Here is a 57,671-nt window from a genome sequence, read left to right as displayed (position 1 = left end):
TTTTTGGGGATTGCCATCTCGCATTTTCTATGTATTTGTCGGACTTACACCGCTCATTCTATTCATCACTGGCTTTGTAATGTGGTGGTATCGCTACCGAGGTAAATCTGTCCAACGCAAACCTGCAATAGAACTTTCCGCCCAGCGTCGAGAGCAAACATGAATTCTTGACAATTATTTGCATGAATTTGCTTTTAACTGTAAACTACTCTCAAGTAAATAAATTAGTGATACTCACTAAATAATTGCAACAATTCCGGCGGAGCGATCGCATGGGGGAATGAGTGATTCCGATTAACTCATTCCTCCATCTTGGCGACTCCAGCGGCGGTAATGTGGTGTGGAGGAAACAAATGAAAGGGCAACTACAAAAAGTTCTGTTACTAGTCGGATCGGTTTGGGTATTGAGTCCAAATCCTGTTTTTGGGCAAGAAGTACGTTCTCTCGCACCAAATAAACACATTCGCCGATTGAGTGAAATACAACGTCCAATTGCCAGCGCTAGATTGTTAGTGCAGTCGCCCACACCTGAAATCGTGTCAGTTACAGGCGTCAAAGCAAATCCCACTAACAAAGGTGTGGAGATAATTTTACAGACAGCCAAAGGCTCACAATTACAAATTGCAAATCGCAGTACAGGTAATAGCTTTATCGCTGACATCACCAACGCGCAACTACGTTTACCTTCAGGCAATACATTCATATTCCGCTCCGAACAACCTATCGCGGGAATTACTGAGATAACTGTAATCAATTCTAACGCCAATACTATCCAAGTGAGGGTGACAGGTGAAGCTACTATACCAGTGGTAGAGCTGTTTGACAGTCCAGATGAAGGTTTAATTTTTAGCGTTGCAAGTACTGCACCCGCAAAGCCGCAACCGCAACCTCAAACACAACCACAGCCTGAACAAGATCAACCAGAGAGTCAAACCCAGCCAAAACCATCAGCTTCTGGTGATGAACCGATTGAGTTGGTAGTGACGGGAGAGCTTGACGCTTACCGTGTAACGAACGCGACAACTGCGACTAAAACCGATACCCCCATCCGCGATATTCCCGCTTCAATTCAAGTGATTCCCCGACAAGTACTAGAGGATCAAAAAGCTGTCAATTTGATTGATGCGATCCGTAATGTGAGTGGTGTTTCGTTAGGAGCTACTGGTGGTTTAACTTCGTTTCCCAACCAATTTACAATTCGAGGCTTTACAACTGGTAGCTTAAACGGTAGTAATTATGTTAATGGTCTGAGGCTAAGGGGTCGTTTATTTTCGGAAACTGCTAACATTGAACAAGTAGAAGTTCTTAAAGGTCCAGCTTCAGTGCTTTACGGACAAGCTGAACCCGGTGGAATTATTAATACTACAACTAAGCAACCGCTAGCAGCTCCCTACTATGCTGCTGAATTGACAGTTGGTAGCTATGATTTTTATCGCCCTGCAATTGATATTTCTGGTCCTTTAAATACAGATAAAACTGCACGATACCGATTGAATGCAGCTTATCGCACATCTGGTAGTTTTGTTGATTTCGTTGATGCTGAACGGATTGCGATCGCGCCTGTATTCAGTTTTGACTTAGGCAAAAATACAACTCTAACACTTGAAGCTGATTATCAGCGCAGTTCCATACCAGACTATGATGGCTTACCTGCGGTAGGCACTGTATTACCAAATCCCTTTGGGCGTGTGCCAAAATCTAGATTTATAGACGACCCAAAGTTAGAGAACCAGAGATACAACGATACCCTTGTTGGTTATCGTTTACAACACAAGTTTAGTGACAATTGGTCAGTGCGTAATGCATTCAATGCAGAAATCTTTGATGTTGATGAAGATATTATTTCTCCTGCTCTTGCAGCTGATAACAGAACTGTAACACGCACGGCATTTCGGGGAACAACAGATGCACAATACTACACTTTACAAACCGATTTAATCGGCAAGGTCACAACTGGTAGTATCAAGCATGATCTCCTATTTGGTTTTGACTTGTTTTGGGCATCCTCTGAGACTATAAGACGCACTACCACCTTACCATCGCTCAACTTATTCAATCCAATTTATGAAAGATCCCCAGTCCAGTTTATTACCAAGAGTACTGACATTTTTGATCGACAAAATATCATTGGCGTTTATGCCCAAAACTTAATCTCATTAACAGATAACCTAAAAATTCTCTTAGGCGGACGCTTTGATTGGGTAGATCAATCGCAGGATAACAGGCTAAGGCTAACCAACACAACAGTCAAGCAAAACGACTCAGCTTTCAGTCCTCGTGTTGGAATTATCTATCAACCAATTAAGCCTGTTTCCTTGTATGCTAGTTACAGTCGCTCATTTTTGCCAGCAGGTTTATTTACTATCAATGCCGACAATACACCGTTTAAGCCAACCAAGGGTGAACAATATGAAGTGGGTGTCAAAACAGAGTTTCTGGATGGCAGACTTTCAGCGACAATAGCTGCTTACCAAATCACTAAGCAAAACATTGTTGTACCCGATCCTACTCCTGGTAGATCCAACTTGAGCATCCAAATAGGCGAACAGCAAAGTAAAGGGATTGAATTAGATATAGTCGGTCAACCAATACCAGGGTTAAATTTGATTGCCACCTATAGCTACACTGATGCAGAATTCACTCAAGATACTAGACCCAATTTCCAGGGAAATCAACCGAACAACGTGCCAAGACATAGTGCAAGTTTATGGGCTACATATGAAATTCAAAGTGGAGGTTTGAAGGGTTTGGGTTTTGGTGGAGGGTTATTTTTTGTTGGTGACAGAAAGGGAGATTTGGCAAATACATTCACATTACCTAGTTATGTGCGAACCGATACGACGATTTTTTACCGTCGTAACAATTGGCGAGTGGGGCTGAATTTTAAGAACCTTTTTGATTTGGACTATTTTGAGAGCGCTCGCGATCGAAATGCAGTGTTTTATGGTGAACCGTTTACAGTTCTAGGGACTTTTTCGGTGAGTTTTTGATTTTGCTGCTTTTTGTATATCAAGAAGCGATCGCACAATTGAAGAGAAACTAATATTTACCGAGCCGAATCAAAAACCTGCTGTGCAGTCAGTTTGAGGTTAGGGAAGGTGGGAGAAATGATTGAGTCATTACCTGTAAATTTGGTCACTTGGTACTCATTTCCCATCAGCAATGGGCAGTGAGCGATCGCTCTATTGACATTGTAGTTTAAATTTTTTATTTCTTGAACCACCTCAGCAATTTTACTGAAATATTATTCATATAAATTTATATTTACACGCTTTTTACTTGGTTAGCTAAGCTGTGAGCTACTTAGAGCAAATGTTATGTAAAATTTTTTCAAAAAAAGCTGATCTTTGTTGTTAACTCATGAAAATTACATGCGATTTTTGGGAACGATGTAAATGTAAGACTTTAGTACTGGTAAGTAACCAGATATGAAAAATACAAGCATTCTTTTTGTTGATTCTTCTGTAAGTTTCTACGAAATTTTACTGAAATTTGTTGTAACAGGTATTGAGGCTATTGTTCTTGAACCTGAAAAAAATGGAGTAGCACAAATTACTCAGATACTATCAGAGCGCAGTGGAGTAGAAAGTATCCATATTGTCTCTCACGGCTCTCCAGGAACCCTCTATCTGGGCAACAGCGAACTCAGCCTCAGTACTCTAGAAGGCTATGCAGAACAACTACAAACCTGGTTCCCCCCCACTCCCTCTCTCCCCCACTCCCCCTCCCTCCTCCTCTACGGTTGTAACGTCGCTGCAGGTGACGCTGGGGCAGAATTTATCGCTAAGTTACACCAACTGACTGGAGCAAATATTGCCGCCTCTACCACCAAAACGGGTAACGCTGCATTAGGTGGTAACTGGGACTTAGAAGTCACAGTTGGATCGGCAGTTGGAGGAGTTCAAACCCTGGCATTCCAGCAAGAAGCCCTTGCTGCATATCCTGGAGTACTTGCTGCACCCATCCTCGATAGTACTAAGGAAATTAAGCTTGGAGATATAAGCAAAAATACTGGCGCACCAGCAGGGGCGGTTGGAACTCTAGTTTCTTCTCTAGTCAGCCTAAGTACTAACGTCACTGACTCAGATAGTACAGACACGGGAATTGCAATTACTAGTGTAGACATCTCCAACGGCACTTTGTACTACAGTGTTGATGATGGCAGCAATTGGCTCGATATATCAGAAGTGGGGGTAAGCGACGCTCAAGCCTTGCAGCTGGCGGCTGATGCTTTAACCCGCGTGTACTTCCAGCCGAATACCGACTACACGGGCACTGTCAGCAACCTCATTACCTTCCGTGCTTGGGACCAAAGTACTGGCTTTAATGGTCTATTAGCCGATACCACTACTAACGGGGACTCTACTGCTTTTAGTAGTATGACTGATACTGTGGCAATTAGCGTCAACACTTCTCCCGTCCTCGATAACAGCGTTGATGTCAAACTTGGAGATGTGAGCAAAAATGCTCTTGCACCTGTTGATGGTCAAGTAGTTGGTACTTTAGTTTCGCAACTAGTCAAGCTTACGGATGGTGCTAACGTCATAGATCCAGACACTGGCGCAATGACTGGTATTGCCATCACTGGCATCAGCAGTAGTGGTAGTTTATTCTACAGCATCAACGATGGTGCTAACTGGACAAAACTAATCAATGTTTCTCAAACCAGCGCTTTAGTGCTAGCGGCTGACAGCATGACCCGCTTGTACTTCCAGCCCACAGCCGATTACACGGGCATTGTCAGTGATGTCATTACCTTCCATGCTTGGGATCAAACTACTGGCACTAACGGTCAGATGACGGACACTACCGTAGCTGGCGTTACTGCTTTTAGTAGTGCGACTGATACTGCGGCAATTATCGTCAACACTGCACCCGTCCTCGACAGCAGCATTGAAGTCAAGCTAGGGGATGTGAGCAAAAATACTCTTGCACCTACTGATGGTCAGCCAGCTGGTACTCTCGTGTCAGAACTAGTCAAGCTCATGGTTACAGGTGCTAACGTCACCGACCCTGACATGGGAGCAATGACCGGAATTGCCATTACTAGTATCAACATCACCGACGGTAGTTTGTTCTACAGCATCAACGATGGCGCCAACTGGACACCACTGACCAATGTTTCTCAAACCAGCGCTCTACTGCTAGCGGCTGATGGCATGACTCGCTTGTACTTCCAGCCGAATACCGACTACACAGGCACTATCAGCGACCTGATCACTTTCCATGCTTGGGATCAAACTACTGGCACTAACGGAAAAATGCTCGACACCACCGTAGCTGGTGTTACAGCTTTTAGTAGTACGACTGATACTGCGGCAATTAGCGTCAACACTGCTCCAGTTCTCGACAACACAATAGATGTCAAGCTTGGAGAAGTGAACAAAAATGCTACTGCACCTGTTGATGGTCAGCAAGTTGGCATTCTGATTTCAGAACTAGTCAAGCTTACAGGAACAGGTACAGATGCCAACGTCACTGACCCTGACACTGGAGCAATGACCGGGATTGCCATCACAACTTTTGATAGCAACAACGGTAGTTTATTCTACAGCATTAACGATGGTGCTAACTGGACAAAACTCACCAGCGTTTCTCAAACCAGCGCTCTACTGCTAGCAGCTGATGGCATAACTCGCTTGTACTTCCAGCCCACAGCTAACTACACAGGCACTATCAGCGACCTGATCACTTTCCATGCTTGGGATCAAACTACTGGCATGAACGGTAAAATGACGGACACTACCGTAGCTAGTGTTACTGCTTTTAGTAGTGCGACTGATACTGCGGCAATTACTGTTAAGGACGTTACCACCCCCAACACTGCACCCACTCTCAACAGCAGCGTTGATGTCAAGCTTAAGGAAGTAAATAAAAATGCCACTGCACCTGTTGATGGTCAGCAAGTTGGTACTCTAGTTTCGGAACTAGTCAAGCTTACAGGTACAGGTGCTAACGTCACAGATCCAGACACTGGAGCAATGACTGGGATTGCGATCACTGGCATTAGTACCAACGGTGATTTGTTCTATAGCATCAACGATGGTGCTAACTGGACAAAACTGACCAGTGTTTCTCAAACCAGTGCCCTGCTGCTAGCGGCTAATACTAGTACACGTTTATACTTCCAACCCACAGCTAATTATACAGGTACTGTCAGCGATGTCATTACCTTTAGTGCTTGGGATCAAACTACTGGCACTAACGGTCAGACTGGAGTGGACACCACAGTAAGTGGCATGACAACTTTTAGTACTGCTACTGACGTTGCGGCAATTACTGTCAAAGAAGCTACTACCAATACTGCTCCCACTTTCAAAGACACCGAAGTTAAATTCAAAGCGATTAGCAAAAATGCAGGGGAAGCGAAGGGGACTGTTGGTACTCTAGTTTCAGACTTAGTTAAGTTAGGTGTTCACATTACCGATTCTGACCCTAACTCACTCACTGGTATTGCTATCACTAATACCAATACCACCAACGGTAGTTTGTTCTATAGCCTCGACGATGGTAAAGAGTGGAAAACATTATCTGTATCTCAAAATAGTGCCTTTTTATTAGCTGCCAATCTCTCTACCCGCATTTACTTCCAGCCCAAAGCAAGCTTCAACGGCAAGATTAGTGACGCGATCACTTTCCGTGCTTGGGATCAAACCGTTGGCAACAACGGCTCAACTTTTGATGCCACTAACGGTTTCACTGATGCATTCAGTAACGTTACTAAAACTGCTTTCATTAGTGTTAACACCACTCCAACGCTCAGCAACATCACAGTTAACCTCAACGCTATTGACAAAGGCGCAGGCGTACCTAAAGGACAAGTTGGTACTTTAATTTCCTCCATCGTTAGTAAAGGTGGTAACGTCACTGACGACGACACTGACGCACTGACTGGTATCGCCATCACTAGTCTTGATACCACTAAAGGTAGTTGGTTCTACAGCATCAACAACGGCACGGAGTGGAAGGCACTAACTTCTGTATCCATAACTAACGCCCTCTTACTCGCATCTGATACCTCTACCCGTATCTACTTCCAGCCTAACGCTAACTTCAGCGGAGATCTTGGTAGTGCTATTTCCTTCCGTGCTTGGGATCAAACCATTGGTAGCAATGGCTTGACTTTCGACACCACCGACAGTTTCACCAATGCCTTTAGTAGTGTGACTGGCAGTGCTGCACTTACCGTCAAAAATATCATTAATGACGATGATGACGATGACGATGACGATGACGATGATGATGATGATGACGATAATGACGACAAAGGCAATACTAACAACACTGGCAAAACTGGTTTCTCCCTCAAAGTGAAATCTAAAAATATTTTCCAATTTGAAGGGGACTCAAATAGCAGTAGCAGTGACAAAGTAAAAATCAAAATCTCCTTGTCTCAAACCAGTTCTAATTTTGTGAATGAACTGGGTGTGTGTGTCGTTGACGACGATGAAGGCAAAATTAACGGTATTGCCCCTGGTGCACAAGGTTACGTCCAAGCAGCAATGGCAAGAGCCAAGGTAATTTTCTCATCAATTGCTAACCTTCCCAGTGGGTTTGATACTGACTTGTCAAGTGTACTTGAGTTTAGCTCACAAACACGCTTGCGATTCTTCTTGGTGAAGAATAGTACAGTTGATGCAGTTGTAGGTGGTTCAAACGCAGAAGTACTCTTTGCTGACGCCTCGCAAGATGTGATCGATAAGGGTAACGGAGAGTTCTCTTTAGCTTGGAAAACTAGTAGTAACATTTCTGTTTCTCAAGATTTTACTGTCAGCCTAAAAACAACAAATGAAGCTGCACCTCTAGGTACAGCTCTTCAAGGAACTTCTCAAGGAGAATTACTTGATTTCCGCACGGTGACAAGTCAGGTAAAAGCTGAATTTACCGTTAACAGAGAAGCCGCATACAACAATTGCATTGGTTTCTATAAGATTGCTGATATCAATGGTGGTATCGATATCGATGGTGATGGTAAAGCTGACTTGCGTCCAGGGGAAGCTGGCTATGCTCAAGCTGCAGTACGCGATCGCCTGACGGGAATGGAGTTGAAAGTGGGCAACCAAACTACGGCTACTTTCAGTGGAACTTTCGCTGCTGGTTCACTTTTTGCCCCATTTTTGATTGCTAACGGCAGTGCAGAAGATTTTCTTTCTGGGAAAGGGAATAAAGATCTTGATGTGAAGTTCACATTTTTAGGTGCAAACTCAGGTAACGTTGACCATGTTCGTCTTCTGGGCAATAACTGCTTTGGCTTTGAAGACATGCCTAACGGTGGTGATATGGACTACAACGATATCACTGTCAAAATGAAGTTTAGTGTTGGATAGGTTGTAGTTCGGGCATATACCCTATCTACAGCTACCAAAAATCACATTGATCGCCGTCTGCCATCGCTTCTAAGGAGGTGCTATCCTCCTTAGACTCTTTTGATTTAACTTCTCTAATTTGCAATTGAGTACCCTGCCATTGACTACCATTTAAATCAGATATGGCTAACTTTTCATAAGCCTTGACAGACATTTCGACAAAAGCAAATCTAAGTCCTGTGTCTGTCTGCCAGTCTTTGGCAAGAAATATATGTTTAACAGTGCCATACTCTTCTAGCAATTCCACAACGTTTGCTGGAGTAGCTTCTTGGGGCAAGTTCTGAATTAAAAGTGTCATATAATATTGTTCCTTTTAACTTATTACTTAGAAGGAGGTAGGTGTGGGGCGTTGTTGGTAGCAAGACGTGATAACAAATCGTGAAGAGTTTGCTGTTCGGTAGGAGTCAGTGCGCCGAAGAAGTGTTTTGTCGCCGCGATTGATACTTTCTCTGCTTCTTGAAGACGTTGCAAACCAGCTTCTAAAATATGTACCTCAAAAGCGCGGCGATCGCATCGATGAGGTTGTCTTTCTATCAAACCCTGGCTTTCCAGTTCATTTAAAAGAGTAACCATTGTGGCTTTATCCACACGGAGTTTATCACTCAATCTTGCTTGTACGATTGGACCTTCTGACGCTAGTAACTGTAGAATCACAACTTGATTTGGGCGCAATCCCAGCGGTGCTACGGTGTTGGTAAAAAACTGTTCACCCAAGTCTGCCACCCAGTGCAGTACGAAACCCGTCCAACAGCTCAGACATGAAGGCAGGGGTTCCCAATCCACAGAGGCACTTTGATTACTTGCCGTACTCGACGATGCACTTGAACTAGTGGGACGATGAGAAATTTTTCTTTTCATATCTTCGCCAAACGTTTGTTACACTAATGTTATCACAATAAACGTTTTTTCAGCAAATGATTTCCTCAAAATCTCAACTTTATACGGGAAAACAGCCTCCAGAGGCGTTGGTGATAGGAGAGAATTATTAAAACAGTAAAAAACTATAATAAAATCTAAAAAAAAATCAATTACACAATCTTAACTAACTCGTAATAAGTCTCTACTTTTTCTTACCATATTGTTTGAGACAATTTATTCCAGTGGGCAATGTAGATTTTTTCTGCATTGCCCACTTTTACAGAAGTAGAGGGCAAAATCCATGTATAATAATTCACATAATTAAATAATATAGTGGAGAAACCCAGTTTCCCCATATTGACAAAACGAATTTTTTACAAAAATAAACATTATTAGTTTAGGTTGGTCTACCAAGTTCAAGAACCAAAAACCAAAATCGTTATGACTTATCTCCAGAGTACTGTCCCAGAATTCATAGCCAACCTGGAAGGATTTGACAAATTACCAACATCGGTAATTACTAATCTATCAGAAAAAGTGCAAGCGTGGCGCTACCGCATCGGTCAGAAGATCCTTGGCAAAGAAAGAATGTCTGATCAAGTGGTAATTATCTATGAAGGGAAGGCTCGCTTATTAGGATACGATCCCCGCACAAAAATGCCAATTACCCTACAATTGCTAGAACCAGGAGCAATTATCGGCGAAATTAGCTTGTTAAGGGAGGTAGCTTGCGAGACAGTAATAGCATCCACAGAAATGACATGTTTAACGATCAGTGCGGCAGAGTATTTACGCTTATTAGACTATCCTGAGTTTGCGGCGGTGCGGAAAAACTGTACTCATATAGTAGAGGTATTTGATATACTCAGTGTACAGGTAGAACAGCAAGCAAAAGCAGGGATAGAACTTAAAGAATTCACTCAACACGCCTTAACAGAAGCGAAGGTACATTACATACCACCAGGAAGAACCAAGTTCAACAAACTTGATAGTGAAAGTATATGGTTTGTCAGTGGTGGGAAAAATCTCACCAACTTCTCGGTGGGAGAGCGATTGCAATCAATAGATGGAGAAGGAGCGATCGAAGCAAAGGGAACTTTGCGGCTAGTAGGATTACGTCCGTGGGATTTATCACTACTAGATCAAACACAACCGCAAGTACAAGATAGCATCCCCAGGGGAGTTGAAGATGAAATTCCCTACGCACCAGAACTACCACCAGAATCAACAACACCCAAGAGTAGAAAGTCAAAAACATATCCATTCTATGGCGGGAAGGGACAATTAAATGAAGCGATCGCCTGTTTCCAAATGCTATCAAAGCACTTGTCCATGCCCTTTCGCAAAGATGTAATTCGTCGCATTTTAACCGATCAATTTAAACGCCAAGGAAGCATATCATTTCAACTTTGTGCCTACCTAACAGAGTTAATCGGACTAAGAGCGCAATTAGTAGATATACCCGCCTCAGCAGTAACCCGCATTCCTACACCAGCACTAATTCGTTACGCAGGTAGCTATGCAGTTTTATACGAAGCGCAAGCAAACTCTGTAGTAGTGGGTGTACCAACAAAAGGAATAGTACGTTGTAAACCTGCTGAATTAAGCGGCAAACTAGAGGTAGAGGAAAGCAGCTATCCGCCTCAAGTCAGAGTCTTACTAATTTCTATTACTAGCGCAACACCTCAGCGCCGCTTTGGAGTTCAATGGTTTACTCCCTATTTGTCCCGCTACCGCCGAGTACTCATAGAAGTATTTATCGCTTCCTTTTTCGTACAGTTAGCAGCCCTAGCAAATCCACTAGTAATCCAGTTAATTATCGACAAAGTAATTGCTCAAAATAGTATCAGTACACTGCATGTGTTGGGAGCTTTACTATTAGTAGTAGGGCTATTTGAAGCAGTATTAAGTACACTACGGACTTACCTATTTGTCGATACCACCAACCGCATTGACATGGGGTTAGGTTCAGAAATCATCGATCACTTGCTGCGGTTACCACTACGCTATTTTGAACGCCGCCCTGTAGGGGAACTATCCACACGGATTAACGAATTAGAAAACATCCGCCAATTCCTCACAGGCACAGCATTAACAGTGGGGTTAGATGCATTATTCTCGGTAGTTTATATCGTCGTAATGCTATTTTACAGTTGGCAACTTACCCTAGTTGGTTTAGGCACAATCCCCATCTTTGTCCTCCTCACCTTAATAGCATCTCCTACAGTTAGTAAACAGTTACGCAACAAAGCAGAACGTAACTCCGACACTCAATCTTATTTAGTTGAAGTAATGTCGGGGATTCAAACAGTAAAAGCGCAAAATATTGAATTACGCGCTCGTTTTTCCTGGCAAGAGCGTTATGCTCGTTATGTAGCGGCTGGTTTTAAAACAGTCATAACCTCCACCCTGGCTAGTTCGACTAGTAGCTTTCTCAATAAACTCAGTAGTTTGCTAGTTTTATGGGTAGGAGCATATTTAGTACTCCAAGGAGAATTAACATTAGGGGAATTAATCGCCTTTAGAATTATCTCAGGTTACGTTACTAGCCCCATATTACGCCTAGCACAAATTTGGCAAAGCTTCCAAGAAACAGCTTTGTCTTTGGAACGTTTAAGTGATATTGTTGACACACCGCAAGAAGCCGAGAAAGATCGCCAAAATATTCCCTTACCCCCAATTGAGGGAACAGTGAAATATGAAAATATTTCCTTCCGATTTGCGACAAATGGTCCCTTGCAACTGTGTAATATCAATCTCGAATTTTCCGCCGGGACATTTGTCGCCGTAGTCGGACAAAGTGGTTCAGGAAAAAGTACGTTGGTGAAGTTGCTACTCAGACTTTATGAACCAGAGGCAGGCAGAATCTTCGTAGATGGTTATGATATTACCAAAATAGAACTTTATTCCCTACGCAGACAGGTTGGTGTAGTTCCGCAAGATACACTGTTATTTGATGGCACAGTTCAAGAAAACATTGCACTTACCAATCCCGATGCCAGCACAGAGGAAATTATTGAAGCGGCAAAAATTGGAGCGGCTCATGAATTTATTATGAATTTACCCAACGGATATAATACGCGAGTGGGTGAAAGAGGTGCTGGACTTTCCGGGGGACAAAAACAAAGAATTGCCATAGCTCGTTCGGTTTTACAAAAACCAAAATTGTTAGTTTTAGATGAAGCAACTAGCGCTCTAGATTACCCTACAGAAAGACAAGTTTGTTTGAATTTAGCCAAGGCATTCAAGGGTAGCACAGTATTTTTTATTACCCACCGTCTGAACACGATCAAAAATGCAGATGTTATCGTTGTTATGGAAGCAGGTAAGGTGATCGAACAAGGAAGCCATGACGATTTAATGGCTCTTAAAGGTCACTATTACTACCTATACAATCAACAAGAAGCGAAGCTGTAAAGGAATGGCTAATAGCTAATAGCTAATCGTTACAATTAGCTATTAGCAATTCTCAATCTAAAATCAATCTAAAATCCAAAATTCTTATGACTCTACTAAATGGACATCTTAACGGCAATAATAGCAATGGTAAGCATCAAGCCAGTAAACAAGACTCGCAGGTACTAACTGCTGAATCTAAAGCTCCTAAAAAATCATCATTTAACGAGTTCAATCACTCATTGGAGCAGTCTGTTGTACTGCGTCAATCTCCAGTTTGGTCACGGGCAATTCTAGTAACATTGATGATGTTAGCTTGTTTTGGCATTGCTTGGGCATGTGTAGCTAAAATTGAGCAAGTTATTCCCGCACAAGGTCAATTAAAGCCAGAAGGAACAGTCAAAGAAATTCAGGCTCCTGTAAATGGAGTAGTGAAAGCAGTTTATGTTAAAGATGGACAACAGGTCAAACCAGGAGATTTACTGATACTTTTTGATTCTACGGCTACCACAGCTGAACTAGATTCTTTAAAGAAAATTCGTGCAGCAGTAATTCAAGAAAACCAAATTTACCGTCGTTTAATGGAAGCGGGATCTGGGTTAGCAGCTGAAGTGGAGTTTTTGCGCGGTAACTTATCAAAAGAAGCAGCTTTTCTCTTAAAAAGTCGGGCGGCGGTAATTGCCGACAACAGTTTGTTACGGACTCAATTAAAAAACTCTGCTCCGGGGGCTGATTTAGGATCTGATGAAAGAGATCGTTTACAAGCAGCAAAGAAAGAGTCAGATTCACGCTCGGCAGCAGCTCGGTTACAAGTTGAACAATCGCGGAAAAAACTGACACAAAATCAAGTTCAAATCGGCGCAAGCAAAGCTAGTTTGGCGATTGAACAGCAGATTATGAATAAGATGAAAATATTAGCAGAAGAAGGTGCGATCGCACAACTTCAGTATCTTCAACAAAAACAAAAAGTTCAAGAAATCGCCGCGCAAATTGCCTCATTAACTGAAGAAGGACAACGGATACAATATGAAATTCAGCAAGGACAACAACAGGCAAACAACACTGTAGCTGTTTCTGATAAAACTGTACTAGATAAAATAGCTGATAACAAACAGCGTATAGCTGAAATCGACAGTCAATTAAGTAGAATTTTGATAGATAACGAAAAGCAACTGACGGAAATTAACAGTAAAATTGCGCAAAGCCAGATGAATGTCAAATATCAGGCACTTCGCGCTCCTGTCGCTGGAACAATTTTCGATTTACAAGCAAAAAATCCTGGTTTTGTAGCTAATACCACTCAAAAACTACTCCAAATAGTACCAACAGATAGCTACATTGCTGAGACTTTTGTTACCAACAAAGACATTGGTTTTGTGAGGGAAGGAATGAAAGTTGATGTGAGAGTTGACTCCTTTCCTTATAGCGAATTTGGAGATATTAAAGGAGAAGTAGTTTCGGTAGCTTCAGATGCTTTACCTCCAGATCAAACACATCAGTATTATCGTTTCCCAGTCAGAGTCCGTTTGGATAAACAACAATTAAATATTAAGGGTAGAGATATTTCCTTACAATCGGGTATGTCGATTACCGCCAACATTAAAGTCCGCGAGGAACGAACTGTGATGAGCCTATTTACTGATATGTTCACTCAGCAAGTTGATAGTCTCAAACAAGTACGCTAGGATTTAATATTTTGTGGGGTGCGTTAAATGAGATCTTGCACCTCACCGTGAGTAAGCCTTGAACTCAAGTTCAAGGCTGAAAGCTAAAGTCCGTTAAAACGGACTGAAAGATTTATTTAGTCAGATCTTCTGACTTGAGCTTTAAGCCAAGAAATAAATTTCTTGGGCATCATATCATCATCATAAAGTATTCTCAATTCAAAATGTTTAGACCCCAACCCATTGAACCTCAACCCGGACAAGAATCAGTCTGGGACTATCCTCGTCCACCCAGACTTGAAGACACGAACAAACATATTCAAATCATCTTTAACGGTGTCACTATTGCTGATACCAAAGCTGCAAAACGTGTTTTAGAAACCAGTCATCCACCTGGTTATTACATCCCACCAGCAGATATCAAGATAGAATACTTAATTCAAGTACCGCAATCAAGTTTTTGCGAGTGGAAAGGACGTGCTGGTTATTACACAATCCGCGTTGGTGACAAAGAAGCTCAAAATGCTGCATGGTACTATCCTGTGCCTACACCAGCCTTTGCATCTCTTAAAGACTATGTAGCTTTTTATGCTCATATGATGGATGCTTGCTACGTGGATGGCGAAAAAGTCCAACCTCAACCAGGAAACTTCTACGGTGGTTGGATTACCAGTGATGTCGTTGGTCCGTTTAAAGGTATTCCAGGTAGTTGGGGCTGGTAGAAGCCCGACTTCGCATTCATTTGTCGGGCTTCTTTGGTGTGTGATTTTTGTGGATAAAGTACTTGCTTTGCACTTCAAGATATGCAATTATGTCTTCATTTACCAATTTAATACTTTAACACTACCGAGTAACCGTATTTTATGATTGGTAGGGGTACAACACCTGTTATGCCTCTAAGAGCAACCTATGCACACTTAACCAGGAGTCAGACAAATGAATCAACGCAAGCTAAGAAGAATTGGTCGGCGCGAATTTGTAGGAACTGCAGTTGCAACTACACTATTGAGTGCAGCAAGTTCTCAGCTTCCCGCTTTTTCTGCGAGACAAAAGCGTCCGAATGTACTGTTCATTTTGACAGATGATTTAGGCTGGGGCGATATCGGTATTTATGGACAGGAATATCAAACGCCAAATTTAGACCAGTTGGCAAGGGAGGGAACGCGATTCACCAACGCCTACTCAGCGCAAACCGTTTGCACGCCAACACGAATCGGCTTCTTCACTGGTCGGTATCCAGCACGACTGCCAGTTGGTCTTCAAGAACCTTTAGCTAATTCACGACAAATTGGTGATAGTGTGGGGCTGCCACCGGAGGTGCCAACAATTGCTTCCTTATTAAAAGCTAATGGTTATGAAACAGCATTAGTTGGTAAGTGGCATAGCGGCTATCTGCCTACATACGGTCCCCTCAAGAGTGGGTATGATGAATTCTTTGGCAACTACAGTGGCGCAATTGATTACTTTACTCATAAGGATGGAAGTGGAACTCCTGATTTTTATGAAGGTGAGGAGCCTGTAGAAATTTCTGGCTATGCGACAGACTTATATACTGAGCGTGCCATTGAGTTCATTACAAGAGAGCGCGATCGCCCATTTTACTTAAGCCTTCACTACAATGCACCTCATTGGCCTTGGGAAGGACCAGAAGATGAGGAATTAAGTAGAACTTTTTACAACGTGAATAATTTCACTGCAGGAGGCTCAAGGCAAACCTATGCAGCTATATTGAAGAGTTTAGATGACGGAGTTGGTAGAGTATTGCAAGCGCTGAAAGAGTCTGGACAGGCTGATAACACCATCGTCATTTTTACTAGCGATAACGGGGGAGAGAGATATTCTGATCTTGGACCATTTCAAGGGAGAAAGGGCATTTTATACGAAGGGGGTTTGCGAGTCCCCGCATTTATCCGGTGGCCTAGAGTAATTCAACCTAACCAAGTGAGTAACCAACCCATCATCACTTTTGACTGGACAGCAACACTTCTGGCAGCAACAGGCACTTCAAGCGATCCAAACTATCCTCTTGATGGTCAAAATTTGCTTCCTCTGCTTCAACGTAGAAAACCTGTTAACAAAAGAACGCTATTCTGGCGCTACAAATCTAATCTGGCGGGCAGTTCTCCAGGACAACTTCAAGCAGCAGTGAGAAGCGGGGATTGGAAGTACTTGCGGTTGGGGGAAAATGAATATCTGTTCAATCTTGCTAACGACGAAGGCGAACAAACCGATCTCAAAAACGACTATCCCAAAGTGTTGCGGCAGCTAAGGGAGCGATTTGGGCAATGGGATGCCCAAGTGCTGCCTTACCCAGGATAAAAATTTTGGATGGAAAAATCTTTAATTTCTTCGAGTTTGCAAGGACAAGCGATTCATGCAGGAACCTATATCACGCCAAGAGGCTCTAGAACAGGGAGTTTCGGTTAGTAGCTCCAAGCATCTTGCTGTCAAAAGTCCTGGGAAACCGCCAGATCGAGATATGGTTTGGATCAAGAGTGGCACTTTTATGATGGGGAGCGATCGCCACTACCCTGAAGAAAGCCCAGCTCATCAAGTTAGTGTAGATGGTTTTTGGATGGATCGCTACACAGTCACTAACAAACAGTTCCAACGTTTTGTGAAAGCAACTGGTTACGTGACTGTAGCGGAACGTCAACCCAAGCTGGAAGATTACCCAGGCGCAATACCGGAGTTATTAGTACCAGGCTCGGCAGTATTTGAGCAACCGAAATATCCAGTAACTTTGAAAACTTTAAGCTGGTGGGTTTACGTACCAGGTGCTAACTGGCGACATCCAACTGGTCCTAAAAGTTCTATCAAGGGATGCGAAAATTATCCAGTGGTACAAATTGCTTATGAAGATGCGCTTGCTTATGCCACTTGGGCTGGCAAATCTTTACCAACAGAAGCACAGTGGGAGTTTGCTGCACGCGGTGGGTTAGATGGTGCTGTTTATGCTTGGGGCAATGAATTTATGCCCAAGGGTAAGCGAATGGCAAACACATGGGAAGGTAAGTTTCCCACAACATACCGAAAACCACACCCCCCAGGAGCAGAGCCTGTCGGTTCATACCCTGCCAATGGTTATGGTCTTTTTGATATGATCGGTAACGTCTGGGAGTGGACAACAGACTGGTATCGACAACATCATCCAGAAAATAAAACTAAATCTTGCTGTATACCAGTTAACCCCAGAGGTGGAACCCAACAAGAGAGTATTGATCTAACTACACCATCACAAATACCCAGGAAAGTAGTTAAAGGTGGTTCCTTTCTCTGTGCGCCTAACTACTGTCAGCGATATCGTCCAGCGGCGCGTCATCCAGAAACGGTAGATACATCAACTTGCCACATTGGCTTTCGTTGTGTAATCAATATCTAGCTAGCTGTTTTAAATTGCTTTAAGTTATCTAAATAACATTTAATCTGAGAAAGTTAGCTAAGCTAATTACAGACACGACATAGTTACATCTGTTTAAATATCACTATATTTGCTTCTGGGTCGGGATCAAATACTTTGTGCGTTTACCATTGCTAATGACATTTGGCAACATAGCAAATCTTTTATTACTCTCTTGTGATATTACAAATATTCATAATAGAGATAAAACTTAACAATTTCTCAGAAAATGAATTGATCGCCTCATGGTGGTTCGTGATATGTTAAGTTGTGATTTTGCACACCATACTTCACCAGCAATTACACTGTCCTCCCAAACTAGGATAATCTCTTAAATTAAAGGTTGCTGCATCAAAGTCATTAGTACTGGCGATCGCCAACCATTCAACTTTACTACAGACCTTTATCCTTGCCCATCTTGTTTGCACTCAGACTAAATTGACCAAAGGAGATGAGAAATTGTTTAAGAAATAGTTAAAAAATCATGAGAGACAATTTTTAGTAATGTACGTTAGCCTTTGTATTGTGCCGCAGTTTATACTCTTGCGTCTCGTCGATATTCGTTGTATTTTCTCCTCTGAACAGATGTCAGTAGCTTTAGACATTCGCTATTCGGACGTTGTTGGCTATGTAAATAACATTGCGCAAAACCTGACCAAATGTATATTTCCACAGTATTCTCCCTAACAAGGAAGTACAACTTAAGCGATACCTCAAGTTAGTGAAATCAACCACATCTTTTTTCATTTAGGATAGAGTAGAAACAAATGTCAGAAATTGTTGACTTTTGTAATATATCTTCATATAATTTGAGGATATGTAGCGTCAAAATGAAAATAGTTCCGTATACGAAAATACAAAACCTTAGTGACAAGTTTATTCCAGTGGATGTTTGTTCCTAAGAAATTTAGGGAACCCTACTTACGTGTTAATTTGTGAGTAAAAACAATGAGTGTTAATACGGTGCCTTCTATTAGCTACTATTCTCTAGACGTGATTCAAGAAGAAGCACGCCGACTGGTGCAAAGAGGTTTAGTTAGTCGCCAGCAGCCAATTTATACCTTGTGCCAGTACATTCCAGCAAGAGAATGGGTGTGCATTGAGTGTGAGTTAGAAAAGTGCGACTTCTTGTTACGCGATCGCATTGCCGATCTGATTGGTCGAGAAGAATGGGAAAATGATTAATCAATTTTTTATTTCAGATTCAACCAGATAAAGAATAGGCAGCTAATGTTGCCTCTACCAATAAAAGTAAATTTTTTACCGGAGCAGTTTCAGGTGTGTGGCTGCTCCGGAATTTTTTTGTGATTTACGCGAATTGCTCCAAATACTGATTCAAATCTTCTAGAATGCGAGTGAGTTCAGCGGATGTAGTCAAGCGGATGTTGGGATCGCGTACAGTGAGTAGAACTTTAGCGGCGAAAGGAGAGGGCCAAATATTGGGATTACAAAAAATTTCGAGAAACACTTCCCCCGTGTAACGGTATTCCATTGGGCGTTGAGGACTAATACCGCCTTTGGAGGTGGTTTTCGCCGCAACAGCTTTTAAGCTTTGCATTAACTCATCCATAGCCGCCTTTAATTCCCGTGCTGCTTGAGGTGAAAAACTAAAACAGACAGAACCTTCCACTAGGTTCAATGTCAGATTACTTGGAGACATGAGCTATCTGTCAAAACTGTACATCAAAGATTAAGATACCCGACTTCTCAAAAAAGTCAGGTATCTTTTTGTTTTACAAAGATACTTGACTTATTCACGAAGTCGGGTATCTTTTTGTTTTACAGTCAGAGAACATGATATAAAAATCACTTTATGACTGTAGATCGTCGTGCCATAGTTCAAAGGGTTTTAATTATCACCCTCATACTTAACTTATTTGTGATGGGATTGAAAGCTTTTGTGGGGACAATAACAGGTTCTCTCAGTTTACTAGCTGATGCTTTGCATAGTGTAACAGATAGTGCTAACAATATTTTAGGATTGGTTGCCAGTAAATTTTCTTCTCCACTTCCTGACCGAGAGCATCCCTATGGACACCAAAAATTTGAAGCAGTGGGTGCATTGGGAATTTCTGCCTTCTTAGGCATAGCTTGTTTTGAAATTCTCCAAGGGGCAATGGAACGAATTATTAAAGGTGGGCAACCTGTGAAAATATCACCACCAGAGTTATGGTTATTACTGGTTGTGCTGGGGATTAATATTTTCGTAGCATATTACGAACGTGCTCAAGGTCATCGGGTCGGTAGCGCAATTTTAATTGCTGATGCAAAACATACCATGAGCGATGTTTGGGTAACTATTTCGGTAATTGGTGGTTTGATTGGTGTGTGGTTGGGCTATCAGTGGTTAGATGTAGTGTTAGCTTTTCCGGTAGCTTTGTTAGTATTTTGGAGTGGCTGGTCTGTTTTAAAAGAAAATTTACCAACACTAGTAGATCGAATGGCGATTGCACCAGAGGTAATTCATGCGATCGCCATGAGCGTTCCTGGTGTGATTAACTGTCATGACATCGCTTCTCGCGGTGTTGTTGGACACCAAGTCTTCATCGAAATGCATCTAATTGTGGATGAAAAGGAAGTAGAAACTGCACATAGAATTACAGAGGAAGTAGAAAAGCGGCTTGAGCAACGCTTCAGTCCTGTGCGGATTTTAATTCATGTAGAACCGCCAACTTACCAATCCAGCCACATCACCTTTTAGCATTCAATCTTGAGGAACTAAATTTACGATCACAGCGACTAAAGCTTCTGGATCGACTGGTTTAGCTACATGGGTTTGAAAACCAGCTTCAAGGGCGCGGACACGATCTTCGCTGTCAGCATAGGCGGTTAATGCTACTGCGGGTATACACCCACCTTTGTCAGCATTGAGAGCACGTATCTTGCGGATTAAAGAGTAACCATCTTCTCCCGGCATCCCAATATCACAAACTAAAACATTAGGTTGTATCTTTGGTAACACTTCCATCGCCTCTGCTGCTGATTTTACTGTGGTGACATTTGCTCCATCTTCTTCCAATACTGTAGAAATGTAGAAGCGGCTATCTTCGTCATCATCAACAACAAGAACTTTTAAATCAGCCAAAGGCAGGGAAGAAAGGCTGGCATCGGTATTAGCATTATTGCAAAGAGAATTTTCTCCCATCATTATTGTTCCCAATCTTCCCCCTGCTACTAATGTCCATTTTAATCAAATCAGCTATTCATAAAAATTATGTAGTCACACTGAAACCAATTAATTTTAATTGTGGTTAGAGTGAACATTATTCAACTTCTTGAATGCTTGATTAGCATGATAACATAAACTCATCATAATCAATGAGTTGACATGGACTTGGCAGCTATCACAAGAAGACGAAATTAATTGTTACTTTGTAGGTTGGGCAATGCCCAACCTACGTGTATTGCCATCAAATAGCCTTCGTTCAATTACTCCCACTCAATAGTCCCAGGTGGTTTAGATGTGATGTCATAAACCACACGGTTCACACCTTTTACCTCATTAACAATTCGGTTAGAAATAACTTCTAGCACATCGTAAGGTACACGCGCCCAATCAGCGGTCATTCCATCTTCACTTTGTACAATCCGCAAGACGATGGGGTAAGCATAGGTACGTTGGTCACCCATTACGCCTACACTGCGAATAGGTAGCAATACAGCAAAAGATTGCCAATATTCGTGGTATAGTCCGCGCTGGTTGATTTCTTGCCGAACAATCAAGTCAGCATCACGTAGAATATTTAACCGTTCAGCCGTAACTTCGCCTAAAATGCGAATTGCTAAACCAGGACCTGGAAAAGGATGACGTCTGACAATTTCTTCTGGTAAACCAATAGAACGCCCTACTTTGCGAACTTCATCCTTAAACAGTTTACGCAGTGGTTCCACTAATTTGAATCTTAGATCTTTAGGTAAACCGCCAACGTTGTGATGGCTCTTAATTTTTACTGCTACTCGTTCTCCAGTTTGTGGGTCAACATTGGTATTAGCAGATTCAATCACGTCTGGATATAAAGTGCCTTGTGCTAGATAATCGAAGGGCCCCAGGCGTTTGGATGCTTCCTCAAAAGTACTGATAAATTCGTGTCCAATTATACGACGCTTTTCTTCGGGATCGGTGACACCAGCGAGCGCGTTGAGGAAGCGTTCGCGAGCTTTGACATACTCTACAGGAATATGAAACTGCTCAGAGAACAACTTAATCAAGCGTTCTGGCTCGTACTTCCGCATAAAGCCTTGATCGATAAACACGCAAGTAAGTTGATCGCCAATTGCTTTGTGGAGCAAAAATGCGAGAGTAGAAGAATCTACTCCACCAGAAAGAGCTAAAAGTACCCTTTTATCGCCAACTTTAGCACGAATTTCGCGAATTGCTTCTTCAACAAAAGCAGCAGTTGTCCAAGTTGGTTCGCATTCACAGATGTGGTAAACAAAATTGCGGATCAGCGCAATACCACCTATAGAATGCACTACTTCGGGATGAAACTGAACACCGTATAATTTCTTTTCATGATCGGCGATCGCTGCACAAGGTGTATTCTCTGTATGTGCCAGTAATTCAAATCCTGGGGGCATTTGAGTTACAGAGTCTCCATGACTCATCCACATAGTTGTGCCATCTTCAACATTGGTGAGCAAATCTGTGGGATCGTCTATATACAACGACGCTTTGCCATACTCACCTCTGTCTGCCTTTGCCACTTCTCCACCCAGAAGTTGCACCATTAACTGCATCCCGTAGCACACACCCAAAATTGGAATGCCCAAATTCCAAATTTCTGGGTCGCAATGGGGAGCGCCATCATCATAAACTGAAGACGGACCACCAGATAAAATAATTCCCTTGGGATTGAGCTTACGTAATTGTTCCGCTGTGGTGCGATAAGAAAGAACTTCAGAGTATACTTGAGTTTCTCGAATCCGGCGGGCAATTAGTTCAGAATACTGAGAGCCAAAGTCGAGAATGACAATGATTTGGCGATTAATCTCCCCCAAATATTCCACTGTTTGGGGCGTTTGTTCGATTGGTAGAGTCACCGCTGTATTCATAATGGCATGTGAGGTAGGGATAATTTGAGGCAACGACAGTACTATGTCTTGCTTGTAACTTTCAGTTAATCTTGGACAAACTCACAGATTAAGTGCGTCTGTCTAGCTGATGAATTCGCGTGGGTATTAAGAAGAAAAAATTACCCTAGAGTGGTTACTTAAAAAGATGTTTATTTCAATTTTTGATAATTTTTATAGTAAATTAACATAATCTTGCATTTAAGTACAAGCAATTCCGTAGAGACGTTCCAGCGGAACGTCTCTAATTCTTTCTTATTCAGCACTTCAGTCCTGAAGCCCTGACTACAACCTTTATACTCCGACTTCCGACAATAGGGTTAGCATAGATTCCCAAGTCAATCCTTGTTGGATATACCTTGGGGATTCAGGATGATAAGGACTTGCTACTCGGTCTATTTTCACAATTTTCGCTTCATCCGGTAGCACAGGCACGTCAGGATCAAATGCAGTTGAACGCATTAAAGAACTAGAAAAACCTCGAAAAATGGCAATCTGATCTTCTTCACCTGCAATTTCCACGGATACAAGTAAAACTTCTTGGGGACGTTTAGTGGTGTATTGTTCGAGTCGCTTACCTATGGATTGCATTTGTCTTTTGACTCCTATACAGACGCTCCGGCGGAGCGTCTCTACAACTGACTCCTCTTTACTGTGTCGCTGATCGCCCTTGCTTGCCTAGCTTAATTATGACAAAGTAGCTTAAGTAAAGCACATAAGCTATTAAAGCAATAATACCGATAAAGCCGAGGAAACCTGGTTTGGTATTATGATGGAAATAATCTTTATAAAGTAACGGTGGCTCAAACCAGACACGGCAGAAGTCTGTTTTGATTGCTGTTTCCGAAAAAGCGCAAACCAAAAAAGGTATTGAGGCTAATGCACTTAAGCCGCAGTACACAGATACAGCCCAACGCCAAGAGGTAAAAATCAGCTTTAAAGGGGACATGGGCTGATCTTCTATTTCATCATTAAGATCCACCCAGAACCAGAGTGAAATGGGGATCAAAATCCTTGCCATCAATCCAGAAATAAAGCTAACTCCAAATTCCCCTATACCTAAGTATACCGTAATTGCTAGCAAACTTGACACCCGCCAGTAAATTATCAATAAGCGTTGTATCACTTCTGCTTTTTGTACCAACACCCAAATTAGTAAAATTACAGGGATAATTACCAGGAATAACAATGCTAAGCGGTAATCTAACCAGACTAACGGGCGAAACCAAACTTTGTCCATAATTTTTTCATACAAGGTTAATCATAAATATTACTTGCTTATAAGCTAACAGTCCCCCGATTTTTGATCGAGGGACTGTCAGAAAGAACAGAACTTAGCACTCAGCACTCAGCTTGGTAGAGTATTTTTCGGGACTGAGACTAAATTTTCTGCTGACAACTGAGTTCTGTTTTTCGGGCAAAAAATTAATCTTCGTAAACTCTACACTCATCTGCCTCTGGGTTGGCATCACAATACTTCTCAAGAGAGTTTTTGGGCTTAGCTTGGCGTCGGTGAGAAGCTTCTGCTTGCAGTTCTTCCACTGCATCCCAAGCCGCTGCACATTCTGCTGAGTTGCTACCTGATGTGTCACAGGTGGCACGGGCTTGCTCAACTTCTTGTTCAATTTGGTCTTGGATGTTGATGTTGTTCATTGTTTTAGTTTTCTGCTGTGTTGTTAATACTAGTATAGAAAAAGTTCAGTTTGGGATAGTTTTTGACACCATCTCTCTACTATTCTAGCTACTAAGTCACACTTGTTAGTGTTGGTCTTTTTGCAACCTTATTAATACAATAGTCTTTAATATCCGTATTTTAATTATTTTCATCTTTTAAGATTTTGCAGGTTATACTGTAAAGCATAAATTATACAATATATTAAAATTACATATAATAGGCGATCGCCACTTTATCTTATAAAATAGACAAGTTATGAATCAAGGATACAAAGAAGTAGCATCAACTGTGCGGATGAAATTTTGACTTACCCCAGAACATGAAAAATCACTCCCTCACTAGCCTAACAAAAAAAAGAGACCCAAACTCATGGCAGACACAATGCAGTGGGCAAACGCCCTATCAACCCGTCCTTCTTTAGAAGCAGCAGTAACAGAGGTAGTAGAGCGCTCCCAATCTTTATTAACTGCAAAAGCAGATCTTGGGCTGGTATTTATTTCGTCGGCTTTTACAAGTGAGTATTCCAGAGTGATGCCGTTGCTGTGTGAGCAACTTTCAGTACCCGTACTAATAGGTTGTAGTGGTGGCGGTGTAATTGGTACAACCAACAGGGGACAAACCCAAGAATTAGAAGCAGAACCAGCCTTAAGTTTAACTTTAGCGCATCTTCCGGGTGTAAATGTTCAAGGTTTTCATGTGATCTCTGAAGAATTACCTGATTTGGACGGACCACCAGATAGCTGGATTGATTTAATTGGTGTACCACCATCACCTACACCCCAGTTTATCTTACTCCCAGGCTCCTTCTCTTCGGGCATCAACGATTTATTACAGGGATTAGATTTTGCCTATCCTGGTTCTGTCAAAGTGGGCGGACAAGCAATTGGTGGCGGAATGGGTAGTCGCATTGCTTTATTTTATAATGGTAATCTCTACCGTGAGGGAATGGTAGGGGTAGCTTTGTCAGGAAACATTGTCTTAGAAACCATTGTCGCACAAGGATGCCGACCGATTGGTAAACCATACCAAGTTACTTCATGCGATCGCAACATCATTTTGGAGCTAGACGAGCAAATACCTTTAATCGTGTTGCGAGATTTGATTGCCAGTCTTTCCCCCGAAGATCGAGCTTTGGCACAGCACTCCTTGTTTGTGGGTTTAGCAATGGATGAATTTAAGCAAGATTTGCAACCAGGAGATTTTTTAATTCGTAGTATACTAGGAGTAGACCCAAATGCCGGGGCGATCGCCATTGCCGATTATATCCGCTCTGGACAGCGGTTACAATTTCACCTCCGTGATGCCCGTGCCTCTGCTGACGATTTAGAATTCCTGCTCATGCAATATTTAGATCAACGCACCGAAGATGAACCTTCCGCATTTGGTGCATTAATGTTCGCCTGTGTTGGGCGTGGTGAAGGACTTTACGGCAAACCCAATTTTGATTCAGAGCTATTTAGCCGTTACCTCAATGATACCCCATTGGGCGGATTTTTCTGTGGGGGCGAAATTGGACCTGTAGGTGGCAGTACTTTTTTACATAACTACACTTCCGTGTTTGGCATATGTAGGGCAATGGCTAATGGTTAATTGTTAATGGTTGATGGAAGACTGGTGACAATCAACAATCAACCACCAACAATTCCTACAGCAGCAGCGTCGTATTATTATCAATCAGTGCCGGAGTCCCTTCGGCAGTCACAGCACCATATTGCTCAAAATATCGTCCCACCTCTTGGGGAAAGTGGGTACAGTTAAATAAAGCATCCCCAGCGGCAATATTTGCCCAAAACTCTCTGAGGCTAGGAGCTAACTCTTGTGCTTGTACTAAAGGTAGGTTGAGAGGAGGGAGAGTGAGCAGTTTAATTAAGAAGGGGAAACTGCGATCGCCCATCCACTTTCGAGAAGTTTGTTGCAAATCAGGGAAATCTGGTACTGATTCTACACGATAAGAGGAAATTTGCAAACAGTCTCTACCGTGTTGATCTCGATTAAATTCTAACACTCGGTAGGGGTGAGGATAACTAACTAAAGAACCAGTTGTAATATCGTATACTCCTTGTGAGTAAGCCACATCTTGGACGTGCAAATGTCCAGTAAAAACTAATTTAACATTGTATCGCTGTAGCACCTCTAATAATTGGGGTGCATTTTCTAACATGTAACGATGTGCCATTGGATGGCTGGATTGATTAGGCAAGTGCTCAACTACATTGTGATGCACCATTACTAAGACTAATTCATCACTGTGTTGTGCTAGTACTTCCTCTAACCACTGTAGTTGTTTTTCATCCAAATGCCCGACTTGGTTTCCTTGGGCATTAAAAGAGTTGGAATTTAAACCAATCAACCTTACAGACGGCAATATCTGACAAGTGTAATAAAGTTCATCAGTATTGCTGTAGCCAAATTTATGGTAATAGTGAGGAAAATCAGCGCAGGCGATCGATTGAGCAGAAGCGACTACCACAGGAACGTCATGATTACCTGGAATAACGTAGACTGGAAACGGTAGTCTTGATAAACGTTCTTGCACCCAAGCATGATTTTCCGGTTCACCATGTTGGGTTAAATCTCCTGGCAGTAAAAGAAAATCTAAATTAAGTTGTGTTAAATGTTCTAATACACTTTCAAACGCTGGTATACTAACTTCCACCTGATGAAATCTGTCAGGGTGATTCCAGATGGTTTCGGGAAGTGCAATGTGCAAGTCGCTAACTATAGCAAAGCGAAAATTGAGAGTCATTGAAGTAATAACAATTTTAAAAGCCGGGTTCTAAAAACTCTTTTTCCTGAGTATAACCGTTGTTTAGCCAAGCTTTGCAGTCGGTGCATTACACTTTGTTAACGCACTACCCTATGAACAAAATTATTGGTTTAACACAAAATTCCGTAGAGACGCCCCGGCGGGGCGTCTCTACATAATTGTTAATTTATGATGAAATCATCTAACATATTTAAAATTTCCACATCTGCCTTCGGGTCGAATTTTCTCGCAAAGTGATAACTGCTATTTGTTAAAGTGGCATAATCTTGCTTTGTGAGAATACGAGGATGTCCTCCCCAAGTTTTGGCAATTTCAATAAAACGTTTATCATCATTACATAAGTTGAACTTTTTACTATTTACGAGAACAGTTTGAATAAAAGACTCATCAGAACAAACTGTTTTTTGATAATAACTAACTATGTGAGGATTTGTTTGGATAAACTGCCTGATATAGTCAGTACATTTTCGAGAAAGAGTATGCCACTGTCGCCCACCATAGCAAATAAATTGCTCCTTAAATGGGGTTGATTTACTGGGTAGACCAACCAAAGGACCGTAGGTAAGATAAAATTTTAAGGGTGTAAGTTTAATCAACCAAAGTTTCTGAATTTTGAGCAACAAGTTGTAGGTATAACGCCCAGGGATGCGCCAATACTTATAAAAATATCGCTCTAATACTTTCTCTTTGTCCCAAGGACATTCTTCTGAAAAAACATCCCAGTAACGGATAAAACCATCGTATTCTGTTTGCGCGAGAAAAGCTTCACTTTCGGCAAGTGATTGAGTCGGGTAATCTTGTCCAGATAAATAAACTAGCCAATCAAAATCTGAATTATGCTCCAACAACCAGTTGATAGCATTCAGGTATGGCTGTATTAAGGAAAAGTCACCGCGCAAGGGACGAAATTGAATTTTAAGCAGATGAACATCAGACAAATCTTGCAGCGGAGTTATATCTAAACTACTGCTTGTAAAGTCATGTCCAATGAGAATTTGTGCTGTAGGACTTGAATTTTTAATAGTCCGAACTAGCCGATAAATTTGTTGTGGATTTTTGTGGGTTTGAATGAAATAGCAAACTTTCATAATGTTTTGGGTAATAGTTTTTTGAGGTATAAATACTGAAAAAACAGCACCTGACGCAGAGAACGCAGAGGAAGAGAAGATTAAGAATGTTGATGAGTTGTTTGAGATTATTATGGTGAACTACGGAATTTTTTCAGAAGTCGAGTGTTTACTTTGAAAATAAAGTAGCGAGTCATTAAAAATATGTTTTGTTGCCAACTAGACGCTTTACACCAGTGATAGTATGCGGGAGTGGCAATATCTGTGAGAAAAGTGCGCCATTGGGCTGTGATATTTGTTGTTCCTCTTTCTTGTGCGCGGATGTATCCATTTTCAATCATTGCCTGACGTAAGTTATAATCGTCGCGTAGGCGTTTTAGTGTGGCGATCGCACTGTCAAGTGTTGCTACTTCTAGATAATCTAGTTCACTTTTACGTTCGTTGCGATAAGCTGATTCACAACCGAGTATGGCGGGAATACCAGCGTGCCAAGCGTTGTAAAGTTTGGACGGCGGTTTTGAAGCGTAAATTTCTCCGTTAAAGCTACGTACAGCAATTATTACATCAGTTTCACTGTAATCATGCCAATGCTGCGAGTCTACGATTTCCCACCGTAAACCTAAAGCGGCAAGTTCTTTTTCCCAGGTTGGTTGTTGTAATTCAGGTGCTAAAGTTCCTGTGACACCGTAGAAGGCAACTTTTTCAAAACGCTCACCACGAGATGAATCTCTTGGAATTAATCCAGGTTGAGGCCAATGGGGTAGGTAATGGCTTTTCCAAATCGGTAAAATTCTATGTAGAATTTCATCTTCAGGATTTTGGGCAATGTGTAACTGGGCGTAAGGGTGTGCGTCTTTATCTGCTTTGATACAAACAAGTAATAAGTTTGGGGATGGTTGGAAGTCGTCTGGTAAAAACTCGCGATGCGCTACGACTATACCAGAGTTGGGAATTGTCCCAATCAAATCACATTTTAAATCATCCGCTTTAAGATATAAATAGGTTTGTAGCGTCCAGTCATACCTACCCCTGCCGTATCGACTACCCCAAGCACTCATCCATTGCCAATATTCTTCTGGTTTTTGGGGCAAATTACCCGCAGGCCATTGTCGTTGAGGGATGTAAAAATAAATAGGTGGTAATTGATCGACCATAGTAGCTTAGAAAACCTGTTATGTACGCGAGTATAACCTCGGTTTTGTGAAAAAAGGAGAATTCTTTGGTTCGCGTCAGAGTTCGTCAACACGTAAATCCATTAGCACATAAGTACTTAACTCCCATCAATGCTCTAGATTGGGATAAAGTTTATGCACAGCCAACTCAACCACTGCACTTAGATATTGGCTGTGCTTGGGGAAGGTTTGTTTTGAATATGGCGCAGAAAGAAACTAATTGGAATTTTCTGGGCTTGGAAATTCGTGAACCTTTGGTACATGAGGCGATGAAGTGTAAGGATGAATTGGGCTTAACAAACCTTCACTATTTATTTTGTAATGTTAATAATTCTTTACGTCCATTGTTGTCTTCTCTACCTACAGGTAGTTTACAACGTGTGACAATTCAATTTCCCGATCCGTGGTTTAAACACCGTCATGCTAAACGTCGAATTGTACAACCACAGTTAGTAGAAGAATTGGCAGATTATCTTGTCCCTGGGGGTGTAGTATTTTTACAGTCGGATATTGAGTTTGTCGCGGTGGAAATGTGCGATCGCTTTGCCTCATGTGCTGCTTTTCACCGAGTTGATACAGGAGAATGGTTGCCAGAAAACCCGCTTGGAGTTTCTACTGAACGGGAATTAGGCACAATTAGCAAGGGTGAACCTGTTTATCGTGCTTTGTTTGCCAGAGGAGCACAATTGTAGGGGGCGAACAGTCGGTTGTTCCTACTTACCCATAATTTGTAATAGAGTATACAATTAAAGTCTACCTGCTAATTTCTTTTTCTTCTTGGTACATTATGGCTACACAATCTGATCGTCAAAAACGAATTATGGAGCATCTAGCTCGAAGCACAAACAACTTTAATAACTCATCAGTTAATTCCTCTGAACGTCAGCAGCGGATTTTAGAACATGTCCGTTTAACCAAAGGTTAAAAGAAGAACTTAGTTGTCCGAACGATAGCTACAGCTTAATGGCGTACACCCCGAATGAACCCTCCCCGATCCTCGGGGAGGGCTGGGTGGGGTAGTGTACCTCACTAAATTGATATCTAACCGAACTCAAAAGACTGGATTAGCAAATCAAAACGATGTTGTTGGTATATTTTTTATAGATCATCCTCTGATCCGATGTGGGATGTTTATTCCTCATAACCAAAAAATCTTCAATTCAACAGCTTTATACGACTTACGCCAAGTGAACAATGTACCAGTCATGGGAAAACTTAGCCTGAGCAAACAATTGATCCGGCGTGAGCAGTTGCTAAATCTGAGTTTTTTGCTGTTTCCCAGAGATTATAAATATAGATCGATGGCGAAAGCTTCTGCGAAAACTTTACTCTGTGATCTTCGCCGCGCACAGCTGTTACAATTTTGTTACCTACAAAAAATAGGCAGGAATTAGCAGTATTTGCCACTATTGGATTAGAGGAGGAAATTGCCAAAGGGATCAGAATTCCGCTTGGTAGTGGTTTCGCAGGTAAAATTGCTGCTAGTGGTGAGCAAATGATTGTCGAAGATTTGTCAAAGATAGAAGTAGTAAGTCCAATTCTGTGTAATAGTGGCATCCACTCAATGCTTGGTGTTCCTATCTTGCTTAAAGAGCAAGTGAACGGTGTTTTACATGTTGGTACGTTTCGTTTTCGTCAATTCACCCATGAAGATTTGCAGCAAATACAATTTGTTGCGGCTCAAATTAGTTTGGTAATGCAAATTATATTAAAATATCCAAAAGTTACTAGCCCAAACAAAGCTCATTTCGGCTTAAACGCTATTCTGAATGGGAGCTTTGTTTCCGCATTGATGTACTAGTGAAAGACAAAATTTAATTAAAAAGTTGCAAAGAATACGATCGCGCTTTACAATAGGAACGCGATCGCCTCACCCCACCCTGTTGGTGTTACCGGATGGGGAGTAAAAGTGGGAATTGATTACACAACAGCAGTCTTCTTAGTTACAGCGTTGAGTTCACCTTTAGCATATCTAGCAGCAAAATCATCCAAGCTCACTTGCTTGATTTTGCTAGCATTACCTGCAGTGCTAAATTGCTGATAGCGATCGCCACAAACCTTCTGCATATACTTAATAGAAGGCTTGAGGAAGTGACGAGGATCGAATTCTTTAGTATCTTTTGCTAAAGCTTCACGCACAGCAGCGGTAATTGCTAGACGGTTGTCGGTATCAATATTGATCTTACGTACACCGCTCTTGATACCTTTTTGAATTTCTTCCACAGGTACACCGTATGTTTCGGGGATTGTACCACCATATTGGTTAATGATGGCAAGCAAATCTTCGGGTACTGAAGAGGAGCCGTGCATTACCAAGTGGGTGTTAGGCAAACGACGGTGAATTTCTTCAATTCTGCTGATTGCCAAAATTTCCCCAGTAGGCTTACGAGTAAACTTGTAAGCACCGTGGCTAGTACCAATTGCTACTGCCAAAGCATCTACTTGCGTTTGCTCTACAAAGTCAACTGCTTGATCTGGATCTGTTAGTAGTTGATCGTGGGAAAGAGTTCCTTCAAATCCGTGTCCATCTTCAGCTTCACCAGCACCTGTTTCTAGAGAACCCAAACAGCCGAGTTCACCTTCCACGCTAGCGCCTACTGAGTGAGCTACTTTTACTACTTCGTGGGTAACGTTAACGTTGTATTCGTAGCTTGCTGGAGTTTTTGCATCTGCTTCCAGTGAACCATCCATCATCACACTGGTAAAGCCGTTTCTAATCGCTGAGTAGCAGGTAGCAGGAGCATTACCATGATCCTGGTGCATTGCGATGGGAAGATGAGGATAGGTTTCTACTGCTGCCAGAATCAAGTGGCGCAGGAAGTTTTCTCCAGCATACTTACGAGCACCGCGAGAAGCTTGCAAAATCACCGGGCTATCTGTTTCATGGGCAGCCTGCATGATTGCTTGGATCTGCTCCATGTTGTTCACGTTATAAGCTGGAATACCGTAACCGTTTTCAGCCGCATGATCCAACAGCAGCCGCATTGGTACGAGCGCCATAGATAGTCCTCCTAATATGGTTGTCAGCTAATCGATTTAAGTGAGAGCGTATTTAATACGCCAATCTTAAGACTTTTTTCAACATCCTATAGGAAATTATAACTATATGATGTACACGAATGGTGAAAAAGTTTAGGAATGGCGCATAGGACGTGGAGGATTGAAGCTCTGTTGAGAAGCTCTATATGCCATCCATAATTATATATTATAGTTCTATGCTTTATGCTTTATCTTTTTAATTTATGGGTCGCCCGGGATTCGAACCCGGAACTAATCGGTTAAAAGCCGAGTACTCTACCGTTGAGTTAGCGACCCTTTTGCTGCAAACTGCAACTCATCTACTATAGCATAAAACTTCCCAGTTTTGTAAAGGGGTTTTAGAAAAAATTTGCGCTTAGACGAACATTTGCCTTCAAATCCTCTCCTGGTTGCACCACAGATAAATTTTCTTTGGTATTCATAGCGTTACGAGGAGCGCTCCAAGGTTCCAGACAGTAGAAATCTTTGCCTTTGACTGTCCAAAAGACGAGGGTAGAGAAGAGGCGATCATAATCAATGGTCAACTTTAACTTTCTGTGATTATCCACCACACTAGTAGATGTACCGCTTAGTTGGTTAAAGGCTACGTCAATTTCATCAACACTAAAATCGAAATTGCCATCAAAGGATTCAACTGTCTGTGAGTTCTTGGCTTGATACTGCCCAGAAGGAATTTGAAACTCCAGCTTACTTTTATCCTGCGCTGCAAAGTAAGGATGGAACCCAAAAGAACAAGGCATCGGGGCAGAAGAGTTATTTGTATACTGCTGCTGAATTTCTAAAGAATTACCTTGGATGAGGTAAGTATAAGTTACTGTAAAGTCAAAAGGATAAACAGCCCTTGTTTGCTCGTTACTATTCAGGACAAGAGTTACACTTGCTTTTTCTGGTGTAACGTTATCTTCTTTCACGAACCAAGGTAAGTCTCTGGCAAAGCCATGTTGTTTAAGCTTATACTCTTGACCATTGAGAGTGTAAGTGTCATTGGGTAAGTTGCCACAGATGGGAAACAAAATTGGCACTCCTCCTCTAACACTTAACTGAGGATCTTTAAGGCGTTCTTTGTCTAAATAAAAAATTTCTTGTCCTTTTACAAGCCAGCTAACGATAATACCACCTCTTTCTGGTAAAATCTCTAGCTGCGACTGATTGGTTTGGATGTGTTTACTCATGGTTTTGATCGGATATGGGATTTGTAGAGACGTTCCGCTAGAACATATGTATTCGTAGAGACGTTCCGGCGGAACGTCTCTACCAGAACGTCTGTCACACGAATACGCGGCAGCAGTCCACCCACATCATATTCCCATGAGTCGGAAACAAAAAGTGTGCAAATTCCTATTGATCTTCAGCAAATACAAAACGATATAACTCGCTTGGATCTGGTTCTGGGCTACTTTCGGCAAATTTCACTGCTTCTTCAAGCATTTGCTGGATCTCACGATCAATAGCTTTGAGTTCTTCCGGCTCTGCCAGATTTTGCTCAACTAAATAATTTGCTAACTTCTTAATTGGATCGCGAGCAAACCAAAATTCTTTCTCACTTTTAGTTCTTAGTTCATCTGGGTCTGCTAAGGAATGACCCCGGAAACGGTAGGTAAGTGCTTCAATTAATGTTGGTCCAACACCAGCACGAGCGCGGGCTACTGCTTCTTGTGCTACTTGGTGTACTGCTAGTACATCCATACCATCTACTTCCACACCCACCATGTTGAATACACTGGCTTTTTTGTAAATTTCTGGTTGGGAAGTCGCCCTGTCATGAGCCATACCAATTGCCCATTTATTATTTTCTACGACAAAAATAATCGGTAATTTCCACAGAGCCGCCATATTCAACGTCTCAAAAAATTGCCCGTTGTTGCAGGCTCCATCACCAAAAAAGCAAGCTGTTACTTGATCTGCTGTTTCATCTTTTAATACTTCGCGACGGTATTTAGTTTGAAAAGCTGCTCCAGCCGCTACAGGTATACCTTCTGCCACAAAAGCGTATCCACCTAACAAACGATGTTCGGCAGAGAACAAATGCATTGAACCACCACGTCCTTTACTGCAGCCTGTGGCTTTACCATACAGTTCTGCGATCACTTCTTGCGCTGGTACTCCTGCACTCAAAGCATGAACGTGATCTCGGTAAGTACTACAAACGTAATCTTCACCTGGTCGCATCGCTTTGATTACACCAGTAGATACAGCTTCTTGACCATTATATAAATGGACAAAACCAAACATCTTGCCTCTGTAATACATTTCGGCACACTTATCTTCAAACAAGCGTCCCAGCGTCATGTCTTTGTATAAGATTAAGCCTTTTTCTTTAGTAATTTGCGTGCTAGCTGCATCAAATACTGGTAAAGTACGTTCTTGAACCATTATTTTTTCTGTACGGGGTAGTAAAATTTAAATTTACTCTTCCATTCCTTAGACTACTAATCACGATAGCAAGATTCTGCATATTGATTAACAATTACAAAAAATGGAGATCCAAATCTATATCCCTCTTTAGGGTATTGTAATGAACTAATTATTGTGATATCATCCGTGTCGCTATAAAATAGTAATATCCAACTTGTATCTCTCTGAAAAGATACAAATAAAGTTGTTGCATTACATACATGTAGTGCGAAGTCAATAGGGTATTATAATGGCACGGTTTTACAAACCTAAAACACATTATTAGAAGAATAATATATGTTGATCGCGCTGCAGGGGAAGTGAGCCGTGCGAATTCCGCTAGATTACTACAGAATTTTAGGACTACCGTTAGCAGCAAGTGATGAGCAGTTGCAGCAGGCGTACAGCGATCGCGTCGTCCAACTACCGCGACGCGAGTACTCAGAAGCAGCAATTACATCCCGAAAAAAACTTATAGAAGAGGCTTACGTGGTTTTATCAAATCCAAAAGAACGCAAAGCCTACGATCAACTTTATCTTGCCCATGCTTACGGAGGCACTGATGGCGTTGACGCTACAGTGGCAGTAGAAAATCGAATAGAAGCCGATATTGATGCACAAATTCTCACCATCGAGATCTCACATGAAGAATTAATTGGTGCTTTACTACTTCTACAAGAGCTAGGAGAATACGAACTAGTACTTAGACTTGGTCGTCCGTACTTAGTGAATAAAAACGGTACTGTCCTCAAGCACAATAGACAAGTAAACGTTGAATCTAATTATACTACGGCAACGGCAACAGATATTTTTCTCACCGTTGCCCTTGCTTGTTTAGAATTAGGGCGCGAACAATGGCAGCAAGGTAACTATGAAAACGCAGCAATTTCCCTAGAAACGGGCGAAGAATTGCTCGCACGCGAAGGTTTATTCCCTAATGTCAGAGCAGAAATTCTTTCAGATCTGTATAGATTGCGACCATATAGAATTTTAGAACTACTAGCGCTACCAGAAGAAAACACAAAAGAAAGAGCGCAAGGGTTGCAATTACTACAAGAAATTCTGGAAGAACGCGGTGGGATTGATGGCACGGGAAATGACCAAACAGGTCTTACAATAGACGACTTCTTGCGATTTATCCAGCAACTGCGCAACTACTTAACAGTAGCAGAACAACACAAATTATTTGAAGCAGAAAGCAAGCGCCCTTCTGCTGTTGCCACATATCTAGCAGTATATGCGGCGATCGCACGAGGATTTACTCAAAGTCAACCAGCTTTGATTCGTACAGCCAAGCAAATGCTGATCCGATTGGGTAAACGTCAAGATGTACACTTAGAACAGTCGTTGTGTGCCTTGTTGTTGGGGCAAACCGAAGAAGCTAGCCGTGTTTTAGAACTCAGCCAAGAATACGAAGCGCTCGCTTTTATTCGGGAAAATTCTCAGGATTCTCCAGACTTACTCCCAGGTTTGTGCCTCTACGCAGAAAGTTGGTTGCAAAACGAAGTGTTTCCACACTTTCGAGATTTAGTCCAAACTAAAGCTTCCTTAAGAGAATATTTTGCTGACTCACAAGTACAAGCTTATTTAGATGCTTTACCGACAGAAGCAGTTGCCACCAACGAATCTATTCAAATCAATCACCAATCTTCTACCCATACACAAACAAATTATTCTCAGCGTCGCAGCAGTGGAACCACTGTTTCCCGACCATTAAATAGTAGTGGTAACTCAAATATACCAGAAACACCAACCCGGACAAGACCAGAATATTCCCATACCTCATCACCAAAATACGCTACATCAAACTCAAGACAAGCAAATAGTTCAAAAGTAGAAAGTCCTGTAGTTACCAATGGTAGAGTAACCAACCATAACTCAAATAGCGTTGGCACAAAACAAAGTGTACCACCGCGTAGAAGGCGTAAACGTACTTATGTTGATGAAAAGCGCATTGGTTTTGTCCGCAATCCACAAGCATACAAAAAGCTAGGATGGATAGTTATTGCCTCTACAGCAGGTGTATTGGTTTTATGGCTTTCGATTACAACAACTGTTGGATTGGTAAAAAACTTGTTCTTCTCTACATCATCCCGTCTAGGCGACGGATTAGCTATACAACTGAATGAACCGCCAATACAGATTCCTGATAGTAACAGTAAACTGCAAATATCAGCCGCTCCAATAACCGAGACGACAGCAGAAGAAATTGTTCAAAGTTGGCTGGTTCTTAAAGCTGCGGCTTTAGGACGAAACCATGATATTGATAGTTTGGCACAGATTTTAACTGATCCGGCTCTTACTCAATGGCGACAAATCGCCCAAGCTGATAAAGCAGAAAATCGCTACCGTCGATACGAACACAGCTTACTGAAATTAGAATCTGTGGAAACAAGTGAGCTTGAACCCAATCGCGGTGCTATAGAAGCTACCGTCAGAGAAGTAGCTGAATTTTATAAAAATGGTCAAGTAAGTCAGCAAAAGCCTTACACCGTAAAAGTTCGTTACGAATTAACTCGCGCAAATGGTGGGTGGCGCATTCAAAGTATGTCAGTTCTCAACGAAGTCAATCAAACTCCTCCAGGACAATAGTAGGGGAGTACGCGTCATCACTACGTATAAACCCCCCTTGCCCCCCTTATCAAGGGGGGTTTGATGCCCCCTTTTTTAAGGGGGGTTGGGGGGGTTCATATGAGCATGAAAAATAGTAAGCCAGGTAATATCATAAAACCATGACATTATGCCGACGAAAAACCCCTGTTTCAGCCCATCAGGAAGGTAAATGTTAAGATTTAATGACAAAACGATCCCCGAAAAACTGATAAATTCGTAGAGAGGGGGAAAAAGCTCCTGTGACCCCCTTGATCCCTGTGGGGGGGTGGTTGTTAATATTTAGTAACAAAGGCTCCTCCGATCCCGATGAGGGAATTGAAAGGGAGTAACCCGCAATTTAAACAAAAAATTTAAACCTCGGCAAAACCAGGAGTCGGGAATAAAAAAATCATCTGGGGTTGATGAAATTTCATTAACCACAACTACCAGAAGATAATCATTAACCTTTCAAACTACTGGAGGCCAATTTTATGGCAAAAGAACGCCCACCTTTAGAAGAGATGACATTGCGCCAACTACGCAGGGTAGCGAGCGAATGTAGCATCTCTCGTTATAGCCGAATGCGGAAATCGCAACTGCTGGCAGCGATTCAAGAAGTTCAGCACAGTAAAGTTTCTCTCAGCCAATCTCGTTCAATGGAGGCACAGGAAACCGTGGAAGCAGCAAAGTTTGAGTTAGGACAGGAAGATCGTATTGGTGGCACCCTCGCTGATGTAGATGAAGGACTTGCCGATTTACCAGGTGGATATGGTGAAAGCCGGATAGTATTGTTGCCTCGCGATCCACAATGGGCTTACACATACTGGGATGTCCCCAACGAACACAAAGAAGAACTGCGTCGTCAAGGTGGACAACAGCTAGCACTACGGATTTATGATGTTACAGACATCAATATAGATTTCCAAAGCCCCCACAGCATCCAGGAATATCCTAGCGATGAAATGGCAAGAGAATGGTATCTACCTGTGCCAGTGAGCGATCGCGACTACGTAATTGACATTGGCTACCGCTGTGCTGATGGACGCTGGTTAGTCCTAGCTCGTTCTGCGCGAGTACACATTCCGCCCGTATATCCTTCCGACTGGATTGAAGATGTTTTCATCACCGTCAACTTTGAAGAAGACTTACGCGGCAAAACCCTGTACGAACTCGTTCCTCCTGCGAAGAAAGCAGCAGCAACAGCAGGCTACACCAACGGTAACGGCAACGCCATCTACGATCAAATCTTTGGTATGGCTGAATCTGCTGAAGCAGCGCGAGTTGCTGGTTCTCTATTTGGTTCCATGCAACACGTTCCTGGTTCTATGGCTCCAGAACAAGCAATTAGTTCCTACATCTTCCCCTCTGGCGTAGGTATGTGGGCAGTGCCAACTACATCCGGTTTAACAATGTCCGGTGTAGGTATGTCTGGTGCTGGGTTCTCTGGTGACGTACCAATGCGCCCACGCAAATTCTGGTTAATCGCTGACGCTGAATTGATTGTTTACGGCGCTACCGAACCAGATGCTACTGTAACAATTGGCGGTCGTCCAATCAAGCTCAATCCAGATGGTACATTCCGCTTCCAGATGTCCTTCCAAGATGGCTTAATTGACTACCCAATTATGGCTGTTGCCGCTGATGGTGAACAAACACGTTCAATTCACATGAAATTTAACCGTGAAACTCCATCTCGCAATACCAACACCAAAGATGAAGCTGTTTTAGAATGGCTCTCGTAATTTTGGGTTGAAGATTTTAGATTGATAAATAAACTTCGTTGTAGAGACCGTACAGTACGGTCTCTACATTTATTTTCACTGCTATGTCTATTTGATTTTCCATCTAAAATCGAAAATAAATACACTTTATTAGTAGCCCATGTCAGAAATTGCCACAACTGGAACGATCGCTGCAATCGCCACTGCTATTGTCCCCCAACAGGGTAGCGTTGGCATTGTGCGTGTATCTGGCGATCGAGCAATGCACATTGCGCAAACAATCTTTCATCCGGCTGGGCGTCAAGTTTGGGAAACTCACCGCATTCTCTACGGCTACATTCGCCATCCCCAGACACAACAACTAATTGATGAAGCACTAATGCTGATCATGATTGCACCCCGTTCCTACACTCGCGAAGATGTTGTCGAGTTTCATTGTCACGGGGGAATTATCGCAGTGCAACAAGTATTGCAACTGTGTTTAGAAAATGGGGCTTCCTTAGCACAACCTGGAGAATTCACCCTCCGCGCCTTTTTAAACGGAAGACTTGATTTAACTCAAGCAGAAAGCATAGCTGATTTAGTCGGAGCTAAATCTCCCCAAGCTGCCCAAGCTGCACTAGCAGGATTACAAGGAAAACTAGCACATCCCATCCGGCAGTTACGCGACCACTGCTTAGATATATTAGCAGAAATTGAAGCTCGGATAGACTTTGAGGAAGACCTACCCCCGCTGGATGATAACTATATAATATCAGAAATAGATAAAATTGCTACACAAATAACTCAAATTTTAGCAACAGCAGACAAAGGCGAACTATTGCGCACAGGGTTGAAAGTAGCAATAGTTGGACGCCCGAATGTAGGCAAATCAAGCTTATTGAACGCATGGAGCAAGAGCGATCGCGCGATCGTCACAGACCTACCCGGCACAACCCGCGACGTAGTAGAATCGCAACTAGTAGTTGGCGGCATACCCGTACAAGTACTAGATACAGCAGGCATTCGGGAAACACTTGACTCTGTAGAAAAAATCGGCGTCGAGCGATCGCGCCGTGCCGCCAGTGCTGCCGATTTAGTCCTACTCACCATCGACGCAGAAGCAGGATGGACTCAAGCAGACCAAGAAATTTACTCTCAAGTACAACACCGCCCTTTAATATTAGTAATTAACAAAATCGACCTAGTACAGACGCGATTCATCGCGTCTTTAAAATACCCCAACACAATTAACCAAATAGTCAAAACAGCCGCAGCCCAAAACATTGGCATCGAAGAATTAGAAGCAGCAATTTTAGAGAAAGTGCTTTCAGGCAAAATACAAGCAGCCGATTTAGACTTAGCCATCAACCAACGACAAGCAGCAGCACTAACAAAAGCAAAAACCTGCCTACAACAAGTACAAGCAACCATCCAAGAGCAACTACCCCTCGACTTTTGGACAATTGACTTGCGAGGTGCAGTTCATGCTCTAGGAGAAATTACGGGTGAGGAAGTAACAGAATCAGTTCTTGATAGAATATTTAGTAGATTTTGTATAGGAAAATAAACTACCACATTTTTTCAACTGGATAACTATCAAAAATCGTATCTATGCTTATTAAAGGCATCTTCTCAACAATTGCCTGAGTAATTAAAATTCTATCAAAAGGGTCGCGATGATGATTGGGTAAGTTTTTTAAAGCATAAATATGGCTTAACTCAATCGGTAACACTTGTAAGTCGTTAGATTGCTGTTGGGTTTCTATTAGTTCATGTAAAGGCAAGTCGAGAGTTAATTTACCCGTCTGAATTTTAATTTGCATTTCCCAGATGCTAGCAATGCTGATTACCCAAGAGTTACTGGTGTCATTTAATAAGCTTGTAACTCTATCGGAAAGCTTTTCTGGATTTCCTGCTGACCAAATAAGTACATGGGTGTCTAATAATAGTTTCACAGTACGCCTTTACCCATCCATAATTCATCTGGTAAAGGATCATTAAAATCATCGCTCATCCAAATTTTACCTTTATGCAAACCCATTACCCGTTTTTTCTTTATTTCTGGAGCTTGATTATACTTCTGTGCTAAAAATTCGACAAAATCTAGCACTTGCTGTTGCTGTTGAGGTGGTAGGGTTTGTAGTTTAGTAATTAATTCTGAAGTAGTATCTACAACTTGCTCAGCCATCTTACTTTCTCCTGTTAAGTGTCTTGCTTACATGTTAACTGTCTTGTGTCCTATACTTCCAAAACATATATGATTGTTCATAAGTAGTTTCTCTAGCCTAGAATGATATATAAATACTAAGTTGGCTGCAGTCTGACAGTTGATGCAACTAGCTATGTAGAGCGTCATCATGGTTAGCGGCAGTGCCGATCGCGCTTGAGATCGTCAACAACTTTCTCTAAATACCAGTTATCCGTATTGCCTGGATGCAGTTGTCGCTGCTGTTGAAGCAAACGTTGAGCAATGGTAGTGTCTCCATTAAGTAGCGTCATTAATTTTTGTTCCAGTCTAGGGTTAACTGAATTTTTGGGTTGTTTAGCTCCTGTCCATTGAAAAGACTTCAAATCGGGAAGTGGTTGAGAAGGAACATAGGGTAATCGTCCTACCTCTTCCCTGGTGATAAAAGCAGGCGGAGGGGTATGATCTTTGGTTTTTAAAGGTGGTTGGGACGATTGAGTATCCATAGATTGACTAATTGAGACTACTCAATCCACCATGCAGCGATTTTCTTGGCGTTAGCCACGGGAAATTCTCGCATCTTTATTTAAAGAATTTTTCACAAACATAAAACGTTTTAAGTATAAATTGAGTAGTATTTTACGTAAAAACGATCAAAGCTTTGCTATACAGTATTCTTATACTTAGTATCGATAAATAAACCACGAAGACGCTAAGGACGCAAAGAATTTTCTTGGCGCTCTTGGCGTCTTGGCGGTTCATTTAATTTAACTGCGTAAGTAACAAAATGTCCTTCATCAACGAGATTAACAACGCCAACGCATTAATTATCGGAGCAAGCCAAGGGATTGGACTTGGTTTTGTTCGCAACTTGCTACAAAATGAGAGAATCGCCAAAGTTTATGCCACATACCGTCAGCCAGAATCTGCTGTTGAGTTAATAACCCTACAAAAGCAACATTCCGACAAATTAGTTTGTCTAGCGATGGATATTACTGAAGAATCACAGATTATTGAAAGTGTGCAACTTTTACGCGCCGATACAAACAAGCTTCACTTGGTTGTCAACTGTGTGGGGGTATTGCATGAAGGGGAAATGCAACCAGAAAAGAGTTTAAGACAGATTAATTCAGAGTATTTGATGCGCTACTTTCAGGTGAATAGTATTGGTTCGGTGTTGCTAGCTAAACACTTATTGCCGCTATTTCGTCATCAAGAAAGCAGTGTGTTTGCCAGTATATCTGCTAAGGTAGGTAGTATTGGTGATAACAAGCTGGGTGGATGGTATGGCTACCGGGCTTCTAAAGCAGCACTGAATATGTTTATGCGCACAGTGGCGATCGAGTATGGTAGAACTTGTCCGAAAGCTGTGGTGGTGACTTTGCATCCTGGTACAACTGATACAAGACTTTCCCTTCCATTTCAGGGTAATGTACCACCAGAAAAATTGTTCTCTGTGGAGCGTACTGTGACTCAATTGCTAAGTGTGATTGAACAACTTCAACCGAGTGATAGCGGCGAGTTTTTTTCTTGGGATGGAAGCCGATTGCCATGGTAGCTTTGAATCCGCGATCGCTTCCCTGTGGTTAAGAAGTAGGCGATCGCAGACTCTATAATTTTCTATCTAGAACAGCAACTTGCTCAAACCTAGATTGCGGTAATGGTGTTACCTGTACCTAAATCAACGACATTGCTAGTAGAGCTAGCGGTGTAAGTGAGGTTGTTGTTAGCCGAAGGAGCATCGAAGAAGAAGTTGCTGAGGATACCGCCGGAGATGGAAACAACGTTGCTGCTACCATCGATCTCAAACCCTTCTTGACCATTACCAGTGGAAGTTACTTCATTCCAGAAGACAGTGTTGCCAACGCCAAGGATGTCGAAACCATCAGCGCCGTTACCACTGAAAACAGAACTGTTAACAGTAACAACGTTGCCAGTAGCGGGAGCATCGAAGTCGAAGCCATCGTCAATGTTGCCAACTAGGTTACTGCCGTTGATAGTAACAACGTTGTTGATACCATCAATCTCGAAGCCTTCTTGACCGTTACCAGTGGAAGTTACGCCATCCCAGGTAATTGTGTTGCCAGTGCCAAGAATGTCGAAACCATCAGCTGTATTATTGCTGATGGTTGTGTTGATAACGGTAACAACGTTACCAGTGCCAGTGCCATCGATATCGAAGCCATCGTCACCGTTACCTGTGAGAGTACTGCCGGAGATAGTAACATTGTTGCTGCTGCCATCGATCTCGAAACCTTCTTCTGCGTTGCCAGTAGAAGTTACGCCACTCCAGGAAACAGTGTTACCAACGCCCAGGATATCGAAACCATCGTCGCGGTTGCCACTAAAGGTTGAATTGTTAACGGTAACAATGTTGCCTGTAGCGGTAGCATCGAAGTCAAAACCATCTTGGTTGTTGCTGAAGGTGCTGTTGTTAACGCTAACAGTGTTGTTGCTGCCGTCAATCTCAAAACCTTCTTCTGTGTTACCAGTGGTGGTTACGCCATCCCAGTTAACTGTGTTGCCATTGCCACCGATGTCGAAGCCATCGTCACCGTTGTTGCTGAATGTTGTGTTGCTAACGTTAACGGTGCTGCTGTCGCCTTGAACATCGATACCATCTTCTGTGTTGTTAGTGAAGACACTGTTTGATACTGTCAGGGTACTACCGCTACCAACAACAATACCGTCTAAACCGCTGGAAACAGTCAATCCATCAATAGCAACACTGGTGTTGTTGATAGAGAAGAGGCTGAAGCTGTTATTGCCGCTTACAGTATTGCCAAGTCCGTTGATTACGAGTTCGTCAGTGATATTAGCTGTCTCTGACAGACTTACTGAACTAGCCAATTCAATTGTGTCTTGTCCGGGTAGGCTATTTGCCTCGTTAATCGCACTGTTTAGTGTTGTAGTGATCCCATCTACAATAAAAGTTGCCATGAGTTATCTTCTCCCTGGTTTGTATTAGGAATGATCTGACATCAAGCACTATCATCCAGAAGCAAATATAAATCTCTAAATAGAGTCTCTACTTGCTTCTAATTAATGATGTAGACTACAGCAATAAACCTGTAACTACTCACACTTTCAATCACTGATTGAAAGTATGAAATGAGCGGATTGAATCCAAATTTGGGAAGCTAGCCGAACTAGTATGTTGACCGATATCAATCTCATCCAATAGAGCAATATCTCAACATTCCTGACTTTTTTTTGCGAACTGAAGTTTGACTTCCAACAATTTGATAGTAACTCTTACCCACGTTTTTACAGTAATTTTTTTAGTCATCTTCATAAAAAATTTACAAAAATCTGAATTAATTTTATGAACTTGCACTGCTCCAGCATTTGAAACATAGTTAATCTGTAAACCTGATCAGGAAAGACTTGCAAAGATCACATTAAAACCGCTTACATTCAGTTGTCTTTTCTGCTCAAAGCTTTATTCCAAAGGAACTGTAACGATAAATACCGTTTTTATTGTTGTTTTTAGTTGCCTCTTCATATTAACTTTACAATAGATATTTTCCTCCATTCACTAAATAATATTTTTTCTCTTCATCGATTAGCTATAAGTGTTTTTATGTATGGTTTACAGCTATTCCATAATCAATTTTTATTAGTTATTTTGAGTAAATGACTATATGGTAATTTGAAATTGTGTGTTCACATTAAAAGCCGAAGAAGTTCGATTTAGTCAATACTTGACTAAGTGATTTATCACAGCAAAATTTAGTTTTTACCCAAGTTTGCTATGAGAAAATTAACAAAAGAGTAAGGAAAGGTAAAAATTAGAAAATTTTTTCTTAATGTAGGTAAAAGCTATGTAAGTTTTGGTAATTTATGGAAGTGGCGATTACAAATGCAAAGATATCAGGCTATCATACTTTTGTTTCCATCTTTAGATCAAACCTATAAGTAACACACCATAATTATTGTTAAACGTGTTACAAAATATGATAAATTTTCAATTAGGGTTTGATGTTTGTTTTGCTTGCTTAAGTTTGGTCAGAGAAGTTCCTCACTGCTGTTTGTAAACTTTAATTGCAAAGTGCATCATACGTGTAGGAGTTCATCGTTAGATTCTCTTGAAACACAAAGATCTCATATCCTTGAGCGCAGGTATACAGCCTGTTGTAGTCTGTGGTTCGATGATTGTTCGTTTGATTAAAGTCTGTGTAGCACTTTAAACTACAGATACTAACTTTATGACACACTCACAAAACTTCAACCGTCGCCAGTTCTTGCTACGTGCAGCTATTACCAGTGGTGGAATTGTTGGCGCAAACTTTTTATCAAAATCAGGGTTTGCTCAAGCACCTGGTGTGATTACATCTGACAAACTGCGCCCTAGCATACCTTATGGTGTAGCTAGTGGTGACCTCAACGGTAATAGCGCTGTGATTTGGAGTCGTAGCGATCGCCCTGCCCGAATCATTGTCGAATATTCTACAGAGCGAACTTTCCGGGGAGCAAAGCGTGCTTTCGGACCAATAGCACAAGAACTCAACGACTATACAGCACGAGTTTATCTCAACAACCTGCCACTAGGTGAGCAAATTTACTACCGGGTAATTTTCCAAGATTTAGACAATACCAAAATTTACAGCGCTCCCACTGAAGGTACATTCCGAACAGCCCCTGCATACCGACGTGATATTTTCTTTGCTTGGTCTGGAGATACTGCAGGTCAAGGATGGGGTATTAATCCTGACTTTGGCGGCATGAAAATCTACGAAAGTATCCGTAAGCTCAACCCAGACTTCTTCATCCATTCCGGTGACAACATTTACGCTGATGGTCCCATTCAATCAGAAGTAAAGTTAGACGACGGCAGCATCTGGAGAAACATTACCACAGAAGAAAAATCAAAAGTAGCAGAAACCCTAGCAGAGTTTCGTGGTAACTATATATATAACCTGCTAGATGAAAACGTCCGCCGCTTCAACGCCCAAGTTCCTCAAATAGTACAATGGGACGACCACGAAGTCACAAATAACTGGTATCCAGGCGAAATTTTAGACGATAACCGCTATACAGTCAAGGACGTCAACTTACTAGCGGCGCGGGGAAGACAAGCGTTTTTGGAATACATACCCATTCGCTTTGACCCTTATGAACCAACGAGAATTTACCGCTCTTTCAAGTATAGTCAATTACTAGAAATTTTCGTACTAGATAAGCGTACTTACCGGGGACCAAACACAGAAAACCGTCAAACAGAACAAAGCGCAGAAACAGCATTTTTGGGTAGCGCTCAAGTGCGTTGGTTGAAAAACCAATTGCAAAAATCTACAGCCACATGGAAAGTTATTGCCAGTGATATGCCCATTGGATTGGTAGTACCAGATGGTCCAACTGCTTTTGAAAATCTCGCCAACGGCGATGGTCCCGCTTTAGGAAGAGAACTGGAACTTGCTGATATACTACAGTTCATCAACCGTAGAAATATCAAAAATGTCGTTTGGTTAACTGCTGATGTACACTACGCAGCAGCACACTATTACGATCCTAACAAAGCACAATTTACCGACTTCAAACCCTTCTGGGAGTTTGTTGCAGGTCCCCTCAACTCTGGCACATTTGGACCAAACCAACTTGACAATACCTTTGGTCCCGAAGTCAAGTTTCTCAGCATACCTCAAGGTTTGAGAGCAAATCGACCTCCATCTGAAGGTTTGCAATTCTTTGGCACAGTCAAAATTAACAGTTATTCACTGGAGATGACAGTAGCATTGCACGACATCGAAGGCAAAATTCTCTATAGTGTAGATTTGCCGCCAGAAAAATAAACCGCATTCACAATGTAGAGACGTTCCGCCGGAACGCCTCTACAGGGATTTGTGGGTTTAAGAAATCATCTTTTCTAACGCTATTTGTAAATCTTTCGTCAAATCGTCAACTGCTTGTCTTGCCCCTTGACGACCGATATGATATGATGACCAACGTTCGGTAACGGAAATTGGTTCACCCACAGTTACCTGAGATTTTCGCCAACCTAAGCGGGGTCTAGCAGGGTTTTTCTCGCCTTTAATTCGGGCAATCAGGTCAAATAAAATTAAAGTTGTTTCTGCAAATCTTTCAAAAGTAGGCTTTTGTTGAACGTAAGTTCCTGTCACTGCCACAAAACTTTCAGCTAGACGCATGTGTAATACGCGCAGAGATGCTTCTTCAGCAATCCAATCTGCCAAGCCTCGCTCTATAGGTGATAAATTGTGCAAGGAAGGCAAATCGTTTCGATAGATATCATCCCAGCAAGCTGACTCTATGCGGCGACAGCGTTCAATTATGGTTCCCTGGGATTCTAAACCAAAATATTGCTCGGCTGCTTGTAATGATTTATCTAATACCGTCTGTAGTCGAGCTTTCAGTACTTGATTACGATGAGCAGATGAATCTATTGGTGTGTTAACTGGTGCTTGGTGGTAGAAGCGAGTGTAAAACTGTTCCATTTGAGAAAGGACGTGTTCACCCAAGCGAAACAGGCGATGGTAGAATTTTTCTGGCTCAACGAGATTTGATCGATCTATTTGCTGTACTGGTAAGCCGCTATCTGCTTCTAATTTACTTAAAAGCCAATCCAATTTTGCCCAAGATGGGTTAATGTAGCTGTACTGAATGCCAATCGGTACAATCAATACGGACTCAGTTCGGTTCGCTTTGAGCAAGTCTTGTTGACACCAAAAGCCCAAGTGGGCAACTCCGGGTTCCAATGGACTGACTGTTTCGCTATGCCCATTTGTGGCACCTTCCGGAGCTACACTAATTGGTAGTTTACCATTGGCAAACAAATCCCTTGCTGTACGCATCCCACTTCTGTCTAACCTTTTACCACGATGAATCGGTACACCGCCTAACCGAGAAAACAGCCATCCAAGCCAGTTGCCTGCCCAGAGCAACATGCCGCGATCGTAAAGAAAGTAAGAATGAATTGGGTATTGTAGTGTGACACCAATTTTCCTGGCAACTTTTGGTACTGCACGGGATAGTAAGTATAACATACTAAGAGGGTCGTCAACTTCACAGTGGCGAAATGCAATGAGAAAACGAATTTTGCCAGCTTGAAATTGTTGGTAGAGATCGACTAACACTTCTACATTCTCAGTTTCAATCTTGGCGATTCCTGTGGGTAACCAAGGTCGAAGCCTTAATCGCTGCAAGATTGGCAATAACCCCTGCATAATATAGTGTACCAGTGGGTCGAACTGCTGTGGGATGAACTCTAAGGGCGGTTGTGCGCGTTGAATTGAATGGGGCAAGGTAGCTCTCCTCGAAAGGCGTTCCTAGATCCCCGGCTTCTTTAAGAAGCCGGGGATCTATGGTCGGGTGTATTTCATAGTTTACTGATTAAAGTTACAAGCTTATGTCAGCTAGCTTGATAAATTAAAGAGAAGGAATTTAGCAGAACACATGCAGTTACATCTTTTAACTTTCTCTTTTCCCTTTTTGGCAACAGCCACAGCTACAGCCGATAGTTCACTTGTACTAGCAGGGGTACTGCTGAGTTTAGTTGTAATTTACTTCGCGAGCAAAATTGGCGGGGAATTATCAAATCGTGTGGGTTTTCCACCCGTGTTAGGTGAACTTGTCGGTGGTGTGGCAGTGGGTGTATCTATCCTACATCTATTGGTGTTTCCAGAAAGTTCGGCTGATGGTTCCAGTTCTTTAGTTATGTCATTCCTGCAAGCAACTGCTGGGTTAACTCCTGAGGCATCAAATGCAGTTTTTTTTGCGCAGTCAGAAGTTATCACCGTTTTGGCAGAATTGGGAGTGATTATTCTGTTATTTGAAATTGGTTTGGAATCAAATCTCAAAGATTTGATGGCGGTTGGTATCCAAGCAAGTGTTGTCGCAGTGGTGGGAGTAGTAGCACCGTTTACTGCTGGTACAGCTGGGTTGATGATTTTGTTTGGTATTCCAGCGGTGCCAGCTATTTTTGCTGGAGCGGCACTAACGGCAACAAGTATCGGTATTACTTCTAAGGTGCTATCAGAATTGGGGCGTCTCAATTCTAAGGAGGGGCAGATTATTTTGGGCGCTGCTGTAATTGATGATGTGTTAGGAATTATCGTTTTAGCAGTGGTGGCAAGTCTTGCTAAAGATGGAGCAGTGGATGTAAGTAAAGTAATTTATTTGATTATCGCTGCGAGTGGTTTTTTATTAGGTGCAATCGTTTTGGGAAATGTATTTAGTAATTCGTTTGTCGAGATCGCCTCTAAGCTAAAAACTCGTGGTGGGCTAATTATACCCGCGTTTATCTTCGCCTTCGTCATGTCATACTTTGCTTCTGTAATACAATTAGAAGCAATTTTGGGTTCTTTTGCCGCTGGCTTAGTTTTGGATGAAACAGATGAACGTGTACAACTGCAGCAGCAGGTAATTCCGATTGCTGATATGCTCGTGCCCATTTTCTTTGTGACAGTTGGGGCAAGAACCGATTTGGGCGTTTTAAACCCAGCAATTCCTAGTAACCGAGAAGGATTAATTATGGCGGCTTTTCTCATCATTGTCGCCATTGTTGGTAAAATCGTTACAGGCGCAGTGGTGTTTGGTCAATCCCAAATTAATCGCTTAGCTATTGGTGTGGGAATGATTCCTCGGGGTGAAGTCGGATTAGTTTTCCTTGGTATTGGCTCCTCCACTGGAATTCTCTCCAAACCACTAGAAGCAGCAATTATCATGATGGTGATTTTAACCACCTTTTTAGCTCCTCCTTTATTACGATTCGTCTTTCCCCAACCAACAATTGTAGGCGAGCAAATAATTTTAGACGATGCAGTTGTTGATAACACTCCCAATTCTTGATTTTTTGTAGAAGTCGTTCCAAGTCTCTGACTTGGAATGCCTGAAGTAAGATTTTGTCTCACGCTCCAAAACGGAAACTTCTTTTGCTAAAATTACGTCACCTGAAAATGTGTATTTTTAGGAGTTGTTGAGCTTCTACCAACAAGTACGTATTTTTATTTCGGGTATCCTCGTCAAACAAACAGATATTTTTTCTAAGTGTATATCACATAAAAGCAATTTTGTCAAGCACTGCATCAATTACCATTCAATCAAACAACTTCACCAAATCCCACAGCTATTCAAGTGTCATGATTGTGGGATTGACTGCAAGGGAGGGATACTGATTATCTCTATTTTAAGGTAATCTGATGGTTTAGATTTCCTTGCCGTTATGGCAGAGAAATTCATCGGGAACCTGTTAAAATTTGACGCCATTAGCTGTGTCTTAATCCCAGCACATCAAAGCTGAGGTTTGAGCGGTGACGGTGTAAGGTACCTATAATGCAACAGATTGATGGCTTCCATGAATGCGCACTCAGGAGAAAACATTGTGAAACTGCACTGGTTACTACCTGGTACTCTTGTGACAATCTTTATGCTATTGTCACCAGCTCATGCAGCGAGATTGCAATCTTGGCGTTTTGATGTGAATCAAAATCGGCTGGAAATTGACACAGAAGGTTCGGTTCAACCTAGAGCACGACTTATGTTCAACCCCACTCGATTAGTAATTGATTTACCAGATACTACTCTTGGGGAATTACCACCCGCAGAGTCACCAGGTAGGGGTATCCGTTCAATACGTGCAGGGCAGTTTGACGCACAAACGGCGCGAATCGTTGTCGAACTTGATCCAGGTTACACCATGAACCCCGACATGGTGCAATTTATTGGGGTAAGTGCTAATCGGTGGAATGTACAACTACCAAAGCCTCAAATTAAAATAACTGATAACTCAGAGCAACAAAATGTTTATAATTTGGTGACAACAGATTCTGAAAATAAGTTGCGATCTGAGTTATTAAAGGTAGCTAGTACCACAACAGGAGCAACTCAGATCGACAATTTTCAGATTACAGGCGATGGTTTTTTCATTCGCACCAGTGGAGAAAAAGCCAAAATTCCCAGGGTGAGTCGCAGTCGCGATCGCCGCACTATTTACATGGATATTCCCAACGCCTCTGTTGGACAAACAACCCAAAGGGATTTACCAGTAGGCAAGTATGGTGTTAATAGCATCCTATTAAACCAACTGAACACAAAACCACCAACTGTCCGAGTAGAAATGCGGGTGGATAAAGATAGTCCCGATTGGAAAGTAAGTAGTGACAGTAGTGGCTTAGTCGTTCTACCAACTGTTGGAACTGGGAATATACTGGCAACAGATAATACTACCCCTACCCCCTCTAGGTTATCAGAAAACAATTTACAAGCAACAATTGAGTCAGTGCAACTTGTACGCAATGACACGCAACTGATTGTAAAAGGCGATCGGCGAATATTAGCCAATGGTAGCTGGGATAGGTCATCTGGTTTTTACCGGATCGTTGTTCCCAATGCTAAATTAGCGGTAACAGTTAGAGGTCCAGTTCTCAATGAGCGTAGTCCCATTTTAAGAATACGCCTGCAACAGGAAGATCCTAATAATGTAGTGATCTACGTCCAACCAGCAGCCGGAGTAAGAATTGGGCAACTCAATCGTGACAACCAAGCCATAGCATTAGATTTACAACGTAATCGTCGGTTAGCACCCTTACCATCTTCGCTTCTACCACCAATATCACGACCATACACACAATCATTCCCGAACCCATTGACAAATAATCCTCAACCATACAATCCTCCTCGTCCAACCAATGGACGAGTCGCAGTTGTGATTGATCCAGGACATGGTGGTAAAGATCCGGGTGCAATTGGCTTAGGCGGAGTACGAGAAAAGGATATCATCCTACCTGTTAGCACTCGTATAGCGGAAATTTTACAGCAAAACGGTATCTCCGTAGTACTAACACGTAATTCCGACTACTTTGTGAGCTTGCAAGGAAGAGTAGACATAGCACAGCAAGTATCGGCTGATATGTTTGTTAGTATTCATGCAAACTCAGCAGGGCTAAATCGTCCTGATGTCAGTGGTTTAGAAGTGTACTATTACGACAGTGGTTTAGGCTTGGCTAACACAGTTCATGACAACATTCTTCGGAGTGTGAATGTTAGAGATCGGGGGGTAAGAAAGGCAAGGTTTTATGTCTTGAGAAGAAATTCTATGCCCGCCATTCTTGTTGAATTAGGATATCTTACTGGTCAGGAAGATGCAGCAAAACTGTCAAATCCACAGTATCAATATCAGATGGCCGAAGCAATAGCCAATGGTATTCTCCAGTACCTAAGACAAAGATAATTAATTTCGTAGAGACGCTCCGCCGGAACGTCTGTACAGCAAAGGAGGTCACATTACTTAACAAAAATTTAAATTTGTTACGCGGTGCATCAATTACCAAACAGCACAGACGCGATTAATTGCGTCTCTACTTAACCAATAAGATTGCACTCTTTGTCAATTAGAACCTTACCTAAATTGACGACTCTAGTTAATTCTAGTTATCTCAATGTCTGTGTAATCTGATGCCCTGCGGAACGAATTTTTTCTTCCTTGATGGCATGGACAACATGTATGGGAATGCTAGAATTTGACGCCTAGCTAATTTCCTTTTTGGAAAAATCTACGCAGTCAAAATCCGCGCATCGGTCAGTTGACGATGCGAGGCATCAACAACGCAATCTTATTGTCAGCTTCCCTATGAATGCGAATCAGGAGAAAACACTGTGAAATTAGACTGGTGGTTACTACCCGGCACTGTTGTAACTGTCTCAATGCTATCGTCGCCAGCACAAGCAGCAAAACTGCAGTCTTGGCGTTTTGACGCTAATCAAAATCGATTAGAAATTAACACTGAAGGAGCTGTTCAACCCAAAGCTCAATTAGTATTTGGTCCCACTCGCTTGGTGATCGATCTACCAGGAACTAAATTTGGACGTCCTCAGTTAACACAGCCAGTAGCTAATAGTACTGGTATTAAATCTGTCCGCGTTGGGCAGTTCGACGCACAAACAGCACGGATTGTTGTGGAACTCAATCCAGGTTACACCCTCGATCCAAACCAGATAAAATTTGTCGGGATAACAGCCAGTCGCTGGACAGTACAATTACCTAACCCAGAAACGGAAACTGCTTCTGCCCCAAGAAATATTTACAGTGTGGTCAAAAGTGAACCGAAAGATTCCGTCAGTAATGTCACTGTAGCGAACAAAGACAATGAAACGGAAACTGTTAAAGAAAATGGTATCGTTGTTAACACTTTTGAAGGACCAACACAAATTGAAAAACTACAAGTGACTGGAGATGGATTTTTTCTGCGCACTATTGGAGTTAATCCGGAAATTAAAGAAGTCAGTCGTAACAGCGACAAGGGTATTATTAACATTGATATTGCTAATGCGACTTTATCGAGCCGTGTGCAACGGGACATGATTATCGATAAATATGGTGTTAATCGCATCTCTTTAACTCAATTAGAATCATCTCCACCAGTTGTGCGCATGACAATGCGGGTAAAACAAGATACCCCAGACTGGCGAGCTAGCATTAGCGGTACAGGTGGCATAGTACTTTTACCTAATAGTAGTGTAGTTAAATTACCAGCCAGTAGTAATTTATACCAGCGTGAGGATAGTAGTCCCAGCATCAAGTCAAGTGAATCAGTGGCGACAATTCAGTCTGTAGAACTCAGTGGTACATCCGGGCAACTAATTGTCAAAGCTGATCGCAATTTATCTGCTAGTGGTAGTTGGGATAAATCTTCTGGTCTATTTCGGATCACTATTCCCAATGCTAAAGTCACTCCAGCAGTTAAAGGTCCTAATTTAACTTCCAATAGCCCTGTTTTACGTATACGTTTACAACAGCAAGACCCCACCACTGTTGTCATTTTAGTTCAACCAGCAGCATCTGTACAAATTGGACAACTTAACCAGATTGGAGATCAATTTGTCGCTTTAGAATTACGTCGCACTCAGCCGGCAACAGGTAGTATTGCTTTACCTCTACCACGACCAAATCCACAACCATTACAATCAGGAACAATAGCACAAAATCCTAATCCATCACCTCTGCCGCGCCGCCCTGTTCCCAAAGGAAGAGTTGTGGTTGTTGTCGATCCAGGACATGGTGGTAAAGATTCTGGTGCTCCTGGTATTGGTGGATTGTTAGAAAAGGATGTGATATTACCGATTAGTAAAAGAATAGCTGCAATTTTAGAGAAAAATGGTGTGCAAGCTGTGCTAACGCGAAATAGTGACTATTTTGTTGAACTTCAAGGACGGGTAGATTTAGCACAACAGAAGCAAGCTGATTTATTTGTCAGTATTCACGCTAATTCTGTTGCTAATCGTCCTGATGTCAATGGGTTAGAAACTTATTATTACGACAGTGGCGCTCGTCTAGCTCAAGTAGTTCACAATTCTATTCTCCGTAATATTGGTACTATTAAGGACAGAGGTGTACGTAAAGCTAGATTCTATGTTCTTAGAAAAAGCTCTATGCCCTCAATTCTTGTTGAAACGGGTTTTATGACGGGACGCGAGGATAACCCCAGGCTAGGAAATCCTGAATATCAAAATCGCATGGCAGAAGCGATCGCAAATGGTATACTTCAGTACTTAAAGCAACGGTAAATAGTAGAGACGCCTCGGTGGGGCGTCTCTAAACGAAATCGAATCTAGAGACGCTCCTTGGCGTGCGTCTCTACAAAATCTAAAAACATCAAATTTGAATCTGCCTGTGTTTCTATCTTCTAGTTTTGAAGACAATTTCAATCAACGTGCCCCAATTGGCATCTTTGATAGTGGTGTGGGTGGTTTAACGGTATTGCGGCAAGTTTATCGGCAATTACCCAATGAATCAATTATTTACTTTGGCGATACAGCTAGACTACCCTACGGCATTCGTTCGCAAGCTGAGATTTTACAGTTTGTCGGCGAAATTCTGACATGGATGGAACAGCAACGTGTCAAACTGGTAATTATGGCGTGTAACACTAGTTCCGCTTTAGCGTTAGAGAAAGTACGTGTTGAGTTTTCTGTTCCTATTCTCGGCACTATTTTACCTGGAGCTAAGGCAGCTGTTGCTTGTGGTAAGCGCATTGGTGTGATTGCTACTCCCGCAACTGCCAAAAGTAATGCTTTTCGACATGCTATTCATGAGATTGATCCAAATGTTCAAGTTTGGCAAGTCGGCTGCCCAGAGTTTGTGCCACTCATTGAACAAAACCGCATTCATGACCCTTATACTGCTGAGGTAGCACGTTCCTATCTGGAGCCTTTATTAGAACAGGATATTGACACTTTGGTTTATGGCTGTACTCATTATCCCCATCTCGCACCAGTGCTGCGATCGCTCTTACCGAACGGCGTAAAATTAGTTGACCCCGCTGTTCATGTTGTGGTAGCTTGTGCGCAAGAATTAGATTTACTGGGATTGAAAAATACCCACTCACCTACACCAACACGCTTTGCTGTTAGTGGCTGTCCTCAACAGTTTGCTTCAACTTCAGTGCAGTGGCTTGGCTGTGTACCAAAAGTAGAGGTGGTAGACTTTGCTAGTGCAGTTTCCCACCTCTGGTGTGATTAGTCAATGTAAGCTAGTTGCTTGAGTTACCTTAGCGGACACCGATAGCTTTTGCTGATTTTTTTCTACTGGCTGTGAGTTGCGAGTGGGAACCGTTTTGTTCCCAGTTCGCTTTGCCAGTGCCAATAACAGGTAAACTGTTAACAAATATCCGGAAGCTAAAATAAAAATCATCATAGGCACCTTTGTGTAAATCATTTTTTCTACCAGCTGCTTTTTTGTCGTCAATATAAAATCGAATAAATTTAATGGAGCGACTAGCCACACAAAAGCGTTTTTGGTAGCTGCTGTTTGCTTATGCTAAACTTTGCGGTAGAGTACTACTACCCCCCGTAAGATTAATTTTTTATTAATTTATTTGCAAACCAAACCTACCACAGTAGATAATCTGCTCAATTGCTCATATCCACTGCAACAGCTGTCTACCCAGTCTGCGTACCATGCTATTTATGCTTTATCTCTATGTCGCAATGCTGGTTAAAGGAATGCGTTGGCATTAGTTGAAGCCCATCCTATTACTAGGTGTACTTACAACTTTTACCCATAGAGTTGCTAATTTTGTTACCAAAAAATATTTTTTTAGTAACTTTTGTGACATATTTAGTTTCACCTTAGCTATGTAGTGAAAAATACCTATTGGTTATTCACTATCGGCTGTGTGAACACTGTTTGTATTTAAAAGCCCTAGATTCTAGCGTAACACAACCACCCAGACTTTTCAGCCCTGTTTTCGGCTAAATTACAAATTTTCTGAGTAAGGGATTCTCACATTTTCACTAATTATTTTTGCTACCGATACAAATACAGGTATAAAAAATAACTTTGAAGCTCTGAAAATATTTTTAGTGTTTGGTTATTAGTATTACTGATATATTTTCGGAAAAAAATAAATTTTTTATTAAGAGATGAAGTTTATTCTATCACCAGAATCAACACACATATTTTCCTCAACAAAAAAGTAACAAATATTATCGTAATAATACTTAGAATAAATAAGTACTTTTTAATACTATAGTCATTCTACATGGAAAGTAAGTTAGGATTCTAATCACGGAAATCTTTGCGCAGGCACTGGCATATCTTAAAATGATTATAGGATATGTAAACTTTCGTAACCAAAGCCAGAGTTCGCCCGTCCATGACCCCAGCCACTTCCCTTTTTACCCCTGTGGAAGCCGATTTACTTCTCCTAGCTGATAACCTTAAACAGCTAGTAGGTAATCGCCATCCCATACTGTATGCAGCCGCCGAACACCTATTTGGAGCTGGGGGCAAGCGCATTAGACCAGCAATTGTCCTGTTAATATCAAGGGCAACAATGCTGGAGAAAGATATTACACAACGTCATAGACGCTTAGCTGAGATTACAGAAATGATTCATACGGCTAGCTTGGTACATGATGATGTGGTAGATGAATCCGTTGTGCGGCGTGGTGTTCCCACAGTTCATAGTTTATTCGGAAATCGGATTGCCGTTTTGGCAGGAGATTTTCTTTTTGCTCAATCTTCTTGGTATTTGGCAAACTTGGACAACTTGGAAGTAGTGAAACTGCTTTCAGAGGTAATCATGGATTTGGCGACTGGAGAAATTCAGCAAGGACTAAATCGTTTTGACACTAGTATCACGCTAGATACATATTTGAAAAAAAGCTATTACAAAACTGCGTCATTAATTGCCAACAGTTCTAAAGCCGCTGGAGTGTTGAGTGAAGTCAGCCAAGAAACAGCCGAAAATTTATATGGATACGGACGAGATCTTGGTTTGGCTTTCCAAATTGTCGATGATATTTTAGATTTCACTAGTTCCACAGATACTTTGGGAAAACCAGTTTGTTCAGATTTAAAAAGTGGCA

General features: G+C 41.9%; 45 protein-coding genes, 1 tRNA gene and 1 pseudogene (2 of these 47 running past the window's edge). 24 read left to right on the top strand and 23 right to left on the bottom strand.

What is annotated here, in order from left to right:
• Together ICL16_RS06470 and ICL16_RS06465 are read left to right on the top strand one after the other, a co-directional pair.
• A protein-coding gene (locus ICL16_RS06470) for a PepSY-associated TM helix domain-containing protein (RefSeq protein WP_190826037.1) crosses the window boundary here: on the top strand, positions 1-163 show its 3' portion. The gene continues 989 nt to the left of window position 1, outside the view; only the last 163 of its 1,152 coding nucleotides appear in the window; its start codon lies off the left edge, out of view; the stop codon is at positions 161-163.
• 190 nt (positions 164-353) lie between these two features.
• Complete coding sequence (locus ICL16_RS06465; protein WP_190826036.1) at positions 354-2,990, top strand: TonB-dependent siderophore receptor; 2,637 nt, start codon at positions 354-356, stop codon at positions 2,988-2,990.
• Between the two features lie 56 nt (positions 2,991-3,046).
• Here the strand turns inward: ICL16_RS06465 and ICL16_RS45325 are convergent.
• Positions 3,047-3,160: pseudogene (locus ICL16_RS45325) on the bottom strand (Uma2 family endonuclease); the annotation flags it as partial.
• Between the two features lie 268 nt (positions 3,161-3,428).
• Here ICL16_RS45325 and ICL16_RS06455 point away from each other — a divergent pair.
• Positions 3,429-8,327: a DUF4347 domain-containing protein gene (locus ICL16_RS06455; RefSeq protein WP_190826035.1), complete on the top strand. Its 4,899-nt coding sequence runs from the start codon at positions 3,429-3,431 to the stop codon at positions 8,325-8,327.
• Positions 8,328-8,358: 31 nt separating this feature from the next.
• Here the strand turns inward: ICL16_RS06455 and ICL16_RS06450 are convergent, their stop codons facing one another.
• On the bottom strand, positions 8,359-8,664 hold the full coding sequence (locus ICL16_RS06450) for an RNA recognition motif domain-containing protein (protein WP_190826034.1): 306 nt from the start codon (positions 8,662-8,664) through the stop codon (positions 8,359-8,361).
• 23 nt (positions 8,665-8,687) lie between these two features.
• Positions 8,688-9,224, bottom strand: a complete 537-nt coding sequence (locus tag ICL16_RS06445; protein WP_190826033.1) for a MarR family winged helix-turn-helix transcriptional regulator — start codon at positions 9,222-9,224, stop codon at positions 8,688-8,690.
• 441 nt (positions 9,225-9,665) lie between these two features.
• On the opposite strand from ICL16_RS06445, the gene ICL16_RS06440 reads away from it, so the two are divergent.
• From ICL16_RS06440 to ICL16_RS06420, 5 genes are all read left to right on the top strand, one after another.
• Complete coding sequence (locus ICL16_RS06440) at positions 9,666-12,641, top strand: peptidase domain-containing ABC transporter (RefSeq protein ID WP_190826032.1); 2,976 nt, start codon at positions 9,666-9,668, stop codon at positions 12,639-12,641.
• An 86-nt stretch (positions 12,642-12,727) separates the two neighbouring features.
• The gene (locus ICL16_RS06435; RefSeq protein WP_190826031.1) at positions 12,728-14,305 is read left to right on the top strand and encodes a beta-barrel domain-containing protein; all 1,578 of its coding nucleotides are present in this window, start codon (positions 12,728-12,730) and stop codon (positions 14,303-14,305) included.
• Positions 14,306-14,508: 203 nt separating this feature from the next.
• Entirely contained in the window at positions 14,509-15,006 is a 498-nt protein-coding gene (locus ICL16_RS06430; protein WP_190826030.1) for a DUF427 domain-containing protein, read from the top strand.
• A 214-nt stretch (positions 15,007-15,220) separates the two neighbouring features.
• A complete protein-coding gene (locus tag ICL16_RS06425) occupies positions 15,221-16,603 on the top strand; it encodes a sulfatase (RefSeq protein WP_190826029.1) in 1,383 nt (460 codons plus the stop codon).
• Positions 16,604-16,658: 55 nt separating this feature from the next.
• Entirely contained in the window at positions 16,659-17,666 is a 1,008-nt protein-coding gene (locus tag ICL16_RS06420) for a formylglycine-generating enzyme family protein (RefSeq protein ID WP_190826028.1), read from the top strand.
• A 308-nt stretch (positions 17,667-17,974) separates the two neighbouring features.
• Here ICL16_RS06420 and ICL16_RS06415 read toward each other — a convergent pair whose 3' ends face one another.
• Positions 17,975-18,112 (bottom strand): hypothetical protein, encoded by a 138-nt coding sequence (locus ICL16_RS06415; RefSeq protein WP_190826027.1) that lies wholly within the window; start codon positions 18,110-18,112, stop codon positions 17,975-17,977.
• A 520-nt stretch (positions 18,113-18,632) separates the two neighbouring features.
• Between ICL16_RS06415 and ICL16_RS06410 the strand changes: the two genes are divergently transcribed.
• Positions 18,633-18,869: a DUF4327 family protein gene (locus ICL16_RS06410; RefSeq protein WP_190826026.1), complete on the top strand. Its 237-nt coding sequence runs from the start codon at positions 18,633-18,635 to the stop codon at positions 18,867-18,869.
• A 124-nt stretch (positions 18,870-18,993) separates the two neighbouring features.
• Here ICL16_RS06410 and ICL16_RS06405 read toward each other — a convergent pair whose 3' ends face one another.
• A complete protein-coding gene (locus tag ICL16_RS06405; protein ID WP_190826025.1) occupies positions 18,994-19,344 on the bottom strand; it encodes a hypothetical protein in 351 nt (116 codons plus the stop codon).
• 153 nt (positions 19,345-19,497) lie between these two features.
• Here ICL16_RS06405 and cdf31 point away from each other — a divergent pair, with 153 nt between their 5' ends.
• Positions 19,498-20,385, top strand: a complete 888-nt coding sequence (gene cdf31, locus ICL16_RS06400; RefSeq protein WP_190826024.1) for a CDF family zinc efflux transporter Cdf31 — start codon at positions 19,498-19,500, stop codon at positions 20,383-20,385.
• Between the two features lie 3 nt (positions 20,386-20,388).
• Here cdf31 and ICL16_RS06395 read toward each other — a convergent pair whose 3' ends face one another.
• The 5 genes from ICL16_RS06395 to ICL16_RS06375 form a co-directional block, all read right to left on the bottom strand.
• Positions 20,389-20,829: a response regulator gene (locus tag ICL16_RS06395; RefSeq protein ID WP_190826050.1), complete on the bottom strand. Its 441-nt coding sequence runs from the start codon at positions 20,827-20,829 to the stop codon at positions 20,389-20,391.
• 284 nt (positions 20,830-21,113) lie between these two features.
• Positions 21,114-22,736, bottom strand: a complete 1,623-nt coding sequence (gene guaA, locus ICL16_RS06390; protein ID WP_190826023.1) for a glutamine-hydrolyzing GMP synthase — start codon at positions 22,734-22,736, stop codon at positions 21,114-21,116.
• Positions 22,737-23,048: 312 nt separating this feature from the next.
• Positions 23,049-23,345, bottom strand: a complete 297-nt coding sequence (locus ICL16_RS06385) for a DUF7734 family protein (protein ID WP_190826022.1) — start codon at positions 23,343-23,345, stop codon at positions 23,049-23,051.
• 58 nt (positions 23,346-23,403) lie between these two features.
• Positions 23,404-23,994 (bottom strand): DUF3177 family protein, encoded by a 591-nt coding sequence (locus ICL16_RS06380; protein ID WP_190826021.1) that lies wholly within the window; start codon positions 23,992-23,994, stop codon positions 23,404-23,406.
• 185 nt (positions 23,995-24,179) lie between these two features.
• On the bottom strand, positions 24,180-24,407 hold the full coding sequence (locus tag ICL16_RS06375; RefSeq protein ID WP_190826020.1) for a Calvin cycle protein CP12: 228 nt from the start codon (positions 24,405-24,407) through the stop codon (positions 24,180-24,182).
• A 391-nt stretch (positions 24,408-24,798) separates the two neighbouring features.
• On the opposite strand from ICL16_RS06375, the gene ICL16_RS06370 reads away from it, so the two are divergent.
• Entirely contained in the window at positions 24,799-26,019 is a 1,221-nt protein-coding gene (locus ICL16_RS06370) for an FIST signal transduction protein (RefSeq protein ID WP_190826019.1), read from the top strand.
• Between the two features lie 55 nt (positions 26,020-26,074).
• On the opposite strand, the gene ICL16_RS06365 is transcribed toward ICL16_RS06370, so the two are convergent.
• The 3 genes from ICL16_RS06365 to ICL16_RS06355 form a co-directional block, all read right to left on the bottom strand.
• Complete coding sequence (locus ICL16_RS06365; protein WP_190826018.1) at positions 26,075-27,175, bottom strand: metallophosphoesterase family protein; 1,101 nt, start codon at positions 27,173-27,175, stop codon at positions 26,075-26,077.
• A 182-nt stretch (positions 27,176-27,357) separates the two neighbouring features.
• Positions 27,358-28,284: a beta-1,6-N-acetylglucosaminyltransferase gene (locus tag ICL16_RS06360; protein WP_190826017.1), complete on the bottom strand. Its 927-nt coding sequence runs from the start codon at positions 28,282-28,284 to the stop codon at positions 27,358-27,360.
• Positions 28,285-28,394: 110 nt separating this feature from the next.
• On the bottom strand, positions 28,395-29,417 hold the full coding sequence (locus tag ICL16_RS06355) for a glycosyltransferase family protein (RefSeq protein WP_190826016.1): 1,023 nt from the start codon (positions 29,415-29,417) through the stop codon (positions 28,395-28,397).
• Between the two features lie 65 nt (positions 29,418-29,482).
• Here ICL16_RS06355 and trmB point away from each other — a divergent pair, with 65 nt between their 5' ends.
• The 3 genes from trmB (at position 29,483) to ICL16_RS06340 (ending at position 31,236) form a co-directional block, all read left to right on the top strand.
• On the top strand, positions 29,483-30,127 hold the full coding sequence (gene trmB, locus ICL16_RS06350) for a tRNA (guanosine(46)-N7)-methyltransferase TrmB (RefSeq protein ID WP_190826015.1): 645 nt from the start codon (positions 29,483-29,485) through the stop codon (positions 30,125-30,127).
• Between the two features lie 95 nt (positions 30,128-30,222).
• A complete protein-coding gene (locus ICL16_RS06345; RefSeq protein WP_190826014.1) occupies positions 30,223-30,360 on the top strand; it encodes a hypothetical protein in 138 nt (45 codons plus the stop codon).
• Positions 30,361-30,798: 438 nt separating this feature from the next.
• On the top strand, positions 30,799-31,236 hold the full coding sequence (locus ICL16_RS06340; protein WP_202895429.1) for a GAF domain-containing protein: 438 nt from the start codon (positions 30,799-30,801) through the stop codon (positions 31,234-31,236).
• A 119-nt stretch (positions 31,237-31,355) separates the two neighbouring features.
• On the opposite strand, the gene fba is transcribed toward ICL16_RS06340, so the two are convergent.
• From fba to pdhA, 4 genes are all read right to left on the bottom strand, one after another.
• Entirely contained in the window at positions 31,356-32,435 is a 1,080-nt protein-coding gene (gene fba / locus ICL16_RS06335; RefSeq protein ID WP_190826013.1) for a class II fructose-bisphosphate aldolase, read from the bottom strand.
• 243 nt (positions 32,436-32,678) lie between these two features.
• Positions 32,679-32,750 (bottom strand) — tRNA-Lys (locus ICL16_RS06330).
• A gap of 62 nt (positions 32,751-32,812) precedes the next feature.
• The gene (locus tag ICL16_RS06325) at positions 32,813-33,646 is read right to left on the bottom strand and encodes an aldose epimerase family protein (RefSeq protein WP_190826012.1); all 834 of its coding nucleotides are present in this window, start codon (positions 33,644-33,646) and stop codon (positions 32,813-32,815) included.
• Between the two features lie 166 nt (positions 33,647-33,812).
• Positions 33,813-34,847 (bottom strand): pyruvate dehydrogenase (acetyl-transferring) E1 component subunit alpha, encoded by a 1,035-nt coding sequence (gene pdhA, locus ICL16_RS06320; protein WP_190826011.1) that lies wholly within the window; start codon positions 34,845-34,847, stop codon positions 33,813-33,815.
• A gap of 348 nt (positions 34,848-35,195) precedes the next feature.
• On the opposite strand from pdhA, the gene ICL16_RS06315 reads away from it, so the two are divergent.
• The 3 genes from ICL16_RS06315 to mnmE all read left to right on the top strand — a co-directional run bounded on the left by ICL16_RS06315 (position 35,196) and on the right by mnmE (position 40,730).
• Entirely contained in the window at positions 35,196-37,460 is a 2,265-nt protein-coding gene (locus tag ICL16_RS06315; RefSeq protein ID WP_190826010.1) for an IMS domain-containing protein, read from the top strand.
• Positions 37,461-37,951: 491 nt separating this feature from the next.
• Positions 37,952-39,202 carry a DUF4912 domain-containing protein gene (locus ICL16_RS06310; RefSeq protein WP_190826009.1) on the top strand — a complete coding sequence of 417 codons (1,251 nt, stop codon included), beginning with the start codon at positions 37,952-37,954 and terminating at the stop codon, positions 39,200-39,202.
• 139 nt (positions 39,203-39,341) lie between these two features.
• Positions 39,342-40,730 (top strand): tRNA uridine-5-carboxymethylaminomethyl(34) synthesis GTPase MnmE, encoded by a 1,389-nt coding sequence (mnmE, locus tag ICL16_RS06305; RefSeq protein ID WP_190826008.1) that lies wholly within the window; start codon positions 39,342-39,344, stop codon positions 40,728-40,730.
• A gap of 1 nt (position 40,731) precedes the next feature.
• Here mnmE and ICL16_RS06300 read toward each other — a convergent pair whose 3' ends face one another.
• From ICL16_RS06300 to ICL16_RS06290, 3 genes are all read right to left on the bottom strand, one after another.
• Positions 40,732-41,118 (bottom strand): PIN domain-containing protein, encoded by a 387-nt coding sequence (locus tag ICL16_RS06300; RefSeq protein ID WP_190826007.1) that lies wholly within the window; start codon positions 41,116-41,118, stop codon positions 40,732-40,734.
• Positions 41,115-41,351: a type II toxin-antitoxin system VapB family antitoxin gene (gene vapB / locus ICL16_RS06295; protein ID WP_190826006.1), complete on the bottom strand. Its 237-nt coding sequence runs from the start codon at positions 41,349-41,351 to the stop codon at positions 41,115-41,117. Before vapB ends, ICL16_RS06300 begins: the two co-directional genes overlap by 4 nt.
• A 173-nt stretch (positions 41,352-41,524) precedes the next feature.
• Positions 41,525-41,854 carry a hypothetical protein gene (locus ICL16_RS06290; protein WP_190826005.1) on the bottom strand — a complete coding sequence of 110 codons (330 nt, stop codon included), beginning with the start codon at positions 41,852-41,854 and terminating at the stop codon, positions 41,525-41,527.
• A 281-nt stretch (positions 41,855-42,135) separates the two neighbouring features.
• Here ICL16_RS06290 and ICL16_RS06285 point away from each other — a divergent pair, with 281 nt between their 5' ends.
• Positions 42,136-42,906, top strand: a complete 771-nt coding sequence (locus ICL16_RS06285) for an SDR family NAD(P)-dependent oxidoreductase (RefSeq protein ID WP_190826004.1) — start codon at positions 42,136-42,138, stop codon at positions 42,904-42,906.
• A gap of 89 nt (positions 42,907-42,995) precedes the next feature.
• Here ICL16_RS06285 and ICL16_RS06280 read toward each other — a convergent pair whose 3' ends face one another.
• Positions 42,996-44,288 (bottom strand): beta strand repeat-containing protein, encoded by a 1,293-nt coding sequence (locus ICL16_RS06280; RefSeq protein ID WP_190826003.1) that lies wholly within the window; start codon positions 44,286-44,288, stop codon positions 42,996-42,998.
• 1,268 nt (positions 44,289-45,556) lie between these two features.
• Here ICL16_RS06280 and ICL16_RS06275 point away from each other — a divergent pair.
• Positions 45,557-47,140 carry an alkaline phosphatase D family protein gene (locus ICL16_RS06275; protein ID WP_190826002.1) on the top strand — a complete coding sequence of 528 codons (1,584 nt, stop codon included), beginning with the start codon at positions 45,557-45,559 and terminating at the stop codon, positions 47,138-47,140.
• 57 nt (positions 47,141-47,197) lie between these two features.
• Here ICL16_RS06275 and ICL16_RS06270 read toward each other — a convergent pair whose 3' ends face one another.
• Positions 47,198-48,607 (bottom strand): lysophospholipid acyltransferase family protein, encoded by a 1,410-nt coding sequence (locus ICL16_RS06270; RefSeq protein ID WP_190826001.1) that lies wholly within the window; start codon positions 48,605-48,607, stop codon positions 47,198-47,200.
• 151 nt (positions 48,608-48,758) lie between these two features.
• Here ICL16_RS06270 and ICL16_RS06265 point away from each other — a divergent pair, with 151 nt between their 5' ends.
• The 4 genes from ICL16_RS06265 (at position 48,759) to murI (ending at position 55,821) form a co-directional block, all read left to right on the top strand.
• The gene (locus ICL16_RS06265; RefSeq protein ID WP_190826000.1) at positions 48,759-50,153 is read left to right on the top strand and encodes a cation:proton antiporter; all 1,395 of its coding nucleotides are present in this window, start codon (positions 48,759-48,761) and stop codon (positions 50,151-50,153) included.
• Between the two features lie 532 nt (positions 50,154-50,685).
• On the top strand, positions 50,686-52,533 hold the full coding sequence (locus ICL16_RS06260; protein WP_190825999.1) for an N-acetylmuramoyl-L-alanine amidase: 1,848 nt from the start codon (positions 50,686-50,688) through the stop codon (positions 52,531-52,533).
• Positions 52,534-52,958: 425 nt separating this feature from the next.
• Positions 52,959-54,866, top strand: coding sequence for an N-acetylmuramoyl-L-alanine amidase (locus ICL16_RS06255; protein ID WP_190825998.1), 1,908 nt, complete (start codon positions 52,959-52,961; stop codon positions 54,864-54,866).
• Between the two features lie 106 nt (positions 54,867-54,972).
• On the top strand, positions 54,973-55,821 hold the full coding sequence (gene murI / locus ICL16_RS06250; protein ID WP_190825997.1) for a glutamate racemase: 849 nt from the start codon (positions 54,973-54,975) through the stop codon (positions 55,819-55,821).
• Here murI and ICL16_RS06245 read toward each other — a convergent pair whose 3' ends face one another.
• Positions 55,822-56,016 (bottom strand): hypothetical protein, encoded by a 195-nt coding sequence (locus tag ICL16_RS06245; RefSeq protein WP_190825996.1) that lies wholly within the window; start codon positions 56,014-56,016, stop codon positions 55,822-55,824.
• A gap of 940 nt (positions 56,017-56,956) precedes the next feature.
• Here ICL16_RS06245 and sds point away from each other — a divergent pair.
• On the top strand, positions 56,957-57,671 hold the 5' portion of the coding sequence (sds, locus tag ICL16_RS06240; protein ID WP_190825995.1) for a solanesyl diphosphate synthase. The gene runs 257 nt beyond the window's last position; only the first 715 of its 972 coding nucleotides appear in the window; the start codon lies at positions 56,957-56,959; its stop codon lies off the right edge, out of view.

This window comes from Iningainema tapete BLCC-T55, from assembly GCF_014698965.1.
In the GTDB taxonomy this organism is placed as follows: domain Bacteria; phylum Cyanobacteriota; class Cyanobacteriia; order Cyanobacteriales; family Nostocaceae; genus Iningainema; species Iningainema tapete.
This window is presented reverse-complemented; position numbering and strand designations above follow the sequence as displayed.

Coding starts and splice junctions, on each gene's coding strand:
- ICL16_RS06465 (WP_190826036.1), top strand. CDS start 354: ATGAAAGGGCAACTACAAAAAGTTCTGTTACTAGTCGGATCGGTTTGG.
- ICL16_RS06455 (WP_190826035.1), top strand. CDS start 3,429: ATGAAAAATACAAGCATTCTTTTTGTTGATTCTTCTGTAAGTTTCTAC.
- ICL16_RS06450 (WP_190826034.1), bottom strand. CDS start 8,664: ATGACACTTTTAATTCAGAACTTGCCCCAAGAAGCTACTCCAGCAAAC.
- ICL16_RS06445 (WP_190826033.1), bottom strand. CDS start 9,224: ATGAAAAGAAAAATTTCTCATCGTCCCACTAGTTCAAGTGCATCGTCG.
- ICL16_RS06440 (WP_190826032.1), top strand. CDS start 9,666: ATGACTTATCTCCAGAGTACTGTCCCAGAATTCATAGCCAACCTGGAA.
- ICL16_RS06435 (WP_190826031.1), top strand. CDS start 12,728: ATGACTCTACTAAATGGACATCTTAACGGCAATAATAGCAATGGTAAG.
- ICL16_RS06430 (WP_190826030.1), top strand. CDS start 14,509: ATGTTTAGACCCCAACCCATTGAACCTCAACCCGGACAAGAATCAGTC.
- ICL16_RS06425 (WP_190826029.1), top strand. CDS start 15,221: ATGAATCAACGCAAGCTAAGAAGAATTGGTCGGCGCGAATTTGTAGGA.
- ICL16_RS06420 (WP_190826028.1), top strand. CDS start 16,659: ATGCAGGAACCTATATCACGCCAAGAGGCTCTAGAACAGGGAGTTTCG.
- ICL16_RS06410 (WP_190826026.1), top strand. CDS start 18,633: ATGAGTGTTAATACGGTGCCTTCTATTAGCTACTATTCTCTAGACGTG.
- ICL16_RS06405 (WP_190826025.1), bottom strand. CDS start 19,344: ATGTCTCCAAGTAATCTGACATTGAACCTAGTGGAAGGTTCTGTCTGT.
- cdf31 (WP_190826024.1), top strand. CDS start 19,498: ATGACTGTAGATCGTCGTGCCATAGTTCAAAGGGTTTTAATTATCACC.
- ICL16_RS06395 (WP_190826050.1), bottom strand. CDS start 20,829: ATGGGAGAAAATTCTCTTTGCAATAATGCTAATACCGATGCCAGCCTT.
- guaA (WP_190826023.1), bottom strand. CDS start 22,736: ATGAATACAGCGGTGACTCTACCAATCGAACAAACGCCCCAAACAGTG.
- ICL16_RS06385 (WP_190826022.1), bottom strand. CDS start 23,345: ATGCAATCCATAGGTAAGCGACTCGAACAATACACCACTAAACGTCCC.
- ICL16_RS06380 (WP_190826021.1), bottom strand. CDS start 23,994: ATGGACAAAGTTTGGTTTCGCCCGTTAGTCTGGTTAGATTACCGCTTA.
- ICL16_RS06375 (WP_190826020.1), bottom strand. CDS start 24,407: ATGAACAACATCAACATCCAAGACCAAATTGAACAAGAAGTTGAGCAA.
- ICL16_RS06370 (WP_190826019.1), top strand. CDS start 24,799: ATGGCAGACACAATGCAGTGGGCAAACGCCCTATCAACCCGTCCTTCT.
- ICL16_RS06365 (WP_190826018.1), bottom strand. CDS start 27,175: ATGACTCTCAATTTTCGCTTTGCTATAGTTAGCGACTTGCACATTGCA.
- ICL16_RS06360 (WP_190826017.1), bottom strand. CDS start 28,284: ATGAAAGTTTGCTATTTCATTCAAACCCACAAAAATCCACAACAAATT.
- ICL16_RS06355 (WP_190826016.1), bottom strand. CDS start 29,417: ATGGTCGATCAATTACCACCTATTTATTTTTACATCCCTCAACGACAA.
- ICL16_RS06345 (WP_190826014.1), top strand. CDS start 30,223: ATGGCTACACAATCTGATCGTCAAAAACGAATTATGGAGCATCTAGCT.
- fba (WP_190826013.1), bottom strand. CDS start 32,435: ATGGCGCTCGTACCAATGCGGCTGCTGTTGGATCATGCGGCTGAAAAC.
- ICL16_RS06325 (WP_190826012.1), bottom strand. CDS start 33,646: ATGAGTAAACACATCCAAACCAATCAGTCGCAGCTAGAGATTTTACCA.
- pdhA (WP_190826011.1), bottom strand. CDS start 34,847: ATGGTTCAAGAACGTACTTTACCAGTATTTGATGCAGCTAGCACGCAA.
- ICL16_RS06310 (WP_190826009.1), top strand. CDS start 37,952: ATGGCAAAAGAACGCCCACCTTTAGAAGAGATGACATTGCGCCAACTA.
- mnmE (WP_190826008.1), top strand. CDS start 39,342: ATGTCAGAAATTGCCACAACTGGAACGATCGCTGCAATCGCCACTGCT.
- vapB (WP_190826006.1), bottom strand. CDS start 41,351: ATGGCTGAGCAAGTTGTAGATACTACTTCAGAATTAATTACTAAACTA.
- ICL16_RS06290 (WP_190826005.1), bottom strand. CDS start 41,854: ATGGATACTCAATCGTCCCAACCACCTTTAAAAACCAAAGATCATACC.
- ICL16_RS06285 (WP_190826004.1), top strand. CDS start 42,136: ATGTCCTTCATCAACGAGATTAACAACGCCAACGCATTAATTATCGGA.
- ICL16_RS06280 (WP_190826003.1), bottom strand. CDS start 44,288: ATGGCAACTTTTATTGTAGATGGGATCACTACAACACTAAACAGTGCG.
- ICL16_RS06275 (WP_190826002.1), top strand. CDS start 45,557: ATGACACACTCACAAAACTTCAACCGTCGCCAGTTCTTGCTACGTGCA.
- ICL16_RS06265 (WP_190826000.1), top strand. CDS start 48,759: ATGCAGTTACATCTTTTAACTTTCTCTTTTCCCTTTTTGGCAACAGCC.
- ICL16_RS06245 (WP_190825996.1), bottom strand. CDS start 56,016: ATGATTTACACAAAGGTGCCTATGATGATTTTTATTTTAGCTTCCGGA.